Source organism: Falsiroseomonas sp., from assembly GCF_041690465.1.
Lineage (GTDB): Bacteria > Pseudomonadota > Alphaproteobacteria > Acetobacterales > Acetobacteraceae > Falsiroseomonas.
The window spans coordinates 111,566-161,000 of sequence record NZ_JAWLHG010000011.1 but is presented as its reverse complement, the minus strand read 5'-3'; the positions used below and the strand labels follow the sequence as shown (position 1 = coordinate 161,000).

Annotated in this window: 43 protein-coding genes (1 of these 43 only partly in view); 24 read left to right on the top strand and 19 right to left on the bottom strand. The window is 71.8% G+C overall.

Annotation, left to right across the window (positions count from 1 at the left end; all coding sequences use genetic code 11):
• Positions 1–52: 52 nt before the first annotated feature.
• From ACESM1_RS13565 to dapD, 5 genes are all read right to left on the bottom strand, one after another.
• On the bottom strand, positions 53–1,033 hold the full coding sequence (locus ACESM1_RS13565) for a Bug family tripartite tricarboxylate transporter substrate binding protein (RefSeq protein WP_372620854.1): 981 nt from the start codon (positions 1,031–1,033) through the stop codon (positions 53–55).
• Positions 1,034–1,135: 102 nt separating this feature from the next.
• A complete protein-coding gene (locus ACESM1_RS13560) occupies positions 1,136–2,206 on the bottom strand; it encodes an Ldh family oxidoreductase (RefSeq protein ID WP_372620852.1) in 1,071 nt (356 codons plus the stop codon).
• Between the two features lie 5 nt (positions 2,207–2,211).
• Positions 2,212–2,769, bottom strand: coding sequence for a hypothetical protein (locus ACESM1_RS13555; protein ID WP_372620850.1), 558 nt, complete (start codon positions 2,767–2,769; stop codon positions 2,212–2,214).
• A gap of 38 nt (positions 2,770–2,807) precedes the next feature.
• The gene (dapE, locus tag ACESM1_RS13550) at positions 2,808–3,932 is read right to left on the bottom strand and encodes a succinyl-diaminopimelate desuccinylase (protein ID WP_372620849.1); all 1,125 of its coding nucleotides are present in this window, start codon (positions 3,930–3,932) and stop codon (positions 2,808–2,810) included.
• 146 nt (positions 3,933–4,078) lie between these two features.
• On the bottom strand, positions 4,079–4,915 hold the full coding sequence (dapD, locus tag ACESM1_RS13545) for a 2,3,4,5-tetrahydropyridine-2,6-dicarboxylate N-succinyltransferase (protein WP_372620847.1): 837 nt from the start codon (positions 4,913–4,915) through the stop codon (positions 4,079–4,081).
• A gap of 137 nt (positions 4,916–5,052) precedes the next feature.
• Here dapD and ACESM1_RS13540 point away from each other — a divergent pair, with 137 nt between their 5' ends.
• The 4 genes from ACESM1_RS13540 to ACESM1_RS13525 all read left to right on the top strand — a co-directional run bounded on the left by ACESM1_RS13540 (position 5,053) and on the right by ACESM1_RS13525 (position 9,142).
• On the top strand, positions 5,053–6,294 hold the full coding sequence (locus ACESM1_RS13540) for a diguanylate cyclase domain-containing protein (RefSeq protein ID WP_372620845.1): 1,242 nt from the start codon (positions 5,053–5,055) through the stop codon (positions 6,292–6,294).
• On the top strand, positions 6,291–7,514 hold the full coding sequence (locus ACESM1_RS13535) for a DUF2336 domain-containing protein (protein WP_372620844.1): 1,224 nt from the start codon (positions 6,291–6,293) through the stop codon (positions 7,512–7,514). The genes ACESM1_RS13540 and ACESM1_RS13535 overlap by 4 nt, the downstream gene beginning before the upstream one ends.
• 108 nt (positions 7,515–7,622) lie before the next feature.
• Positions 7,623–8,618 carry a S1C family serine protease gene (locus tag ACESM1_RS13530; RefSeq protein ID WP_372620842.1) on the top strand — a complete coding sequence of 332 codons (996 nt, stop codon included), beginning with the start codon at positions 7,623–7,625 and terminating at the stop codon, positions 8,616–8,618.
• Complete coding sequence (locus ACESM1_RS13525) at positions 8,618–9,142, top strand: dihydrofolate reductase family protein (protein ID WP_372620840.1); 525 nt, start codon at positions 8,618–8,620, stop codon at positions 9,140–9,142. The genes ACESM1_RS13530 and ACESM1_RS13525 overlap by 1 nt, the downstream gene beginning before the upstream one ends.
• Here ACESM1_RS13525 and ACESM1_RS13520 read toward each other — a convergent pair.
• Positions 9,124–12,000 carry an FAD-dependent oxidoreductase gene (locus ACESM1_RS13520; protein ID WP_372620839.1) on the bottom strand — a complete coding sequence of 959 codons (2,877 nt, stop codon included), beginning with the start codon at positions 11,998–12,000 and terminating at the stop codon, positions 9,124–9,126. The genes ACESM1_RS13525 and ACESM1_RS13520 overlap by 19 nt on opposite strands.
• An 80-nt stretch (positions 12,001–12,080) precedes the next feature.
• Here ACESM1_RS13520 and ACESM1_RS13515 point away from each other — a divergent pair, with 80 nt between their 5' ends.
• The 4 genes from ACESM1_RS13515 (at position 12,081) to hydA (ending at position 16,124) form a co-directional block, all read left to right on the top strand.
• Positions 12,081–12,992: a dihydrodipicolinate synthase family protein gene (locus ACESM1_RS13515; protein WP_372620838.1), complete on the top strand. Its 912-nt coding sequence runs from the start codon at positions 12,081–12,083 to the stop codon at positions 12,990–12,992.
• Between the two features lie 26 nt (positions 12,993–13,018).
• Positions 13,019–13,855, top strand: a complete 837-nt coding sequence (locus ACESM1_RS13510; protein WP_372620836.1) for an ABC transporter substrate-binding protein — start codon at positions 13,019–13,021, stop codon at positions 13,853–13,855.
• A gap of 75 nt (positions 13,856–13,930) precedes the next feature.
• Positions 13,931–14,620, top strand: a complete 690-nt coding sequence (locus tag ACESM1_RS13505) for an amino acid ABC transporter permease (protein ID WP_372620859.1) — start codon at positions 13,931–13,933, stop codon at positions 14,618–14,620.
• 34 nt (positions 14,621–14,654) lie between these two features.
• Entirely contained in the window at positions 14,655–16,124 is a 1,470-nt protein-coding gene (hydA, locus tag ACESM1_RS13500; protein ID WP_372620835.1) for a dihydropyrimidinase, read from the top strand.
• Here the strand turns inward: hydA and ACESM1_RS13495 are convergent.
• From ACESM1_RS13495 to ACESM1_RS13470, 6 genes are all read right to left on the bottom strand, one after another.
• Positions 16,096–16,557, bottom strand: coding sequence for an NUDIX hydrolase (locus ACESM1_RS13495; RefSeq protein WP_372620833.1), 462 nt, complete (start codon positions 16,555–16,557; stop codon positions 16,096–16,098). The genes hydA and ACESM1_RS13495 overlap by 29 nt on opposite strands.
• A gap of 189 nt (positions 16,558–16,746) precedes the next feature.
• Positions 16,747–17,721: a tripartite tricarboxylate transporter substrate binding protein gene (locus tag ACESM1_RS13490; protein WP_372620831.1), complete on the bottom strand. Its 975-nt coding sequence runs from the start codon at positions 17,719–17,721 to the stop codon at positions 16,747–16,749.
• A 29-nt stretch (positions 17,722–17,750) separates the two neighbouring features.
• Entirely contained in the window at positions 17,751–18,875 is a 1,125-nt protein-coding gene (locus ACESM1_RS13485) for an acyl-CoA dehydrogenase family protein (RefSeq protein ID WP_372620830.1), read from the bottom strand.
• Positions 18,876–18,966: 91 nt separating this feature from the next.
• Entirely contained in the window at positions 18,967–20,169 is a 1,203-nt protein-coding gene (locus ACESM1_RS13480) for an acyl-CoA dehydrogenase family protein (protein WP_372620829.1), read from the bottom strand.
• A 5-nt stretch (positions 20,170–20,174) separates the two neighbouring features.
• On the bottom strand, positions 20,175–21,782 hold the full coding sequence (locus tag ACESM1_RS13475; RefSeq protein WP_372620827.1) for an AMP-binding protein: 1,608 nt from the start codon (positions 21,780–21,782) through the stop codon (positions 20,175–20,177).
• Entirely contained in the window at positions 21,782–23,854 is a 2,073-nt protein-coding gene (locus ACESM1_RS13470) for a 3-hydroxyacyl-CoA dehydrogenase NAD-binding domain-containing protein (protein WP_372620825.1), read from the bottom strand. Before ACESM1_RS13470 ends, ACESM1_RS13475 begins: the two co-directional genes overlap by 1 nt.
• 130 nt (positions 23,855–23,984) lie before the next feature.
• Here ACESM1_RS13470 and ACESM1_RS13465 point away from each other — a divergent pair, with 130 nt between their 5' ends.
• Positions 23,985–24,914 carry an NAD(P)H-dependent flavin oxidoreductase gene (locus tag ACESM1_RS13465; RefSeq protein ID WP_372620823.1) on the top strand — a complete coding sequence of 310 codons (930 nt, stop codon included), beginning with the start codon at positions 23,985–23,987 and terminating at the stop codon, positions 24,912–24,914.
• Positions 24,915–24,985: 71 nt separating this feature from the next.
• The gene (locus tag ACESM1_RS13460) at positions 24,986–26,575 is read left to right on the top strand and encodes an ABC transporter substrate-binding protein (RefSeq protein ID WP_372620821.1); all 1,590 of its coding nucleotides are present in this window, start codon (positions 24,986–24,988) and stop codon (positions 26,573–26,575) included.
• Between the two features lie 87 nt (positions 26,576–26,662).
• Here the strand turns inward: ACESM1_RS13460 and ACESM1_RS13455 are convergent, their stop codons facing one another.
• The 4 genes from ACESM1_RS13455 to gatC all read right to left on the bottom strand — a co-directional run bounded on the left by ACESM1_RS13455 (position 26,663) and on the right by gatC (position 31,037).
• Positions 26,663–27,742: an AI-2E family transporter gene (locus ACESM1_RS13455; RefSeq protein ID WP_372620819.1), complete on the bottom strand. Its 1,080-nt coding sequence runs from the start codon at positions 27,740–27,742 to the stop codon at positions 26,663–26,665.
• Positions 27,743–27,814: 72 nt separating this feature from the next.
• A complete protein-coding gene (gene gatB, locus ACESM1_RS13450) occupies positions 27,815–29,263 on the bottom strand; it encodes an Asp-tRNA(Asn)/Glu-tRNA(Gln) amidotransferase subunit GatB (protein ID WP_372620818.1) in 1,449 nt (482 codons plus the stop codon).
• Complete coding sequence (gene gatA, locus ACESM1_RS13445) at positions 29,260–30,741, bottom strand: Asp-tRNA(Asn)/Glu-tRNA(Gln) amidotransferase subunit GatA (RefSeq protein ID WP_372620817.1); 1,482 nt, start codon at positions 30,739–30,741, stop codon at positions 29,260–29,262. Before gatA ends, gatB begins: the two co-directional genes overlap by 4 nt.
• Complete coding sequence (gene gatC, locus ACESM1_RS13440) at positions 30,741–31,037, bottom strand: Asp-tRNA(Asn)/Glu-tRNA(Gln) amidotransferase subunit GatC (RefSeq protein WP_372620815.1); 297 nt, start codon at positions 31,035–31,037, stop codon at positions 30,741–30,743. The genes gatA and gatC overlap by 1 nt, the downstream gene beginning before the upstream one ends.
• A gap of 68 nt (positions 31,038–31,105) precedes the next feature.
• Between gatC and ruvX the strand changes: the two genes are divergently transcribed.
• The 9 genes from ruvX (at position 31,106) to rpmG (ending at position 42,612) form a co-directional block, all read left to right on the top strand.
• On the top strand, positions 31,106–31,588 hold the full coding sequence (gene ruvX / locus ACESM1_RS13435; RefSeq protein ID WP_372620813.1) for a Holliday junction resolvase RuvX: 483 nt from the start codon (positions 31,106–31,108) through the stop codon (positions 31,586–31,588).
• 79 nt (positions 31,589–31,667) lie between these two features.
• The gene (locus ACESM1_RS13430) at positions 31,668–32,603 is read left to right on the top strand and encodes an aspartate carbamoyltransferase catalytic subunit (protein WP_372620811.1); all 936 of its coding nucleotides are present in this window, start codon (positions 31,668–31,670) and stop codon (positions 32,601–32,603) included.
• On the top strand, positions 32,600–33,874 hold the full coding sequence (gene pyrC, locus ACESM1_RS13425) for a dihydroorotase (RefSeq protein WP_372620809.1): 1,275 nt from the start codon (positions 32,600–32,602) through the stop codon (positions 33,872–33,874). The genes ACESM1_RS13430 and pyrC overlap by 4 nt, the downstream gene beginning before the upstream one ends.
• The gene (gene plsY, locus ACESM1_RS13420; protein ID WP_372620807.1) at positions 33,874–34,458 is read left to right on the top strand and encodes a glycerol-3-phosphate 1-O-acyltransferase PlsY; all 585 of its coding nucleotides are present in this window, start codon (positions 33,874–33,876) and stop codon (positions 34,456–34,458) included. Before pyrC ends, plsY begins: the two co-directional genes overlap by 1 nt.
• 61 nt (positions 34,459–34,519) lie before the next feature.
• Positions 34,520–35,629, top strand: a complete 1,110-nt coding sequence (dprA, locus tag ACESM1_RS13415; protein WP_372620806.1) for a DNA-processing protein DprA — start codon at positions 34,520–34,522, stop codon at positions 35,627–35,629.
• A gap of 51 nt (positions 35,630–35,680) precedes the next feature.
• A complete protein-coding gene (topA, locus tag ACESM1_RS13410) occupies positions 35,681–38,446 on the top strand; it encodes a type I DNA topoisomerase (RefSeq protein ID WP_372620804.1) in 2,766 nt (921 codons plus the stop codon).
• A gap of 136 nt (positions 38,447–38,582) precedes the next feature.
• On the top strand, positions 38,583–40,796 hold the full coding sequence (rnr, locus tag ACESM1_RS13405; protein WP_372620802.1) for a ribonuclease R: 2,214 nt from the start codon (positions 38,583–38,585) through the stop codon (positions 40,794–40,796).
• Positions 40,796–42,298, top strand: coding sequence for a S41 family peptidase (locus ACESM1_RS13400; RefSeq protein WP_372620801.1), 1,503 nt, complete (start codon positions 40,796–40,798; stop codon positions 42,296–42,298). Before rnr ends, ACESM1_RS13400 begins: the two co-directional genes overlap by 1 nt.
• Positions 42,299–42,444: 146 nt before the next feature.
• Positions 42,445–42,612, top strand: a complete 168-nt coding sequence (gene rpmG / locus ACESM1_RS13395) for a 50S ribosomal protein L33 (protein ID WP_137176670.1) — start codon at positions 42,445–42,447, stop codon at positions 42,610–42,612.
• 174 nt (positions 42,613–42,786) lie between these two features.
• Here rpmG and ACESM1_RS13390 read toward each other — a convergent pair whose 3' ends face one another.
• Positions 42,787–44,187: a PleD family two-component system response regulator gene (locus ACESM1_RS13390; RefSeq protein WP_372620800.1), complete on the bottom strand. Its 1,401-nt coding sequence runs from the start codon at positions 44,185–44,187 to the stop codon at positions 42,787–42,789.
• 131 nt (positions 44,188–44,318) lie between these two features.
• On the opposite strand from ACESM1_RS13390, the gene ACESM1_RS13385 reads away from it, so the two are divergent.
• Positions 44,319–44,924 (top strand): class I SAM-dependent methyltransferase, encoded by a 606-nt coding sequence (locus tag ACESM1_RS13385; RefSeq protein ID WP_372620799.1) that lies wholly within the window; start codon positions 44,319–44,321, stop codon positions 44,922–44,924.
• Positions 44,925–45,137: 213 nt separating this feature from the next.
• Here the strand turns inward: ACESM1_RS13385 and ACESM1_RS13380 are convergent, their stop codons facing one another.
• Together ACESM1_RS13380 and ACESM1_RS13375 are read right to left on the bottom strand one after the other, a co-directional pair.
• The gene (locus ACESM1_RS13380; protein ID WP_372620797.1) at positions 45,138–45,782 is read right to left on the bottom strand and encodes a VOC family protein; all 645 of its coding nucleotides are present in this window, start codon (positions 45,780–45,782) and stop codon (positions 45,138–45,140) included.
• Between the two features lie 2 nt (positions 45,783–45,784).
• Positions 45,785–46,513: a glutathione binding-like protein gene (locus ACESM1_RS13375; protein WP_372620796.1), complete on the bottom strand. Its 729-nt coding sequence runs from the start codon at positions 46,511–46,513 to the stop codon at positions 45,785–45,787.
• A gap of 118 nt (positions 46,514–46,631) precedes the next feature.
• Between ACESM1_RS13375 and ACESM1_RS13370 the strand changes: the two genes are divergently transcribed.
• The 4 genes from ACESM1_RS13370 to ACESM1_RS13355 form a co-directional block, all read left to right on the top strand.
• On the top strand, positions 46,632–46,838 hold the full coding sequence (locus ACESM1_RS13370) for a DUF2892 domain-containing protein (protein WP_372620795.1): 207 nt from the start codon (positions 46,632–46,634) through the stop codon (positions 46,836–46,838).
• 5 nt (positions 46,839–46,843) lie between these two features.
• A complete protein-coding gene (locus tag ACESM1_RS13365) occupies positions 46,844–47,665 on the top strand; it encodes a metallophosphoesterase family protein (RefSeq protein ID WP_372620793.1) in 822 nt (273 codons plus the stop codon).
• A gap of 70 nt (positions 47,666–47,735) precedes the next feature.
• Positions 47,736–49,253: an acyl--CoA ligase gene (locus tag ACESM1_RS13360; protein ID WP_372620792.1), complete on the top strand. Its 1,518-nt coding sequence runs from the start codon at positions 47,736–47,738 to the stop codon at positions 49,251–49,253.
• Between the two features lie 70 nt (positions 49,254–49,323).
• On the top strand, positions 49,324–49,435 hold the start of the coding sequence (locus ACESM1_RS13355) for a 2-dehydropantoate 2-reductase (protein WP_372620791.1). It continues 866 nt past the right edge of the window; only the first 112 of its 978 coding nucleotides appear in the window; its start codon is at positions 49,324–49,326; its stop codon lies off the right edge, out of view.

Here is a 49,435-nt window from a genome sequence, read left to right as displayed (position 1 = left end):
CGGGGGCCGCCCGGGGCTCCCGCGGGCCCCCCGCTGGCGACCCGGCGCTGCCTCAGGTGGGCTGCACGCCCGCGGCGCGCAGGATCGAGGTGTACTGCTCGACGCCGTCGCGCACCACCTTCATCACCTGCTCGGAGGTCTCGAAGCCCGCCCGCGGCACGACGCCGGCCAGTTCGCTCAGCCTCGCGGCACTCTGCTGGATCGCGCCGCGGAAGGCGGCGCCCAGCGCCGCCACCACGGGGGCCGGCGTGGCGGCCGGGGCGAGGATGGGGAAGAACTCCTCCACGACCAGCCCGGGCAGGCCGGCCTCCGGTGCGCTCGGCACGTTGGGCAGGGCCGGGGTGCGCTGCTCGGCCAGCACCGCGAGCGCGCGGACGCCGCCGCCGCGGACCTGTCCGAGCGAGGACGCCATGGTCGGCGTGCCGAACTGCGATTCGTTGGCGACGAGCGCGGCCACCGACGGTCCGCCGCCGCGGTAATGCACCAGCTCCACCTCCACCTTGGTGATGGAGCGGAAGAGTTCCGCGCCGACATGCACGCCGCTGCCGATGCCGGCCGTCGCCATGTTGTAGCGGCCGGGGTTGGCCTTCAGCAGCGCCACCAGCTGCTGCGCCGATTCCACCGGCAGCTGCGGATTGGCGCAGAGCACATAGGGCGAGAAGCCGGCCACCGCCACGCCGGCGAAGTCCTCGACGGTTCGGTAGGGAACGCGGGCAACGATCGCGGGCACCGTCGAATGGGCACTGTTGATCAGCAGCGTGTAGCCATCCGGCGCCGCGCGCGCGACATGCTCCGCGCCGATCATGCTGCCGGCCCCGGCCCGGTTCTCGATCACGATCGACTGTCCGAGCGCCTGTCCCGCTGCTTCGGCAACGATGCGTCCGACGATGTCGTTGGAGCCACCGGGGGCAAAGGGAACGACCAGGCGGACAGGCCGCGTCGGCCGCCAGGCCGAGCCCGACTGGGCGCGGACGACTGACGGCGCGGCAACGGCGCCGAGGGCAAGGGACAGGGTCTGGCGGCGGGTCTGCATCAAGAACGTCTCCAGCTTCCGGCTGCTCTGCGCCCAGAATGAGCAACATGTGCCGTTTTGTGCGCACAACCTTACCGCGCCCGGCGGCGAACGCCAGATGCCCTATGAAGCCGAACCTGCGCCGATCGCCGCCGGCAGCCGCACCCCGTAGCGCTCGGCCAGCTTCCCCAGCATCGGCGGAATCGCCGGATGCAGCGTGACGCCCTCGGCCAGGGCCTTGGCCCGGCGTGCCATCGCACCGTCGCCGGGCAGGCGCGCGGCGTCGAAGCCGGGCCGCGGCGGGTTGCCGCGCACCGCGCCGGCCATCCAGCCGCTCTCCGCCAGGAAACGCTCGGCGCCGCCGAACTTCGCGGGGTCGAGCACCAGGACGAAGACATTCGCGCCCCAGCCGCCCGGCGCCTCCGCCCGGCCATGGCCGGCGAGGCCGCTGGTCAGCGCCTCGACCAGCAGGCCGAGCGCGAAGCCCTTGTGGCCGGCCTCCACGCCACCGAGCGGCAGCAGGGTGCCGGCCGGGTCGGTGAAGAAGGCGTTGGGATCGTCGGTCGGGTTGCCCCGCGCGTCCAGCAGCCATTGGCCGGGGAAGCGCGTGCCCTCGGCCCGGCGGCGCGCCGTCATGCCGTTGGTGGTGATGGACATCGAGACGTCCAGGATCACCGGCCCGTCCGGCGTCGGCCAGGCGGCGGCGACCGGGTTGGGCGTGATCACCCGCCGCGTGCCGCCCCAGGGCGCGACCGAGGCGGTCGCCGGATCCGAGCACGTCAGCAGCAGCATGTGCCCATTCGCCGCCACCGGCGGGCCATAGGCGGCGAGGCAGCCGATATGATGGCTGCGCGCGATGCTCACCGCGCCCAGGCCGAACACCCCGGCCGCCTTTTCCGCCGTGGCGATGGCACGGCGCACCAGCCAGGGGCCGGGCAGCTTGCGGCCGTCCCAGGTCTCGGCGACCGGGGTGGCGGAGACGCGCTCGGGCTCGCCGGCTGCCGCCATGTCGCCACTGGCGAGGCTGTCGAGATAGGGGGTGAGCAGCGCCAGGCCGTGGGTGTCGTGGCCCATCAGGTCGCCTTCGAGCAGCACCTCGGCGACGTCACGCGCCTTCTCCTCCGGCAGGCCGGCGGCGCGGGCGCATCCGGTGGCGAAGCGCAGCAGCGCCGCCGCATCGTGACGCTCGGCCATGCCCCTCACCCCTCCCCCAGCGTCCGGATCAGCCCGCCCAGGAACAGGCCGAGCATCAGGTCCACCCCCACCAGCACCCCCGCGCGCAGCCCGTCCACCCCGAGGGCGCGCCGCGCCACGAACCATTCCAGCCACACCGCATAGGCGAGGCCGGCGAGCGAGAGGATGCCGGACAGCATGCCCGGCAGGCCGAGCAGGCCCGGGAGCATCAGCGCGATCAGCACGAGGTACTGCACCACGTTGGTCCAGTTCCAGGCGGCGATGAAGTGCGGCCAGGCGGCGCCGCGGCCCCAGGCCGTCGCGATCGGCAGCGAGAGCAGCGCGAAGGCGGTCCAGGCGATGGTGTAGCCGATCAGCTCCGCCATCATGCCGCGGAGGAAGCCGCCTTCCGGCATGCCCACCCCGGCCCAGGCGAACATGCGCAGCGCCAGGAAGGCCGGCAGGCAGATCAGCGCCGCGGCGAAGGAGCGCCACGCCCCTTCGGGCGTATCCTCGATCAGCGCCAGCCCGTCCGGCCGGCCGCGGCCCAGCAGGAAGGCGCCGGCCAGGCCGGCGGTGATCACCGGGCGCATCTGCGGCGAGGGCGGCGGCGGGGGCGGACTCAGCGCAGCACCTCCTCGATCACCGCGGCGTAGAGCTTCGCGAGGGCGCGGAGTTCCGCCACCGGCGTGCGCTCATCCGCCTGGTGCATGGTCGCGCCGACCGCGCCGAGCTCCGCAACCGGGCAATACCGCGCCACGAAGCGGGCGTCGGAGGTGCCGCCGCCGGTATCCAGCCTCGGCTCCTGCCCGGTGGTGGCGCGCACGGCGCGGACCAGCGCCTCCACGAAGGGGCCGGGCCGGGTGAGGAAGCTTTCGCCGGAACACTCCACGGCGAGTTCGTGGCGCGGCGCCTCGCGGTCCAGCACGGCGCGCAGCCTCGCGGTGAGCGCGGCGGAGCTGTGCAGGTCGTTGAAGCGGATGTTGAGCCGGGCGCGCGCCTCGGCGGGGATCACGTTGGTGGCGGGGTTGCCGACATCGAAGCTGGTCACCTGCAGCGTCGAGGGCTCGAAGAACTCGGTGCCGGCGTCGAGCGGTTCCGCGGTCAGCGCGTGCAGCACCCGCACCAGGCGGTGCACCGGGTTGTCGGCGCGCTGCGGATAGGCGCTGTGGCCCTGCGTGCCGTGCACGGTGATGGCGGCGTTCATGCTGCCGCGCCGGCCCACCTTGATGGTGTCGCCGAGCGTCGCCTTGCTGGTGGGTTCGCCGACCAGGCAGCAATCCGGAAGCTCGCCGCGTTCGGCCAGCCAGCCGAGCACCTTCACCGTGCCGTCGAGGGCCGGGCCTTCCTCGTCGCCGGTGATCAGCAGGGAGAGGCTGCCGGGCAGGTCCGGGCGGCGCGCCAGCACATCGGCGATGGCGACCACCCAGGCGGCGATGCCACCCTTCATATCGGTGGCACCCCGGCCGTGGAGGACGCCTTCCTTCACCTCGGCACCGAAGGGATCGGTGGTCCAGGGCGCGTTGCCGGGCGGGACGACATCGGTGTGGCCGGCGAACATCAGGTGCGGGCCAGCGGTGCCGCGGCGGGCGTAGAGATTCGGCGTCGTGCCGAACTCCAGGCGATGGCAGGCGAAGCCGAGCGGAGCGAGGGCCGCCTCCAGCACTGCCAGCGCGCCGTCATCGGCGGGCGTGACGGACCGGCAGCGGATCAGCGCCTGGGCGAGCGGGAGGGGATCAGCCAGCATCAGGTTCGCCCGTTCCGGCCGCGAAGCGGCCGCGTGCGCAGACCGCCCTCATGCACCGGCACGGCAGCGCGCAGGCGCGCAAGCCAAGCGCGCGGGTCGAAGGCACTGCCTTCGACCGCGCCCAGCGCTTGAGGGCACACGAAGACTCAATCCCGCAGCAATTCGTTGATGCTGGTCTTCGACCGCGTCTTCTCGTCCACCCGCTTCACGATCACCGCGCAATAGAGGCTCGGGCCCGGCGTGCCGTCGGGCAGCGGCTTGCCGGGCATCGCGCCAGGCACCACCACGGAATAGGCCGGCACGCGGCCGTACAGGACCTCGCCGGTCGCGCGATCCACGATCTTGGTGGACATGCCGAGATAGACGCCCATCGAGAGCACGCTGCCGCGCTCCACGATCACGCCCTCGGCCACTTCGCTGCGTGCGCCGATGAAGCAGTCATCCTCGATCACCACCGGGTTGGCCTGCAGCGGCTCCAGCACGCCGCCGATGCCCGCACCGCCCGAGATGTGGCAGTTCTTCCCGATCTGCGCGCAGGAGCCGACCGTCGCCCAGGTGTCCACCATGGTGCCCGAATCGACATAGGCGCCGAGGTTCACGAAGCTCGGCATCAGGACCACGCCCGGCGCGATGTAGGCGCTGCGCCGCACCACCGCGCCCGGCACAGCGCGGAAGCCGGCCGCCTTGAAGCGGTTCTCGCCCCAGCCCTCGAACTTCAGCGGCACCTTGTCGAAGGCACCGGCGGCAGTGTCCATCGGTGCGCTGTCGCTGAGCCGGAAGCTCATCAGCACCGCCTGCTTCAGCCACTGGTTGACCTTCCAGCCGCCCTTGCCGTCCGGCTCCGCGACACGCGCGCCGCCGGAATCGAGCAGCGCCAGCGCCTCCTCCACCGCCGCGCGGTCGGGGCCCGTGGTCTGGGCGTTGAGCGTCTCGCGGCGGGCCCAGAGCGCCTCGATGCGCGCCTGCAGGGCGGTCTTGTCCATGGCTCGGGCTGGTCCTGGCGTGAGGTTGCTCAGCGACCATTGGAAGAGCCCCGCGCGCCTGTCAACGCGGCGGCGGCGGCTTCACCGTCCACGCACGTCAACCATCGGTTCAGCCGGCTGGTGCGATCCTGCGACGCATGAGCGCCGATCCGGACGAGATGCTTGCCACCGCGCTGCTGGACAGCCGCACGCGATGGCGCGACCTGGCCCTGCTGTCCGCCGACGTGCTGTTCGAGACCGATCCCTCCGGGCGGCTGACCTTCCTGGCGCCCGAGCGGCCGCTCGGGCATGACGCGGCCGCCTGGGTCGGCCGGCCGGCGGCGGAGCTGCGTGCCTTCACGGACACGCCGGACCCCTTCGATCCCGCGGCACCGCCGCGCGGGCTGCGGAGCTGGCTGCTGCGTGCGGATGGCAGCCATTCCTGCCTGGAGTTCACCGCCTTCCCTGTCGCCGGCGGGCTGCGGGGCAGCGCCCGCGACGTGACCGAGGAGGAACGCCGCGCCGAGGCCACCGCCCGCACGCTGCGCCGCGCCACTGCGCTGGTGCGCCTGCTCGGCGCCGCGCAGCGCAGCCGCTCGGCCGGCGGCGTCACCGCCGGCGCGCTGGCGCGGCTGCTGGACGGCATCGGCCCTGCGCTGGGGTGCACCGGAGCCATGCTGCTGGAGGCGTCGGAGGGCGGCTGGCGCGTGATCGCCACGGCCGGCCAGCCCGGGCCGCTGCCGGCGGACCCGACCCCGCCGGACGGCATGCCGCGCTACGAGGGCACGCTGGCGCTGGTGCCGGCCACGCCCGCCCTGCTGCTCGCCGCCTGGCGCGACCCGCCACCGGATGCCGAGGATCTCGGCGTGCTGGTGGCGCTCGGCGCGCCGCTGGCTGCGCTGCATGGGGAGGCGACGCGGCAATCGGAGCTCGACCGCGCGGCGCGCACCGATCCGCTGACCGGGCTGCTGAACCGGCGCGGCTTTGCCGAAGCGCTGGCGGACGGCCGGGCGACGCAGCCGGTGGGCGTGCTGGCCTATCTCGACATGGACGGGCTGAAGCGGCTGAACGATCGCCAGGGCCATGCCGCCGGCGACGCGGCAATCCAGGCGATGGCGGCGCGGCTGCTGGCCGCCGCGGCGAAGCAGGGCGTGGCGGCGCGCCTCGGCGGCGACGAATTCGCGCTGTGGCTGCCCGATGTCGCGATGGCGGAGGCGCAGCAGCGCACCGCGCCGATCGGCGCGCCCGGGCCGCTGGACGGCCATCCCGAGGCCGGCGAGGCCGCGATCGCCGCCAGCATCGGCCTCGCCGCCGCCGAGCCGGAGGAGGAGACCGAGGCGCTGATCGCCCGCGCCGATGCGGCGATGTATGCACGCAAGCGGGCGAGGAAGTCTGCATGACACTGGGTCTCGCCACGCAGCCCAAGCGCGCCGTGGCACCTGAAGGCCAGGCCATGCCGGTGGCGGACCGGGTGGCGACCAGCCAGGCGGCGCTGCGCGCGCGGCTGGGCGGCGTCTCCGCGCGCGCCGCGATAGCCGCCAGCGGAGAGACTCCGCCCGAATTGCTGACCTGGCTCGCCGGCGATCCGGTGCCATCGGTACGCGAGGCGGTCGCGGCCAATGCGGCGACGCCGCCGCAGGCCGGGCTGCTGCTGACCGAGGACCGCGACACCGCCGTGCGTGCCGCGCTGGCACGGCGCGTCGGCACGTTGGCGCCGGGGCTGACCGCCTCGGTGCAGGACCGGCTTACGCGCATCACGGGCGCCGTGCTGACACGCCTGGTTGAGGACGCTGCCGTCGAGGTGCGCACCGCCCTCGCCCAGGCGGTGGCGGAACTGCCGGATGCGCCGCGCGAGCTGATCCTGCGCCTGGCGCGCGACACCGCCATGCCTGTCGCCGAGCCGGTGCTGAAGCTCTCGCCGCTGCTGACCGAGGAGGACCTGCTCGCGCTGGTCGCCGAGCCGCCGGCACCCTTCACGCGGCGCATGGTCGCCGCCCGCCCGCTGCTGAGCGAGCCGGTGGCCGATGCGGTTGCGGGCTCGCCCGATCCGCCGGCGATCGCCGCGCTGCTGGCCAACGGATCCGCCGCGATCCGCGAGGCGACGCTCGACCGGCTGGTGGCGGGCGCCGCGGCAGAGCCCAGCTGGCAGGCGGCGCTGGTGCGGCGGCCGAGCCTGCCGGGACATGTCGCGCGCGCACTCGGCGCGATGCTGGCGGCGCATCTCTTGGAAGTGCTGGCCAGCCGCCCCGACCTGCCGGAGGGCCTGGCGGAGACGCTGCGGGAGCGCATCGCGGAGCGCTTCGCCGATGCGGTCCCCAGCATGGAAGCGGCCCGGGAGGCCGCGCGCACCGGCGACCGGGAGATGCTGCTCGAACTGCTCGGCGCCGCCACCGGCCTGCCGCCGGAGCGGATGGAGGCGGCGCTGGCGATGCGCAACCCGCGGGTCGTCGTGGCGCTGTGCTGGCGTGCGGGCTGGACGGCGGAGCTGGCCGAGCAGGTGCAGCCGGCGCTCGGTGTGGCGCCGGCGAAGGTGATCCGGCAGAATGCGGAGGCGAGCTGGACGCTCTCGCCTTCCGAGATGCAATGGCAGCTTGAGATGCTGGCGGAATTGGCAGGCTGATCCTCGCCAGGGTCACGAAATCGCGAGCTGGCGGCGGCGGCGGCCGCATGGTTTCCGGGCGCCCCCGGCTTTCGCCCCACCGCCCGCCTTGGGTAGGCTGTGCCTGCGATGACAGGACGACAGATGGCCGAGGACGACCCGAGCATCCCGCAGGAGCTGCGGCCCGACCCGGCCGATTACAGCTTCGACCTCGCCGCCGCGCTGGGCGCGGTGGTGGCGCTGAAGTCGCGCGTGCCGGCGGATGCCTTCTCCGCCCGCACCCTCGGCACCGAGCGCGAGGGCAGCGGGGTGATCATCCGTGCGGACGGGCTGATCCTGACCATCGGCTACCTGGTGAGCGAGGCGGAGAGCATCTGGATCACCACCACGACCGGCCGCGTGGTGCCGGGCCATGCGCTCGCCTATGATTTCGAGACGGGCTTCGGCCTGGTGCAGGCGCTCGGCCGGCTGGAGGCGCCGGCGCTGGAACTCGGCCCGCCCGAGGCGCCGGAGACCGGCGCGCAGACCGTGCTGGCGGCCGCCGCGCAGGACGAGGAAGGCGGCGCGCTGGCCTGCTCGGTGGTCGCGAAGGAGCCCTTCGCCGGCTATTGGGAATACCTGCTCGAGGAAGCGCTGTTCACCTCGCCGGCGCACCCGTCCTGGGGCGGGGCGGCGCTGATCGGGCCGGAGGGGAAGCTGGTCGGCATCGGCAGCCTGGTGCTGCAGCATCGCGACAAGCGGGGCCGGCGGGTGGACCTCAACATGTGCGTGCCAGTCTCGCTGCTGCATCCGATCATGGGCGACCTGCTGAGCTATGGCCGGGTGAACAAGCCGGCGCGGCCCTGGCTCGGCATCTATGCGGCGGACCAGGACGAGGGGATCGTTGTCGCCTCGGTCGCCGCCAAGGGACCGGCGGAGCGCGCCGGGCTGCGGGCGGGCGACCGCATCCTCGGCATCGATGGGGCCGAGGCGACGGACCTGGCGGGGCTGTGGCGCACCCTTTGGTCGCGCGGCGCGGCGGGGGTGAAGGTCATGGTGGCGGCGGAGCGCGACGGGCGGCGGCTCAGCCTGCCGGTCGTCAGCGCCGACCGGGCGAGCTTCATGAAGGCGCCGCGGCTGCACTGATGGCGCTCTGGCACTGCTACATCGCAACTTCGCTGGATGGGCGGATCGCGCGGCCGGATGGTTCGGTGGACTGGCTCGGCGGCGGCGGCCCGCCGGAGGAGTTCGGCTACGAAGCCTTCTATGCGAGTGTCGGCGCGATCCTGATGGGTCGCGGCACCTATGACGCGGTGCGGGGCATGGGCGACTGGCCCTATGCCGGCAAGCCGACCTTCGTGCTGACGCGGCGCCCGCTGGACGATGCGCCGCCGCTGGTCGAGGCGCGCAGCGGCGACATCGCGGCGATCGCGGCGGAACTGGAGGCCCAGGGCCACGCGCGTATCTGGGTCGAGGGCGGCGGCGACGTGGTGCGCCAGATGCTCGCCATCGGCAAGCTCGACGTGCTGGAGATGGCGGTGCTGCCGCTGGTGCTCGGCAGCGGCATCCCGCTGTTTCCCGAGGGCACGAAGGAGACGGCGCTGCGCCTGGTCTCCTGCGTCACGCGCGGCGGCGGCGCGCTGCACCTGGTCTACGAGCGCGCCGCATAGGCGGCCGGCGAGAACACCGCGGGCGGGCCGCCGCCGCCGCGCAGTGCCTTGGCGATCAGCTCGGCGACCACCGGCGCAAGCGTCCAGCCGTTGAAGGTGACGGCATGGAACAGGCCGGGCACGCGGGGATCGGCGCCGAGGATGGGGCCGGGAATCATCACGTTGATGCCGGTCCAGGCGCGGATCACGTGCAGCCCCTCGATCGCCGGCAGCACGCTGCGCGCCACCCACAGGTTTCCCTCGATGCTGGCGCGGAGGTTGCGCGGGCGGCCCTCCGCATCCAGCTCGCCCGGCCAGGCCCCGCCGAGGATCAGGTGGCCGGCATCGCCCTGCTTGAGGCTGAGATGGCGCGAACCATGGAGCACCAAGGGCCGCAGCAATTCGGCACCAGCGGCCTCCGTGGCGATCACCTGCTGCACGGTGGCGCGCACCGGGATCGGCGCGCCGAGCATCTTCCCGACTTCACCCGCCCAGGGCCCCGCGGCATTCACCACGCGGCCGGCGCGGATCATCGCGCCCTCGGCCGTCTCGGCGCGGAAGCCGACGCCCTCGCGCGCCAGCGCGGTGATCTGCACGCCGCCGCGGATCGCAACGCCCGCGCCGTGCGTCAGCCGCAGCAGCGCGGAGAGTCCGCGCAGCGGGTCCATCTGGCCCTCCTCGGCGCAGAAGGCGGCGCCGGCGAAGCCGGGGGCGAGGAAGGGATGACGGGCATACAGTTCGTTGGCGCCGAGCAGCGTGGAGTCCACGCCGAAATCGCGCTCCATCGCCACCTTGTCGGCCAGCGCGCGGAGCTGCGCCGGCGTCTCGGCGAGCATCAGCCCGCCATCGGTGCGGATCGCCAGCTTCTCGCCGCTCTCGCGCGCAATCTCGCGCCAGAGCGCGACGGAGCGCGGGCCGAGGGCGAGGATCTGCGCCGCAGCGCTGTCCCGCCCCTCCGCGGCGCCGGCGCTGTCATAGGCATGGAGCTGGATGTGCAGGCTGCCGGCATTGGCGGTGGAAGCGCCCTGCCCCGGCTCGCCGCGCTCGGCGAGGATCACGCCAAGCCCCTCGCGCGCAGCGGCGCGGGCGATGGCGAGGCCCATCACGCCGCCGCCGATGACGAGGAGGTCGGCCTCGGCGTCGTCGCGCCGGGCGGTCGTGGCGCGGGGCGGCAGGACGGGCGGATCGAAGCTCGGCCCCTCCGTCCACTCCGGCTTCTCCATCGCCAGCGCCAGCAGCGGCACCGGCTTCACCGGGGCGCGCGGCGCGGCCCAATCCTGCTCCGCCTCCGCCCGCGCGAAACGCGCGACGGTGGCGCTGCACATGCGACCCTGGCAGCGGCCCATGCCCGCCCGCGTCGCCTTCTTCAGCGCGCCAAGCGAAAGGGCTCCCTCGCCCTGCGCAGCGCGAAGCGCGCCGGCCGTCACTTCCTCGCAGCGGCAGATCACCGTCGCGTCGGCAACCTGCGTCACGTCGAACCCCGGCACGGCGAAGAGCGTCCAAAGCGCCTCCTGGAAGGCGATGGCGCGGGCCAGCGCGCGGCGCGTGGCGGGTTCCTCGGCGAGGCCGGCGCGCAGGTCTCGCGCCGCCGCCAGCCCGGCGAGGCGTCCGCGCGCGAAGGCGATGCGCGCGCCGCCGATCTGCGCGCCATCCCCGACCGCGAAGACCGCGGGCAGGCTGGTGCGGCCATCCGCGTCGGTGACAGTCTCGAGCCTCCCGAGGCCGCTATCGGTGAAGCGATGCGCGCAGCCCAGCGCGCGTGCGAGTCCGGTCTCGGGCTGGAAGCCGAGGTGGAGGGCGCAGGCATCGGCGGCGATGCGGATCTCGCCTTGCGGCGTCATCGCCCGCAGGGCTTCGAACCGGCCTTCTCCCTCCACGGCGACCGGCATCGCGCCCCAGGTCACGGGCACGCCCGCACGCTTCAGCACGGCGAGGTAGCGCGCGCCGTCCCAGGCGAGATCGGGCGCGCGGGCGGCAAGCGTCACGGCCTCGCGCCAGGCGCGGAAGCCGGGCTTCGGGGCGGCCTCCAGCACGGCGGCGACCTCGACGCCGCCCTCCACCAGCTCGCAGGCCAGTTGCAGGTTGAGCGGGCCGTTGCCGGCGATCACCACCCGGCGCCCGGGCGAGACGCGATTCGCGCGCGCCAGCGTCTGCAGCGCGCCGGTGGTCATCACGCCGGGCAGCGTCCAGCCGGGGATCGGCACCGGCCGTTCATGCGCGCCGGCGGCGAGCACCATGCGGCGGGGGCGGAACACGAGGTTGCGGCCTTCGACCAGCGCGGCGAGTTCCTCCGGGCCGAAGGCGCCCCAGACCGTCGCGCCACGATGGAACACCACGCCGGCCGCCAGGGCACGGTCGCGCAGGGCGGCGGATTGGCGGAACTGCCGGTCCGGCGCCGCATGGGCGTGGCTGGCGGCGAGCGGCTTGAGATACTGCCCGCCCGGCGCGCCGCGCTCGTCCAGCACCACCACGGCGCAGCCGGCCTCGGCAGCCGCGATGGCGGCCGAGAGGCCGGCCGGGCCGGCGCCGACCACCAGGATGTCGGACGTGATCTCCTCCGCGCGTGCCGCGGGTTCCGGGGCCAGGGAGCTGGGCGCGGCGGGCGGCGCTGAGGCCACAACCATGCCGGGCGCGACCTTGGCGAGGCAGGCGCGCTGGTTCGCACGGCCGTCGATCGTCACCAGGCAGTCGAAGCACGCCCCCATGCCGCACCAGAGGCCGCGCGGCGCGCCGGAGGCCGTCTGCCTGTATGCGAGTATGCCGGCGGCCGAGAGCGCGGCCGCCACGGTCTCGCCCGGCAGCGCGCGAATTGGGCGGCCGTCGAAGGTGATGCCCACCGCTTCGGCAGCCGGCGTGATGTGCTTGTGCGTGAGACGCATCGAGGGGGGGTTGTCGTCATGTCCGATTGGCAGTCGGATGTTCGCACGGCGCGCATGCGCATGACAGGGAGCCTTCGACGATGGCCGGCGAGCCTTTCCGCGGCTGCTACACGGTGCTGATCACGCCCTTCACCGAAGGCGGCGATCAAGTGGACCTGAAGGCGCTGGCGCGGCTGGTGGAGTTCCAGATCCGCGAAGGCATCCGCGGCCTGATCCCGCTGGGTTCCACCGGCGAGTTCCTCTCCGTCTCGCCGGATGAGCGCACGGCGATCGTGGAGACGGTGGTGAAGACCGCCGCCGGGCGCGTGCCGGTGCTGATCGGCACCGGCGCGGAGGATACGCGCGAGGTGGTGCGCACATCGAAGGAAGCGGAATCGCTCGGCGCCGACGGCGTGATGATCATCCCGCCCTTCTATTCCGTGCCGACCTTGCCCGAGTTGATGCACCACTACGGGAAGGTGGCCGATGCCACCGGCCTGCCCATCATGGTCTACAACAACCCGGCGACGGCGAATGTGGACATGACGCCGGAGATGCTGGCGGAGATCTCCCGCATCCCGAACTGCCGCTACGTCAAGGAAAGCACGCTGGAGGTGACGCGCGTGCGCGACATCGTCGAACTCTGCGGCGACCGGATGGAGGTCTTCGCCGGCGTGCTCGGCTATGAGAGCGCCTGGCTGGGCGCGATCGGCTGGGTGGCGGTGTGTTCCAACCTGGCGCCGAAGCTCTCGACCGAGATGTTCCATGCCGCCGCCTTCGACAAGGACATGGACCGGGCGCTGGCGCTGTACCGGAAGCTCATGCCGCTGCTGCCTTGGGTGGGTGGGCCGCGCTATGTCTCCGGCACCAAAGCCGGCTTCCGGCTGATGGGCATGAGCATGGGCGATCCGCGGCCGCCCCGGCTGCCGCTGCCCGGCGCCGACATGCCGAAGCTTGCCGCCGTGCTGCAAGGAATGGGTCTGCTCGCCGAAGGCGCGCGGCAGGCCGCGTGACCGGAACCAGACAGGGAGAACGTAGCATGCGTCGTCTTCTGCTTGCCGCCATCGCGGCTGCCCTCACCACACCCGTCTTCGCGCCCGCCGCGCAGGCCCAGGCGCCAGCCTGCACGCCGCGCGTGCCGAACAGCGAGCTCGTCAAGCCCGGCACGCTGGTGATGTCCACCAACCCGACCCTGCCGCCGCTGCAGTTCGTCAATGCGCAGGGCCAGCTGCAGGGCATGCGCATCGAGCTCGGCACCGAGATCGCGCGCCGGCTCTGCCTGACGCCGGAATATGTGCGCATCGAGTTCAGCGCGATGATCCCCGGCCTCGCCGCGCGCCGGTGGGACATGATCAACACCGGCATTTTCTACACGGAAGAACGCGCGCGGATGATGCAGATGATCCGCTACGAGAACAACGCCGTCGCGATCTCCGCCGCGCGCGGCAACCCGAAGAACATCCGCGGCGTGGACGACCTGTCCGGCATCACCATCGGCGTGGAGCTCGGCGGCTTCGAGGAGCGGCAGACGCGGGCGATCAGCGCCGCCTTGCAGCAGCGCGGCCTGCAGCCGATGAACATCCGCACCTTCGACAATTTCGCCGTCGCCTTCCAGGCGCTGCGCGCCGGGCAGGTGGAGGCGGTGACCTCGATCGATGCCGTCGCGGCCGAATACGACCGGCGCGGCGACTTCCCGCGCGTGCTGCACGGGCTGAACCCGACGCCGGCCGCCCTCGCCTTCCGCTCGCGGACGCTGGCGAACGAGGTTTCCAAGGTGCTGCAGGAGATGAACGCGGATGGCAGCCTGAAGGCGCTGTTCGACAGATACGGCGTCGGCCTGGCCGAGGGCGGCTTCGCGGTGGTCGGGCCGCAGTAACCGCGCGTCTCCTTCACCCGTGCCTGCTCCCTCCCCCGCAATTGCGGGGGAGGGGATCATGCGGAGTAGCAAACCATCCAAATCTGGTCCTGGTCGGGTTTCTTCGACTATCTCTTCAACCCGTATCTGCTGGAAGGCGCGCTCACCACGCTGTGGCTGACCGCCGCCTCGCTCCTGTGCGGGCTGTTGCTCGGCGTCCTGCTGGCGCTGATGCGGCTGTCGGGCAACCGCGGCATCGCGGGGGTGGCGGCGGCCTATTGCTGGCTGTTCCGCGGCACGCCGCTGCTGGTGCAGCTGCTGATCATCTACACCGGACTGCCGCTGTTCGGCGTGCGCTTCAGCGTCTGGCAGGCCGCGCTGCTCGGCCTCTCCTTGAACGAGGCGGCCTACCTGTCAGAGATCGTGCGCGCCGGCATCATGGCGGTGGGCAAGGGCCAGAAGGAAGCCGGCACCGCGCTCGGCCTGTCCAAGGTGCAGGTATTCCGCACCGTCACCTGGCCGCAGGCGATGCGCATCATCATCCCGCCGCTCGGCAACAGCGTGAACGGACTGCTGAAGACCACCTCAGTCGCCTCGGTGATCAGCATGGAGGAGCTGCTGCGGCGCACGCAGATCCTGATCCAGGAGAAGTTCCTGGTGCTGGAGCTCTTCCTCGCCGCAGCCTGCTGGTACCTGGTGATGACCACCTGCTGGGAACTGGTGCAGCGGCGGCTGGAAGCGCGCTACGGTCGCGCCTACGCCATGGACGCGGCCGACCACAGATGACCGCGCCGGCGGGCGCGACGACAGGAGATTGAGCATGCCCGAATACGATCTCGCGATCCGTGGCGGCCTGGTCGCCACCGCCTTCGGCGCCACGCGCTGCGACATCGGCGTGAAGGATGGCCGCATCGCCGCCATCGCCGAGAAGATCACCGACGCCGCACAGACCATCGAGGCGGATGGCCGCTACGTGCTGCCCGGCGGCGTGGACAGCCATTGCCACATCGAGGAACCCTCGCGCGGCGGCTACACCATGTCCGACGGCGAGCCGCAGGTGACGGTGAACGAGGAGAGCTTCGTCACCGCCTCCACCTCGGCCTTCGCCGGCGGCACCACCAGCGTCGTCTGCTTCATCCCGCAATGGAAGGGCTTCGGCGTCCGCGAGCGCTACGAGGATTACCGCAGGCGTGGCGCCACCGGCATGCTGGACCACGCCTTCCACCAGATCATCAGCGACCCGACCGACGCCGTGCTGAACGAGGAAGTGCCGCATCTCGTCGCCGAGGGCGTGCGCAGCCTGAAGGTCTTCCTCACATACGAGCCGCTGCACCTGACGGATGGCGAGTTCCTCAAGGTGCTGCTCACTGCGCGCAAGCACGGCTGCCTGGTCACCGTGCATTGCGAGAACTACGAGGCGATCCAGTGGCGCACCCATGCGCTGCTGGAGGCCGGGCTCACCGGCCCGAAATACCACGCCTGGTCACGCCCCCGCGTCGTCGAGCGGGAAGCGACGCACCGCGCCATCGCATTGGCGGAGCTGGTGGACCAGCCGATCCAGGTCTTCCACGTCTCCTGTGAGGAGGCGGCGGAGGAGATCGCGCGTGCCCAGGCACGAGGCCTCAAGGTCTGGGGAGAAACCTGCCCGCAATATGTCAGCCTGACCGCCGTGGACATGGACCGGCCGGGTTTCGAGGGCGCGAAATACATGTGCAGCCCCTCCCCGCGCGACACGCATGAGCACCTGCGGATCTGGGAGATGATCCACCGCGGCACGCTCGACGTCGTCTCCTCCGACCATTGCGGCTTCAGCTTCGGCGGCGACAAGGGCAAGGCGGTGGCCGGGCGCGACGCCAGCTTCGAGAAGATCCCGAACGGCATCCCCGGCCTCGCCGCGCGGCTGCCGATCGTGTTCAGCGAGGGCGTGGCCAAGGGGCGCATCGGGCTGGAGGAGTTCGTGAAGCTCACCGCCACCAACCCGGCGCGCATCATGGGGCTCTACCCCAGGAAGGGCGTGATCCAGCCGGGCAGCGATGCCGACCTGGTGCTGTGGGATCCGACGAGGAAGGTGACGCTGACCAACGCGCTGATGCAGCACGCCATCGACTACACGCCCTATGAGGGGATGGAGGTCACCGGCTGGCCGACCATGACCATCCGCCGCGGCGAGGTGGTGATGCGGGACGGCAAGGTACAGGCCGAGCCCGGCACCGGGCGCTACCTGCCGCGCGGGTCCTACGACCTGGTGAAGCCGCGCGGCATCACGCCGGATGGCTTCTTGCCGGGGTAAGGCTCCGCAGCAAATCGGCAAGGCCGGGCTCGGCGACCAGCGTGGCGGCGGCGGCCGGCGTGAACAGCCGCCGCTCCCGCTCCCGCCGCTCCGGCCAGTCCTGCAGCAGGCGGGCGACGCGGAAGCGGAAGACCAGCACTTGCGTCGGCAGCACCACGCCGCGCGGCATCCGCTTGGCATAGGCATAGAGGCCGATCGGCTCGGGGTCGGCCTCGCCGGCAAGGCCGGCTTCCTCGAAGGCTTCGCGCACAGCGCTGCGATGCGGCTGCTCGCGCGGCTCGATCCAGCCCTTGGGCACCACCCAGCGCCTGGTCTCCCGGCTGGTGATCAGCACCACGCGCAGCGCCGCGCCGCTGCCCAGCACGGGCAACGCGGCACTCTGGCGGCGCGCCTGGCCCTGAGCGCGCGGATCGAGCAACTGGCCGTCCGGCATAGCTGTCCGCTTCCCCAACCGCGCGATGCGTGCAGCCCAGAGCCCGGTGTGCGGCGCGCGGCGCATGGCAACCATAAGGTTAGGGGAAACGTCCAAGTAAAGAGTGAAACGGCGGTTTCGCGAAATTTTGCCCGCACAAGTATCGCAGTTATCGGTATTCTTGACGCTTCTGTGACGGCGGGAGGCGGCTCAGAACCGCAGGCCCATGCTCCGCACCATGGCGCTGTCCTCCTCGTAGAACTCCCGCGCGTAGCGGGCATAGGCAGCGCCGTCGGCATACATCAGCGGCATGTCGAAGCGCTCGAGCACGGCCAGGTGTGCCGGGTCCTGCAAGGAGTCGCGGAAGGCGTCGTGCAGAGTCCGGACCACCTCCGGCGCCATCCCGCGCGGGCCGGCAAGGCCGTAGGGCGAGGCGTTGACGATGTCGATGCCGGCCTCCCGCAGGGTGGGTGCCATGCGGAAGCGCGGCGGGCGCTGCTCGCCCCAGCTCGCCAGCAGGCGCAGCCGTCCGTCGCGGACCAGCTCGGCCCAAACACTGCTCTCGGCCGCAACGTCGATCTGCCCGCCGAGCAGCGCCTGCATGTTGTCGGCGCCGCCGCGAAACGGCACATGCAGCCAGCGGATGCCGCCGGCCATCCGCGCGATCTGTTCCATCGTCACGTCGAGCGTCGCGACGCCGGGCGTGCCGTAGCTGATCTTCCCCGGGTTGGCGCGGGCGTCGGCCAGCAGCTCGGCCAGGGTCTGCCAGGGCGCATCGGCGCGCACCACGATGCCAAAGGTGTAGCCGACCAGGCGGATCACCCAGGTGAAGTCGGTCATCGGATCATAGGGCGGGCGCGCCATCATCACTGGCACACGGAACACCGAATTGGGCATCACCGAGAGGGTGTAGCCATCCGGCCTTGTGCCCTGGGCGAGCGTGGTCGCGCCAAGCGTGCCGCCGGCGCCGGGCTTGTTCTCGATGACCACCGGCTGGCCGAGCCTTCGGGCGGCGCCTTCGGCCAGCGCGCGCATCTGCGTATCCGTGGTGCCGCCCGGGGGGAAGGGCACGAAGATGCGGATGGCGCGGCCGGGAAAGCGCGGCTGGCCAAGCGCGGGCATGGCGGCCATCCCCGCCCCGAGCGCCAGCGCCGCACGCCGCCCGATCGCCTCCCGCAGCATCATGGCCCTCCCGGCTTCGTTACGGCGCCACCCTAATCCGGGAGGCCGCCGGCCGCCACGACCCGCCGGAGATGGTGATCCACGTCGCCGAACAGCACGCCGAACATTGCAAGCCGCTTGAAGTAGTGGCCGGCCTTGTACTCCTCGGTCATGGCGATGCCGCCGTGCAGCTGCACCGCCTCCTTCCCGAGCTGGTCCGCAAGCTTCCCGACCAGCGCCTTGGCGGCCGAAAGCGCGGTGCCGCGAGCGGCGGCGTCCGCCTCCTGCACCATCATCGCGGCGTACATGGTCATGCTGCGCGCCTGCTCGGTGGCGACGAGCATGTCGGCGGCGCGGTGCTGCAGCGCCTGGAACTCGCCGATCGGGCGGCCGAATTGCTGGCGCGTCTTGAGATAGTCCACCGTCAGGTCCCGCAGCGTCTCCATCGCGCCGAGCGCCTCGGCGCAGAGCGCGGCAATCGCCTCATCGGTGACGAGCTCGATCAGCGCCAGGGCGTTGTCGGCGAGCAACGTGGCGCGCGCGCCCTCCAGCACGATCTCGGCGGCGCGCAGCCCGTCCTGGGTGGCATAGCCCCGGCGGGTGACGCCCGGCGTGGCGGGGTCCAGCAGGAACAGGCCGATGCCGTCGCGGTCGCGCCGCGCACCGCGAGTGCGGGCGGAGACGATCACGCGGTCCGCGCTGTCGCCATGCAGCACCACGCCCTTGGCGCCATCCAGCAGCCAGGCGTCGCCATCGCGCCGGGCGGTGGTGGCCACATCGTGCAGGTCATGCCGCGCCTGGCGTTCCTGGTGCGCGAAGGCGAGCGTGAGCTCGCCGGCCGCGACCTGCGCCAGCAGCTCGGCATCCGCGCCGGCACGACGGACCAGGCCAAGGCCGAGGACCACGGTGGCGAGGTAGGGCTCCACCACCAGGCCGCGGCCGAAGGCTTCCATGACCAGCAGCGTCTCGACCGGGCCACCGCCGAAGCCGCCCTGCTCCTCGGTCAGTGGCAGGCCGAGCAGGCCCATCTCCGCCATCGCGGCCCAGTTCGCGGCGGCGTAGCCGTTCGGCGCGGCGATATACGCCTTGCGCTTCTCGAAATCGGCGTAGCGGTCGGCGACGAGACGGTTGACGCTGTCGGCGAGCAGGCGCTGGTCGTCGGTGAGGTCGAAATCCATGGTCGGTCACACCCGCACAAAGCTTGGCAACGGGCGCCGCGCAGTTGCGCGGCGAGGCCCCGAACGGGGCCCGCGGCAAGTGCCGCGCACTTCAAAGGCCTAGAAAGGCCTTGGCGATGATGTTGCGCTGGATCTCGTTGCTGCCGCCATAGATCGAGACCTTGCGGTAGTTGAAGAACAGCGGCGCCGCGGCATCGGCCCAGTCGGGGCCGACGGAGGGCAGGTTCAGCCCTTCCTCGTCGCGATCAGGGCGCGGCGCGGCGTAGGGGCCGGCAATCTCCATCAGCAATTGCGTCGCCTGCTGCTGGATCTCGCTGCCCTTGATCTTGAGGATCGAGGAGGAGGGGTCGGGCTTGTCCGCCGCCCGGCTGCGCTGCGCGGCGACCACCCGCATCTGGGTGATCTCCAGCGCCTTCAGCTCGATCTCGGACCAGGCGAGGCGGCGGCGGAAGTCGGGGTCGTCCCACACCGTCCCCTCGCCGGCCGGCGTCTCCTGCGCGAGGCGCTTCACGCGGGCGAGGCGTTCCTTCGTCATGCCGATGCGGGCGATGCCGATGCGCTCGTTGGACAGCAGGAACTTCGCGTAGTCCCAGCCCTTGTTGAGCTGGCCGACCAGGTTCTCCGCCGGCACGCGCACCTCGTCGAAGAACACCTCGTTCACCTCATGCCCGCCATCGATGGTGATGATCGGCCGCACGGTGACGCCCGGCGTCTTCATGTCGACCAGGATGAAGGAGATGCCTTCCTGCTTCTTGCGCGCGCCGGGATCGGTGCGCACCAGGCAGAAGATCCAGTCGGCATACTGCCCGAGCGTGGTCCAGGTCTTCTGCCCGTTGACGACGAACTCGTCCCCCTCGCGCCGCGCGGTGGTCTTCAGGCTGGCGAGGTCGGAGCCCGCGCCGGGTTCGGAGAAGCCCTGCGCCCACCAGATATCGAGATTGGCGGTCGGCGGCAGGAAGCGCTGCTTCTGCGCCTCGCTGCCGAAGGTGGCGATGACCGGGCCGACCATGGTGACGTTGAAGCCGAGCGGCTGCGGCACCGCGGCGGCCTGCAGCTCCTCCACCCAGATGTAGCGCTGCACCGGCGACCAGTCCTTGCCGCCCCATTCCACCGGCCAGTTCGGCGTCGCCAGGCCGGCGGCGTGCAGGATGCGCTGGCTGGTGACGTAGTCCTCGCGTGCCAGGGCGCGGCCCTCGCTGATCTTGCGGCGGATCTCGGCCGGCACCTTCGCCCGGAAGAACGCACGCAATTCATCGCGGAATGCGATCTCGTCCGGCGTGTAGCGGAGGTCCATGCGGCCTACTCCCTGGTCTCGTCACGCAGCGCGCTGGCCAGCAGCTTGCCCGCGGGGCTCTTCGGAAGCGAGTCGCGGATCTCCAGCGCTGCCGGCAATTCGTGCTTCCCGAGCCGGTCGGCAAGGAAGCCGCGCAGATCTTCCAGCGTGAAGCCCCCGGCGCCCGGCTTCAGGGCGACATAGGCCTTCGCTGCCTGGCCGCGGTACTCGTCCGCGATGCCGAGGACGATGCATTCGGCGACGGCGGGATGCTCGTAGATCGCCTGCTCGATCTGCGCGGGATAGACGTTGAATCCGCCCGACAGGATCATGTTCTTGCGGCGATCCACCAGCGTGAAATAGCCGGCCTCGTCCATCCAGCCCATGTCGCCGGTCAGGAACCAGCCATCGGCGAAGGCGGCGCGGCTTTCGGCCTCGCGCTGCCAGTAGCCGCCGAAGACGTTGGGGCCGCGGATTGCCATCTCGCCGACCTCGCCGGGTGGCAGGGCGCGAGTCGGCTGATCGGGATCGACGATGCGCAGCTCGATCCCTGGCAGCGGCAGGCCGATCAGCCCCGCACGGCGCGGCGCGTCGGGCGGCAGGCGCGTGCCGGCGGGGCAGGTTTCCGTCATGCCCCAGCCGCCGCCGATGCGCCGGCCGATCAGCGCCTCCAGCCTCTGCTGCACCTCGAAGGGCATCGGGGCGCCGCCGGAGGTCGCCTGGCGGAGCGACGAGAACTTTGCCGGCTCCACGCCCGGTGTGTTCAGGATGCCGATCCACATCGTCGGCACGCCGGCGAAGTTGGTGATACGCAGGCGCTCGATGTCCGCCACCGCCTGCGCAGCGTCGAAGCGCGTGCGCAGATGCAGCAGGTTGCCTTCGGAGAGCTGCCGCAGCAGCACCGATGTCAAGGCGAAGATGTGGAACAGCGGCAGCACCAGCAGCACGCGCCCCTCGCCTTCCGGCAACGAGGTGCTGTCGCGCCACGCCTTGTAGATGGCGACGGCGGCGGTGAGATTGCCATGCGTCAGCATCGCACCCTTCGGGATGCCCGTCGTGCCGCCGGTGTATTGCAGCAGCGCCAGATCGGCCGGCGCCAGCGCGGGCCATTCGGACGGCGGATCGGCTTCCGGCAGCGGCGCGAGATCGTTCGCCGCGTCCTCTCCTCCCCAACGCGCGTCCGGCGCGAGCAGCCCGCGCGGCACCGCGCCTTCCTCCAGCAGCCATTCGGCATTGGCGAGCAGCGACGCGAAGCCGGTGGTGATCAGCAGCGTCGCGCCGGAATCGCGCAGCTTGTGCGCCAGCTCGCGCTTCGCATCGAGCGCCGAGAGATGCACCACCCGCGCGCCGGTGCGCAGCACCGCGAAGAAGCAGAGCGGATGCCACGGCGTGTTCGGCAGGTAGAGCGCCACGCAATCGCCCCGCCCGATACCCATTGCCATCAGCCCCGCCGCGACGCGGTCCGACAGGGTCTTCAGCTGCGCATAACTCAGCACCTGGCCGCGATACTCGATCGCGGGACGCTCACCGAAGCGCGCGGCGATGTGGTCCAGGAAGCCGGGCAGCGTGCCCTCGGCGATGGGCACGTCCCACCGGCACTCGGGCGGGTAGCTGGCTTCCCAGGGATGGGGCATCAGCCGGTCTTCAGTCCCGCGAAGCTGCCGCCCTCCGTGGCCAGCCGCGCCAGCAGCGGCGCCGGCTTCAGGCTCTCGTCGCCGGTCGCCTGCGCGAAGCCGTCGAGCCGTGCGGCGATCTCCCGCAGCCCGCGCGCATTGGCCCAGTGCATCGGCCCTCCGGTCCAGGCGGGCCAGTTGTAGCCGTGCAGCCAGACCACATCGATGTCGCCCGGGCGCGCGGCGACGCCTTCCTCCAGGATGCACGCGCCCTCGTTCACCATCGGCAGCAGCAGGCGGTCGAGGATCTCCGTCTGGTCGATGGCCCGCCGCGCGACGCCTTCCCGCGCGCTGATCCTCTCGATGAGTTCGGCGACCTCGGGATCGGGCACCCCGCTGCGGCTGCCTTCGGGGTACAGAAAGAAGCCCTTGCCGGTCTTCTGGCCGAGGCGGCCGGCCTCGCACAGCGCATCGGCCACCGGCGCGCGCTTGCCGGTGGCCTTCCGGATGCGCCAGCCGATATCGAGGCCGGCCAGGTCGCTCATTGCGCAGGGCCCCATGCGGAAGCCGAAATCGGTCAGCGCCTTGTCCACCTGCTCCGGCAGCGCGCCTTCCAGCAGCAGGCGTTCCACCTGCGCGGTGCGGCGCGACAGCATGCGGTTGCCGACGAAGCCGAAGCAGACACCCACCACCACCGGCACCTTGCCTAGCTTCCGGCCGATCTCGGCGGCGGTGGCCAGCGCATCGGGGGCGGTCTGCTTCGCGCGCACCACTTCCAGCAGCTTCATCACGTTCGCCGGCGAGAAGAAATGCATGCCCAGCACGTCGCCGGGGCGGGAGGTGGCGGCCGCCATCTCGTCGATGTCGAGATAGGAGGTGTTGGAGGCCAGCACCGCACCCGGCTTGGCCACACGATCCAGCGTGGCGAAGACCTGCTTCTTCAGCCCCATCTCCTCGAACACGGCCTCGACGATCATGTCGGCGTCGTTGGCGCTCTCGAGGCCGACCGCACCCTCGATCAGCGCCATGCGCGCATCGCGTGTCTCCGGCGTCAGGCTGCCGCGCTTCACGCTGGCCTCGTAGGTCGCGCGGATGCGGGCAATGCCGCGCTGCATGGCCGGCTCGTCGGTTTCGATGACGCGCACCGGGATGCCGGCATTGGCGAAGCACATCGCGATGCCCGCACCCATTGTGCCGGCGCCGAGCACCGCCGCGCGCTTCACCTCGCGCGGCCTGGTACCGGCGGGAATGTTGGCGATCTTCGCCGCCTCGCGCTCGGCGAAGAAGACGTGGCGCAGCGCCTTGCTGCGCGGGTCGCGCACCAGGCGCTCGAAGGCCGCGCGCTCCTGCGCCAGTCCCTCGGCGAAGGGCAGGTCGAAGGTATTGCGAACGCAGGCGATGCAGGCGGCGATCTGCGGCTCCGTCGCGGCGCGCTTCGCCAGCGCGGCGGCTTCCTTCTCGAAGGCCTCGCGTGGGCCAAGATTTTCGTCGCGCGCGGAAACGGGCTTCGGCAAGGGGCCGGCCGCCAGCTTCGCCGCATGGGCCTTCGCCGCCGCGAGCAGGTCGCCCTCGGCCAGCAAATCGCCGAGGCCGGCGGCCACGGCGTCCCTGGCGCCGAGCGGATCGCCCGATGTCATCAGGCGCAGCGCCGCCCCCGCCCCCATCAGCCGCGGTGCGCGCTGCGTGCCACCTGCGCCGGGCAGGATGCCGAGCTTCACCTCCGGCAGGCCCAGCTTCGCGGCCGGGCCGAGCACACGCGCCGTGCAGCCCATCGCTACCTCGAGCCCGCCGCCGAGCGCCGCGCCGTGGATCGCAGCGACGGTCGGCTTCGGGCAGGCATCGAGCAGCGCGATCACCTCCGAAAGGCCCGGCAGCACCGGCGGCTTGCCGAATTCGGAGATGTCGGCGCCGGCGATGAAGGTGCGGCCCTCGGCGGCGATCACGAGGGCGCGAACCGTGGCATCCTCCGCCGCGCGCGTCACCGCCTCGGCCAGCGCGGCGCGCAGCGCGGCGGAGAGCGCATTGACTGGCGGCGCGGAGATCGTCGCCACCGCGATGCCATCGGCGACCTCGTAGCGCACCGGTCCGGCCATGCCCGCCTGCCTCCTCGTTCGCGGCGGTGATCGCGCATGGCCCTCCGCCGGTCAAGCGGACAGGCAAGGCCGGATGGACGCGCCGGGCGCCGCCGGGCAAGCTGCCGCCGCCCACCGTCCGGATTGTTGCATGTCGCTGCCGCCGATCCTGCAGAAGCTGGCGCTGCCCGTCATCGCCTCGCCGATGTTCATCGTCTCCAACCCGGAGCTGGTGATCGCGCAGTGCCGCGGCGGCATCGTCGGGTCCTTCCCGGCGCTGAACGCGCGCCCGAAGGAAGAGCTGGATGCCTGGCTGACGCGCATCCGCGACGCACTCGGCCCGCAGGACGCGCCCTTCGCGGTGAACCAGATCGTCCACGGCTCCAATGACCGGCTGGAACACGACCTCGGCATCTGCGAGGCACACCGGGTGCCGATGATCATCACGTCGCTACGCGCGCCGGGCGAGGTGGTGAAGCGGGTGCACGATTGGGGCGGCCTCGTCTTCCATGACGTCACCAACCTGCGCCACGCGGCGAAGGCGCTGGAGGTGGGCGTGGACGGGCTGATCCTGGTGGCGGTCGGTGCCGGCGGGCATGCCGGCACGCTCTCGCCCTTCGCGCTGGTCGCCGAGGTCAGGCGGATCTGGGACGGGCCGATCGTGCTGTCGGGCGCCATCACCGAGGGGCGGCAGATCCTGGCGGCGCAGGCGATGGGCGCCGACCTTGCCTATATGGGCACGCGCTTCATCGCGACCGCGGAAGCCAATGCCGATGCGCGCTACAAGCGGATGATCGTCGAGAGCAGTGCCGCGGACATCGTCTACACGCCGTATTTCTCCGGCGTGCACGGCAACTACCTCAAGCCCTCCATCGCCGCGCAGGGTCTCGATCCCGATGCGCTACCGGAAGCGGACAAGTCGAAGATGAGCTTCGGCAGCAACCGCGTGCGGCCATGGAAGGACATCTGGGGCGCCGGCCAGGGCGTCGGCTCGATCGCGGATGCGCCGCCAGCCGCCGAGGTGATCGCGCGCCTCAAGCAGGGATATGCCGAGGCACGCGCCGCGATCTGCATCCCATAGCGGCACGTTGACCGGCGACGCCTGGCACGCCTAGCCTTTCCCCAACCACGGGAACTGGGGAAGGAAACACCATGCATCGCCGTACGCTGTTCCGCGCCGGGGCCGGCCTCGCCGCCGCCGGGCTTGCTGCGCCGAGCCTCGCCCAGCCGGCCCGCACCGACACGCTGCGCTTCGTGCCGCAGGCCAACATCGCCACGTTGGATCCGATCTGGACCACGGCGATCGTCACGCAGATGCACGGCTACCACGTCTACGACACGCTGTTCGCCATGGACGGCCAGCTGCGCCCGAAGCCGCAGATGGCGGAGGGGCACGAGGTCTCGGCCGATGGCCGCGTGTGGCGCATCCGCCTGCGCGAGGGCCTGCGCTTCCATGATGGCGAGCCGGTGCGTGCGGCCGATTGCGCGGCCTCGCTGGCGCGCTGGTCGAAGCGCGATCCCTTCGGGCAGATCCTGGCGGAGCGGGTGGATGAATGGCGCGCGGCCGATGACCGCACGCTGGAAATCCGCCTCAAGCGCCCCTTCGCGCTGGTGCTCGACGCACTCGCCAAGCCCGATGCGAGCGTGCCCTTCATCATGCCCGAACGCCTGGCGCGGACCGATGCCAACAGCCAGGTCAGCGAGGTGGTGGGCAGCGGCCCCTATCGCTTCCTGCCCGACGAATTCGTCGCCGGCAGCCGCCTCGCCTATGCGAAGTTCGACGGCTATCGCCCGCGCAGCGAGCCGGTGGACAGCGCCTCGGGCGGCAAGATCGCGCATTTCCCGCGGATCGAATGGCACATCCTGCCCGACCCCGCGACCGCCGCCGCGGCGCTGCAGGCCGGCGAGGTGGACTGGCTGGACCAGCCGCTGCCGGACCTGATCCCCACGCTGCAGCGCAACCGCAGCGTCAAGGTGGATGTGCTGAACCCCTACGGCATCATGTCCATCATGCGGCTCAATCACCTGCAGGCGCCGTTCAACAACCGCGCGACGCGCCAGGCGGTGGCCCTGGCGGTGGAGCAGAGCGAGTACATGCGCGCGACGCTCGGCGACGACCAGAGCGTCTGGCGCGAATGCCGCAGCCTGTTCCCCTGCGGCACGCCGCTCGGCACCGAGGACCTCTCGCCGGTCAACGCGCCGCCGCGCAACCTGGACCGGGCGCGCGCGGCATTGCAGGCCAGCGGCTACAACGGCGAGAAGGTGGTGATCATCAACCCCACGGACTTCCCGCTGATCGGGCCGCACGGACAGGTGACCGCGGACCGGCTGAAGCGCATCGGCATGAATGTCGAGCTGGTGGAGACCGACTGGGGCACGGTGGTGCAGCGCCGCGTGCGGCAGCAGCCGGTGGACCAGGGCGGGTGGAGCATCTTCCACACCTATGGCTCGGCGCTGGCCTACCTCAACCCGGCGATCTCCTCGATCGTGAAGGGGCCGGGGCAGAGTGGTTGGTTCGGCTGGTACACCAGCCCGCGCTCGATGGAGCTGGTGCAGGCCTGGCTCGACGCGCCGGATGCCGCGCGGCAGCTCAGCCTGGCGAACGAGCTGAACAAGCTGGCACAGGACGATGTGGCGACCGTGCCGCTCGGGCAGTTCACCATGCGCACGGCGTACCGCAACAACCTGACGGGGCACCAGAAGGGCAGCATGCCCTATCCCTGGGGCGTGCGGCGGGCCTGAGCAGGCCAGCCCGGATCGCCGGCTCCTGAATGGCTGGACCCGAGTTGCCCGGACACAGCCCGGGCAATTCCGGTCTCGGCGGCGGCGTCAGACCGGCGCCGTCGCCGAGCGCCAGGCGCGGAGCATGACGAGGCCGACCGCCAGCAGCACCGGCCCGATGAACAGGCCGAGGAAGCCGAAGGCGACGAAGCCGCCGAAGACGCCGAGGATGATGATCGAGAGCGGCATCTGCACGCCGCGCTTGATCAGCAGCGGGCGCAGCACGTTGTCGCTCGAGGAGACCACCAGCAGCCCCCAGGCTGCCATGAAGATCGCCCAGACGGTGGTGCCCTGTTCGAACAGCCACCAGGCAGCGCCGGCCCACATCACCACCACCAGCGGGCCGAGGATCTGGCTGATGGAGAAGACCAGGGTGAGGAAGCCGAGCAGCGCCGCGGCCGGCACGCCCGCGATGGCATAGCCGATACCCGCCAGTATGCCCTGCGCCACCGAGGTGCCGACCACGCCATAGGCGACCGCACGCACCGCCGAGGCGGCGGTCTCGAGCGACTGGATGCCGGTCGGGCCGCCGATCCGCCCGGCGCCGTAGCGCAGCGGCTCGGCGATGGCGTCGCCGTTGGTCCAGAGCATCGCCGCAACGACGAGAGCGAGCAGCATCTGAAGCAGGCTGTCGGCCAGCCCGCCGGCGACGCTCAGCAGCACCTGCTGGATCCGCAGCGCATAGGGCGCGACGAGGCCGCCGAGATCGCTGCGCGCCTCGGAGAGCTTCGCCCAGCCGGCGGTGATCCGCTCCCCGACCAGGGGCAGGCCGCCGAGCCAGTCGGGCGGCGCCTCCGGCGCGACCAGGATTGCCTCGCGTGCCCAGGCCATGCCGCCGTTGATGGCAGCGACCAGGCCGGGGGCGACCAGCAGCGTCGGCCCGACCACCGCGCAGAGCACCACGAGCAGCATCACCGCCGCCGCCCAGCCCGGGCGCACCCCGCGCGCCACCAGGGCGTCGCGCAGCGGCCAAAGGGCGATGGCCAGGATGGCGCCGAACATGATGGCGGTGGCGAAGGGCCAGAGCACCGCGAGGATGCCGACCAGCACGGCGCCGACCACGATCAAGGCCAGGGCGCGCTCGATCGTGCCGCCCACGCCGCCCGGCCCCGGTGGTTGCTGGTCCATCGTCCCGACTCCGCGCACCCGCCAAGGAGAGCATGCGCCGGGACGCCCCCGCAACGCGAGGGCGCGGCGGCCTCAGCCGAGCTGCTTGCGGACCACCTCGTTCACCAGGGCGGGGTTTCCCTTGCCCTGCATGGCCTTCATGGTCTGGCCGACGAAGAAGCCGAACAGCTTGTCCTTGCCGGAGCGGTACTCCGCCACCTTGTCGGCGTTCTTCGCCAGCACGTCGGCCACCGCCGCCTCGATCGCGCCGGTGTCGGTGACCTGCTTCAGGCCGCGCTCCTCCACGATCACGCCGGGTGCCTTGCCCGTCTCGATCATCGCCTCGAAGACCTGCTTGGCGAGGCTGCCGGAGATGGTCTTGTCGGCGATGAGATCGAGCAACGCACCCAGGTTCTCGGCCGTCACCGGCGGGTCCGTGATGTCGCGCTTCAGGCGGTTGAGGGCCGCGAAGAAATCGCCGGTCACCCAGTTCGCCGCCGTCTTCGCGTCGCGGCCCTTCGCCACCGTCTCGAAGAAGGAAGCCGTCTCCTTCTCCAGCGTCAGCACATGCGCGTCATACGGCGTGAGGCCCATGGCGACATAGCGTGCGCGGCGGACATCCGGCAGTTCGGGCAGCGATGCCTTCAGCTGCTCCACCCAATCCTTGTCCAGCACCAGCGGTGGCAGGTCGGGCTCGGGGAAGTAGCGGTAGTCATGCGCATCCTCCTTGGAGCGCATGGACCGCGTCACGCCGCGCTGGGTGTCGAACAGGCGGGTTTCCTGCTCGACCGTGCCGCCGGATTCCCATACCTCGATCTGCCGCCGCGCCTCGGCCTCGACGGCCTGCATGACGAACTTCACGGAGTTGACGTTCTTCACCTCGCAGCGCGTGCGATAGCCCTCGCCCGCCTTGCGGACGGAGACGTTGACGTCGGCCCGCATGGAGCCCTCGTCCATGTTGCCGTCGCAGGTGCCGAGATAGCGCAGGATCTGCCGCAGCTTGGTCAGGTATGCGCCGGCTTCCTCGGGCGAGCGCATGTCGGGCTCGCTGACGATCTCCATCAACGCCACGCCGGAGCGGTTCAGGTCGATGAAGCTCTTGGTCGGGTGCTGGTCGTGCAGCGACTTGCCGGCATCCTGCTCCAGGTGCAGGCGGGTGATGCCGACGGTCTTGGTGCTGCCGTCCCCGAGCGTGATCTCGACCTGGCCGGTGCCGACGATCGGGTGCGCGTACTGGCTGATCTGGTAGCCCTGCGGCAGGTCGGCGTAGAAGTAGTTCTTCCGGTCGAAGCGGGACCAGAGATTGATCTCCGCATTGAGGCCGAGCCCGGTCCGCACCGCCTGCGCCACGCATTCGCGGTTGATCACCGGCAGCATGCCGGGGAAGCCGGCGTCGATGAACGACACCTGGCTGTTCGGCTCGGCGCCGAAGGCGGTGGCGGCGCCGCTGAACAGCTTGGACTGCGAGGTGACTTGGGCGTGCACTTCGAGCCCGATCACCAGTTCCCAAGGACCGGTGTTGCCTTCGATGGTGTAGCTCATGCGCGGATCCCCGGCAGGGCCGTGAAGTCGGCCGCACGCTCGATCGCGGCGCCGACGGAGAAGCAGGTTTCCTCGTCGAAGGGCTTGCCGATCACCTGCAGCCCGAGCGGCAGGCCGGACGCATCCAGCCCCGCCGGCACGGCGATACCCGGCAGGCCGGCGAGGTTCGCCGTCACGGTGAAGACGTCGTTGAGGTACATCGTCACCGGATCGTCCTGCTTCTCGTCCATGCCGAAGGCGGCGGAGGGCGTCGCCGGCGTGACGATGGCGTCCACCTTGCCCCAGGCCTGCTCGAAGTCGCGGCGGATCAGCGCGCGCACCTTCTGCGCCTTGAGGTAGTAGGCATCGTAGTAGCCTGCGCTCAGCACATAGGTGCCGATCATGATGCGCCGGCGCACCTCCTGCCCGAAGCCCTTGGCACGCGTGCGCTCATAGAGGTCGCGCAAGTCGCCGCCCGGCGCCACCTCGCGCATGCCGAACCGTACGCCGTCATAGCGCGCGAGGTTGGAGGACGCCTCCGCCGGCGCGACCACGTAGTAGGTCGGTAGTGCGTATTTCGTGTGCGGCAGGCTGATCTCGATCGTCTCGGCGCCCTCGTCGCGCAGCCATTGCAGGCCCTGCTGCCACAGCGCCTCGATCTCCGGCGGCATGTTGTCCAGGCGGTATTCCTTCGGCACGCCGATGCGGAGCCCCTTCACGGAACGCCCGCAGGCGGCGGCGAAGTCGGGCACCGGCAGGTCGGCGCTGGTCGCGTCCCTCGGGTCGAAGCCGGCCATGGATCTCAGCAGGATCGCGCAATCCTCCACCGTGCGCGCCACCGGCCCCGCCTGGTCGAGCGAGGAGGCGAAGGCGACGATGCCGTAGCGCGAGCAGCGGCCATAGGTCGGCTTGATGCCGGCGATGCCGCAGAAGGCGGCGGGCTGGCGGATGGAGCCGCCGGTGTCGGTTGCCGTCGCGCCGAGCGCCAGCCGCGCCGCCACCGCGGCGGCCGAGCCGCCGGAGGACCCGCCCGGCACCAGCCGCGTGTCGGGATCGTTGGCGCGCGACCACGGGTTCTCCACCGGGCCATAGGCGCTGGTGCTGTTCGACGAGCCCATGGCGAACTCGTCCAGGTTCACCTTGCCCAGGAACACCGCGCCGTCGCGCAGCAGGTTGGCGCTGACGGTGCTCTCGTAGGGCGGCACGAAGCCGCGCAGGATCGCGCTGCCCGCGGTGGTCTGCGTGCCCGCCGTGCAGAACAGGTCCTTGATGGCGATCGGCGCGCCTTCCAGCGGACCCGCCTGCCCGGCGGCGCGGCGCGCATCGGAGGCCTTCGCGGCTTCCAGCGCCTGCTCGCCGGTCACGGTGATGAAGGCGTTGAGGCGCGGATTCAGCCGCGCGATGGCGTCCAGGAACGCCTCGGTGAGCTGGACCGAGGTGGTCTCGCCCGAAGCCAGCGCGTCCAGCGCACCCTTCAGCGTGTAATCGGTCGGGCGCATCACTCCACCACCTTCGGCACGCCGAAATAGGCGCCCATGCGGTCCGGCGCGTTCGCCAGCACCGCCTCGTGCAGGTCGCCGTCCGTCACCTTGTCCTCGCGCATGCGCATCGCCGGCTGGCCTTCCGGCGCCCCGCCGGCCATCGGCTCCACACCCTCCGTGTCCACCGCCTGGAGTTGCTCGATCCAGCCGAGGATGCCGTTGAGTTCGGCCTGCATGCGGCCGACTTCCTCCGCCTCCAGTCTGATCCGGGCGAGCGAGGCGATACGCTTCACCGTGGCGGTGTCGAGCGACATGGCTTTGGCAATGTCCTTGAAAAACCAACTATTTGCCTGGCGGCAAGCCGCGGACCATAACGGCGCCCATGGCGGTGTTCAACCTGATGGAGCTGCGGGCCGGGCTGGGGCGGAACCAGCGCCTGATCGGGGTGGACCCGGGCGCCCGGCTGATCGGGCTGGCGCTATCCGACGTGACGCTGGTGCTGGCCTCGCCCTATGGCGCGGTGAAGCGTGGAAAGCTGGCGGCGAATGCGGCGGAGGTCGCCGCGGTCGCGCGGAAGGAGGGCGCGGGCGGGATGGTCGTCGGGCTGCCGCTCGGCATGGACGGCTCCTTCGGCCCCGCGGCGCAGGCGGCGAAGGATTGGGGCCGGGCGCTGGCCGAGGCGGCCGGGCTACCGGTCGCCTTCTGGGACGAGCGGCTTTCCTCCGCCGCGGTCAACCGGGCGATGATCGAGGCGGACGTGACACGCGCGAAGCGCGCCGCGCGGGTGGACGCCGCGGCGGCGGCCTACATGCTCCAGGCCGCGCTGGACGCGACCGGACGGGCGGCGCCGCCTTCCCCGGAATAGGCTGCCGCAGCGGACGCCGCGCCGGGCGTGGTTCGGCCGGACTGGCCGAATCCCCGGCCGCCCGCCTATTGTCCCGGCCGTGCCCTACCCCTTCCGCCATCTCCTCGCCGTCGAAGGCCTGGAGCCGCCCTACATCGCCGACCTGCTGGACCTGGCCGAGAGCTATGCGCTGCTCAACCGGCAGGGGAAGACCCAGCGCGACCTGCTCAAGGGCCGCACGCTGATCAACCTGTTCTTCGAGGACAGCACCCGCACCCGGACCAGCTTCGAGCTGGCCGGCAAGCGGCTGGGTGCGGACATCGTCAACATGTCGGTCTCGACCAGCTCGGTGAACAAGGGCGAGACGTTGCTGGACACCGCCTCCACGCTGAACGCCATGCAGACCGACCTGCTGGTGGTGCGCCACGGGCAGTCCGGCGCGCCGGCGCTGCTGGCGCAGAAGGTGGACGCGGCGGTGATCAATGCCGGCGACGGCACCCATGAGCACCCGACCCAGGCGCTGCTGGATGCGCTGACCATCCGCCGCCGCAAAGGCCGGCTGGAGGGGCTGACGGTCGCGATCTGCGGCGATGTGCTGCATTCGCGTGTGGCGCGCAGCAACATCCACCTACTGCTGACCATGAACGCCCGCGTGCGCATCGTGGGTCCGCCGACGCTGATCCCGGCGGAGGCGGCCAGGCTCGGCGTGGAGGTGCACCACGAGATGCGCACGGGCCTCCAGGACGCCGACGTGGTGATGATGCTGCGGCTGCAGAAGGAGCGGATGACCGGCGGCCTGGTGCCCTCCGCGCGCGAGTTCTTCCGGTTCTACGGGCTGGATGCCGAGAAGCTGGCCTGGGCGAAGCCGGATGCCATCGTCATGCATCCCGGCCCGATGAACCGCGGTGTCGAGATCGACAGCGCTGTGGCGGACGACCCCGTTCGCAGCGTGATCGGCGAGCAGGTGGAGATGGGCGTCGCGGTGCGCATGGCGGTGCTGGACACGCTGGCGCAGGGGCTCAGGCGCAACGCATGACGCCGATCCTCTTCACCAGTGTCCGGCTGCTCGACCCCGCCAGCGGCCTCGACCGACAAGGCGACCTGCTGCTGCAGGACGGCATCATCGCCGACCATGGCGCAAACCTCGGCAGGCCCGAGGGCGCGCTGGTGATAGAGGGCAACGGCGCCTGCCTCGCCCCCGGCCTCGTGGACCTCCGCGCCGCGCTCGGCGAGCCGGGGGCAGAGCATCGGGAGACCATTGCTTCCGCCGCGCTGGCGGCCGCGGCCGGCGGCGTCACCACGCTCTGCGCCCTGCCCGACACCGACCCGGCCATCGACGACCCCGCCCTGGTGCAGTTCGTCGTGCGCCGCGGCGAGATGACGGGCTGCCTCACCATCCTGCCCTATGCCGCCGCCACCGCAGGCTGCCAGGGCAAGGATCTTTCAGAATACGGCCTGCTGCGGGAGGCCGGCGCGATCGCCTTCACCGATGGCAGGCGGGCCATCGGCAATGCGCGGACCATGCGCCTGGCGCTGTCCTACGCCCGTGCCTTCGGCAGCTTCGTGGTGCAGCATCCGGAGGAGCCCAGCCTCGCCGCCGGCGGCGCCGCAACCGAGGGCGAGCGCGCCACCCGCATGGGCCTGCCCGGCATCCCGGTCGCGGCCGAGGCGATGATGGTCGCCCGCGACATCGAGCTGGCGAAGATCACCGGCGGGCATGTGCATTTCGCCCATGTCTCCACCGCCGCCGCGCTCGCCCATATCCGCGCCGCGCGCGTGCTCGGGCTGCGCGTCACCTGCGACACCGCGCCGCCCTATTTCGACCTCAACGAGACGGCGATCGGCGAATACCGCACATACGCCAAACTCTCGCCGCCGTTGCGCGACGAGGCCGACCGGCTGGCGGTGGTGCAGGCGCTGAAGGATGGGACGATCGACGCCATCGCCTCCGACCACCAGCCGCGCGACGCCGACGACAAGCGCCTGCCCTTCGCCCAGGCCGAGCCCGGCGGGGCGGGGCTGGCGACGCTGCTGGCCGTCACCCTCGCCCGCGTACATGGCGGCGACCTGGCGCTGCTCCAGGCGCTGGACCTGCTCACCGCGCGGCCGGCGAAGCTGCTCGGGATCGAGGCCGGGCGGCTGGCCAAGGGCGCGCCGGGCGACCTGGTACTGTTCCACCCGGAGCGCGGCTGGCGCGTGGAGGCGGGCAAGCTGCCGGGCAAGGCGCAGAACACCCCCTTCGACGGCCGCGCGCTGGAAGGCCGCGTGCTCGGCACCTGGAAGAACGGGCGAAGGGTCTTCGGCTGATGGCGCTGATCCTCGCCGCGATCCTCGGCTACCTGCTCGGCTCGGTGCCGTATGGGCTGATCCTGACCAAGGCGGCGGGGTTGGGCGACATCCGCGCGATCGGGTCCGGCAATATCGGCGCCACCAATGTGCTGCGCACCGGCAACAAGGGCCTGGCCGCTGCGACGCTGGCGCTGGACGTGGTGAAGGGCGCGGCAGCGCTGCTGATCGCCCGCTGGTCGTGGGGCGAGGACGCGGCGCTGGTCGCCGGCGTCGCGGCCATGGCCGGCCACGCCTTCCCCGTCTGGCTCGGCTTCAAGGGCGGCAAGGGGGTCGCCACTGGCGCCGGCGTGCTGCTCGCCGCGGCTTGGTGGCTCGGCGCGGTCGCGCTGGCGACGTGGGGCGCCGTTTTCGCGGCGACGCGCATCTCCTCGGCCGGCGCGCTGGCCGCCTGCGCGGTGGCGCCGGTCGCCGCCCTGGTGTTCGGCAACCCGACCCTGGTGCTGTTCGCGCTGGCGCTCGCCCTGCTGATCACCTGGCGGCACCGGCCGAACATCGCCCGCCTGATTGCCGGGACTGAGCCGCGCGTCGGGACCAAGCGTTGAATCGGGTCTCCCCCACCGTGACCCTTCCCCGCATGAGCGGGAAGGGAGACAGGGCGCCGGCGTGAACGCGGCGGAGGCTGTCGCCCGGCTGCGCCTGGCGCGCACCGAAGGCGTCGGCCCCGCCAGCTTCCGCCGTGCGCTTGACCGCCATGGCAGCGCGCGCGCCGCGCTGGAGGCTCTGCCCCGCATCGCCGCCGCCGCCGGGCGCGTCGTCACCGTGTTTCCCGCCGAGGCAGCGGAGCGGGAGATGGAGGAGCTTGCCCGGCTCGGCGGCACATGGCTGCATCTGGAAGAGCCCGGCTATCCGGAGTTGCTTACCGCCACCGAGGATCCGCCGCCGGTGCTGGGGGTGTTGGGCGATGCCTCGGTGCTGCTGCGCCGGCAGGTCGGCGTGGTCGGGGCGCGGGCCGCCTCCGCCGGCGGGCGGCGGATTGCGGAGGAGATCGCCGCCGGGCTGACCACCGGCGGGATCGTCGTCACCTCCGGCTTGGCGCGCGGGGTGGATGCGGCGGCGCATCTCGGCGCACTCAATGCCCATGGCCGCACCGTCGCGGTGGTCGCCGGCGGACTCGACAAGCCCTATCCGCCGGAGAACGCGGCGTTGCAGGCGCGCATCGCCGCCGAGGGCGGGGCGGTGGTGGCGGAGGCGCCGCTCGGTACCGCGCCGCTCGCCCGGCATTTCCCGCGCCGCAACCGGATCGTCGCCGGCATGGTGCTGGGCGTGGTGGTGGTCGAGGCCGCGCCACGTTCGGGCAGCCTGATCACCGCCCGCCTGGCGCTGGAGGCGGGGCGGGAGGTCTTCGCCGTGCCGGGCAGCCCGCTCGACCCGCGCTGCCGGGGGTCGAACGACCTGATCCGCCAAGGTGCGCACATGGTCGAGGGCGCCGAGGACGTGCTCGCCAACCTGCCCGCCGCGCCGCGCGAACTGCCGCTGTTCCGAGTCCGCCCGGCGACGGATGCAGCAGCCGAAGCTGCCGCAAAGGCCCCCTCCCTGCCCGGGATACCGGGTGAAGTTCTTGAATTGATTGGCCCTGCACCCGTGGCCGTTGACGATCTGGTCCGGCGCTGCCACCTCTCGCTGCCAGCCGTGCAGGCGATACTGCTTGACCTGGAGTTGTCCGGGCTGGTGGAAGCCCTGCCCGGCAACCGAGTCGTGCGGGCTGCACGCTGACCCGAGGGGCCGGCGCGGCGCGAGGCACATACCAAGGCGAACACCCCAGAGATGACTGACGTCGTCGTGGTCGAGAGCCCCGCCAAGGCCAAGACCATCAACAAGTACCTCGGCGGCGACTTCACGGTCCTCGCCTCCTTCGGCCATGTCCGCGACCTCCCCCCCAAGGACGGCTCCGTCCGCCCGGAGGAGGATTTCGCCATGGACTGGGAGGCCGATGAGCGGGGCGACCGGCAGGTCTCGGCCATCGCCAAGGCGCTGAAGGGCGCGCGGCGCCTGTTCCTGGCGACCGACCCGGATCGCGAGGGCGAGGCGATCTCCTGGCATGTGAAGGACATGCTGGCCCGCCGCGGCGCGCTGAAGGGCGTCGAGGTCAACCGCATCACCTTCAACGAGATCACCAAGCGCGCCATCCAGACCGCGATCAAGGCGCCGCGCGACCTGGATACGCCGCTGATCGAGGCCTATCTCGCGCGCCGGGCGCTGGACTACCTGGTGGGGTTCAACCTTTCGCCGGTGCTGTGGCGCAAGCTGCCGGGCAGCAAGTCGGCGGGGCGCGTGCAGTCCGTCGCGCTCAGGTTGATATGCGAGCGGGAAGCCGAGATCGAGGCCTTCCGGGCGCGGGAATACTGGACCGTCGAGGCACGGTTCCAGACCCCGGCCGGCGCGGCCTTCACCGCCCGGCTGACGCATCACGACGGGCGAAAACTCGAACAATTCGACCTGCCGAACGAAGCGACAGCGATGGCGGCCAAGCGCGCGGTGGAAGCCGGGCGGTTCGGCGTCGCCAGCGTCGAGAAGAAGCGGACCCGGCGGAACCCGCCGCCCCCGTTCACGACTTCCACGCTGCAGATGGAAGCCTCGCGGAAGCTCGGCATGGGCGCGCAGCAGGCGATGCGCACCGCACAGCAGCTTTATGAAGGCGTGGATATCGGCGGCGAGACCGTCGGCCTGATCACCTATATGCGCACCGACGGCGTGCAGATGGCGCGCGAGGCGATCTTCGCCATCCGCGACCATGTGAAGGACAGCTTCGGCCCGGACTACGTGCCCGGCGCACCGCGCGAATACGCCTCCAAGGCGAAGAACGCGCAGGAAGCGCACGAGGCGATCCGCCCCACCGACGTCTCCCGCACGCCGGAGCAGGTGGCCCGCTTCCTCGATGACCGTCAGCGCAAGCTCTACGAGCTGGTCTGGAAGCGCGCCGTTGCCTCCCAGATGCAGTCGGCCGAGCTGGACCAGACGGTAGTGGAGATCGCCGACGAGACCGGGCGGACGAAGCTGCGTGCGAATGGCTCGGTCGTGGCCTTCGACGGCTTCCTGCGCCTCTACCGGGAGGACGAGGACGACCGCGCGGCCGATGCGCGCGCCGGCATCGCCACGCCTGGCGCGGAGCAGGAGGAGGATGAGCGCACCCTGCCGCCGATGCGGGAGAAGGACCCGCTGAAGACGGGCGCGGTCGCCGCCAACCAGCACTTCACCCAGCCGCCGCCGCGCTTCTCCGAGGCGACGCTGGTGAAGAAGCTGGAGGAGCTCGGAATCGGCCGGCCCTCCACCTATGCCTCCATCCTGCAGGTGCTGCAGGACCGGGAGTATGTCCGCCTGGACAAGCGGCGCTTCATACCGGAGGACCGCGGGCGGCTGGTGACGGCCTTCCTCGTCGCCTTCTTCGAGCGCTACGTGGACACGGGCTTCACCGCCGGGCTCGAGGAGAAGCTCGACGACATCTCCGGCGGCCGCGCCGATTGGCGCGCGGTGATGCGCGCCTTCTGGGAGGATTTCTCGAAGGCGCTCGGCGCCACCGCCGACCTCAAGATCAGCGACGTGATCGAGGCGCTGGACGAGGAGCTCGGGCCGCATTTCTTCCCGGCGAAGGGCGACGGCACGGACCCGCGGGCCTGCCCGGCCTGTTCGGGCGGGCGGCTCGGCCTGCGGCTCGGGCGGTCGGGGGCCTTCGTCGGCTGCTCGAACTATCCGGAGTGCCGCTACACGCGGCCGCTCGCGGCACCGGGCGCGGAGGCGCAGGGGGCGGCCGGGCTGAACGAGGGCCAGCGCGACCTCGGCGTGGACGAGGCGACCGGCCAGCGCGTGACGCTGCGGCGCGGGCCGTACGGCCTCTATGTCCAGCTCGGCGAGGAGAGCGAGGACGAGAAGGGGAAGAAGGTGAAGCCTCGCCGGGCCAGCCTGACCCGCGACATGAACCCGGACACGCTCGACCTGGACGCGGCGCTGGGCCTGCTCTCGCTGCCGCGGCTGGTGGGGCGGGACCCCGAGACGGGCGGCGAGATCACCGCCGGCATCGGCCGCTTCGGCCCCTATGTGCGGCTGGGCAACGTCTACCAGTCGCTGGAGCCGGGGGACGACGTGCTTGCGCTCGGCATGAACCGCGCGATGGAGCTGCTGGCCAAGGCGCGCGCCAAGGTGCGGCTGGTCGGGCAGCATCCGAAGGACGGCGTCGCGGTGGAGATCCGCAAGGGCCGCTTCGGCCCCTATGCCATGCACGGCAAGACCATCGCCAACCTGCCGCGCGGGATGGAGATGGAGGAGGCGACGCTCGACGAGGCGGTGAAGCTGCTCGCCGAGAAGGGCAAGGAACTGCCGCCGCGCGGAGGCGCCAAGGGCAAGGCCGCAAAGGGCAAGGCCAAGGCGGCGCCGAAGAAGGCCGAGCCGAATGGCGAGGCGGCGCCGAAGCCAGCGGCGAGGAAGGCGGCGGCCAAGCCGGCCGCGAAGAAGCCCGCAGCCAAGCGGCCGGCTGCGAAGAAGCCGCCGGCAAAGCCCGCGGCGCGCAAGCCGGCCGCCGGCGCCAAGGCGCGCTGAGATGCCACGCCGCGGTCCTCCGCCGAAGGGCCATGCGGCGCGGAAGCGCGTGGCGAAGGGGTCTCCCCCACCCCGGCCAGCCTCCGCGAGAGCGGCGGAGGCAGCAGAAGCCCTCCCCCGCCCTCACGGAAAAGGGTTGGGCGGGGCAAAGACGCATGGGAAGCGGGGAGAGAACCCCCTCCCCACCCGCGAACAGCTCCGCGCCTTCCTTCGCGCCGCGCCCGGCCGCGTCGGCAAGTCCGACATCGCGCGGCATTTCGGCCTGACCTCCGACCAGCGGCCGGCGCTGCGTGAACTCCTCCGTTCGCTCAAGGAGTCCGGCCAGGCGGCGCCCGCCGGCCGCAAGGGAGTCGCCGCACCCGATCGCCTGCCGGAGATGACCGTGGTCGAGGTGGTCGGCAGCGATGCCGACGGCGACGCGATCGCGCGGCCGGTGCAATGGGACAAGGCGAACGGCCCACCGCCGGCGGTCTTCATGCAGCCCGAACGCCGCGGCCATCCCGCCTTGGCGCCGGGCGAGCGCGTGCTGGCGCGGCTGCGCTTCCTCGGTGGCACCAAATACGAAGGCCGGACCTTCAAGCGCCTGGTGCGCGAAGGCGGCGCCGCACGGATCCTCGGCGTCTACGAGGAAGGCCGCATCATCCCGACCGACCGGCGCCAGCGCGCCGAATGGATGGTCGCCCCCGCGGACGCCAATGGCGCCGCCGCCGGCGACATCGTGCTGGCCGAGCCATTGCCGCAGCACCGCCCCTTCGGCCCCCGCCCCGCCCGCATCCTCGAGGTGCTGGGGCGGATGGGCGAGCCGCGCAGCGTCTCGCTGGTCTGCATCCACGCCCACGGCATCCCCGACATCTTCCCCGCCGAGGCGGTACAGGAGGCCGAGAAGGCCAAGGGCGTCACCGCCCGCGGGCGCGAGGATCTGCGCAAGCTGCCGCTGGTCACCATAGACGGCGAGGACGCACGCGACTTCGACGACGCCGTCTTCGCCGAACCGCATGAGGGCGGCTGGCGCGTCGTCGTCGCCATCGCCGATGTCGCGCATTACGTGAAGCCGGACAGCGCGCTCGACCGCGAGGCCTGGGCGCGGGGCAATTCCGTCTATTTCCCCGACCGCGTCGTGCCGATGCTGCCGGAGGCGCTCTCCAACGGCTGGTGCAGCCTGCGGCCGGACGAGAATCGCGGCTGCCTCTTCGTCGAGATGCGCTTCGACAAGGCCGGCACCAAGCTCGCGCACCGCTTCGGGCGGGGCATCATGCGCAGCTTTGCGCGCCTCACCTACGAACAGGTCCAGGCCGCGCGGGACGAGGGACGCGACCCGGACGGCGTGCCCGAAGGCCATCTCGGGAATCTCTACGGCGCCTTCCTTGCGCTGCTCGCGGCGCGCGAACGGCGCGGCACGCTCGACCTCGACGTGCCGGAACGCCGGGTGCTGCTCGACGCCAAGGGTAACGTCCAGGCGGTGGTGCCGCGTTCGCGGCTCGATTCGCACCGGCTGATCGAGGAATTCATGGTGGCCGCCAATGTCGCGGCCGCAGAGGAGCTGGAGCGGCTGAGCCAGCCCTGCATGTACCGCATCCACGACCGCCCCTCCGACGAGAAGCTGGAGGGGCTGCGGCAGTTCCTCGCCGGCCTCGGCATCAAGCTGGCGCCGCGCGACCGGATCCACCCGCGCGACTTCTCGCATGTGCTGGAGATCGTGAAGGAGAGGCCGGAGGCCCGTCTGGTGAACGAGGCGGTGCTGCGCGGCCAGTCCCAGGCCGCGTACAGCCCCGACAACATCGGCCATTTCGGCCTCGCGCTGGCGAGATACGCCCATTTTACCAGCCCGATCCGCCGCTACGCCGACCTGCTGGTGCACCGTGCCCTGGTGGCGGGGCTGAAGCTCGGCCGCGACGGGCTGGCGGAGGAGGAGCTGGCCCGCTTCCCCGACACCGGCGAGCACATCACCCAGACCGAACGCCGTGCCGCCATGGCCGAACGCGACGCCGTGGACCGCTACCTTGCTGCATGGATGTCGCAGCGCGTCGGAGAAGTGTTCGAGGCGCGGATTTCAGGAGTGACACGTTTCGGTCTCTTCGTCACCGTGGAGGAGAACGGCGCCAGCGGAATCGTACCCCTGGCGTCCTTGCCGGACGACCGATGGCAGTTGAACGAGGCTGGTCACGCAATGACCGGTCGCAGTACGCGCATGACCTTCACCCTCGGCCAGCCGGTCGAGGTGCAGCTGGCATCCGCGACTCCGCGCACCGGCGGGATGGTGTTCCGGCTGATGCAGGGGGATCCGCGCGCCGCCGGGCGCCGGGCGCCGCCGCCGCGGCGTGGGCAGCGCGGCAAGTCCTCGCGGCGCTGATGCTGCTGCTGGCCGGCTGGCTTGGCCCGGCCGCGGCGCAGCCTCCAGCCGCCTTCCCCCGTGACATGGCCCAGCGCGTGCTGGCCGAGTCGATGCGCCTGGTGCTGGAGCGGCACCTCGAGCCGGCCACGCCCGCAAGCCTCGCCCTGTGGTCGCTGCGGGGGCTGGCCGTGCTCGACCCACGCTTCGATCCGGTGCTGACCGAAACCGAGCTGCGGCTGCAATTCCAGGACCGGCCGCTTTCCGCCCTGCCGCTGGAAGGCCTGGCCACGGCCGATCCGGCCGCGGCGGCGGAGTCGCTCGGCTTCGCGCTGTCGCGCTTCTACGAGGCCGCCTGGCTCGGCTCGCCCGCGGTGCGCCGGGCCGGGATGGAGCGGGTGATCGCCTCGGGCTTCGACGAGGTGTTCAACCACCTCGACCCCTACAGCCGCTACCTGACCCCGGCCGAGGCGCGTGCCGCACGGGAGCGCCGGGTGGGGCAATCCGGGCTCGGGCTGCGCGTGGCGGTGCAGGGGCGCTTCCTCGTGGTGGTTGCCGTCACCCCGGACGGGCCCGCCGACCTCGAAGGCGTGCAGGTCGGCGACCGGCTGCTGGCGGTGGATGGGCGCGCGCTGGGGCCGCGCGATCCAGGCCTTGCGGCGTCGCTGCTGGAGGGGCCGGAGGGCTCCACCGTCGCCCTGACCCTCTCGCGCAACGGCCGGCGGCGCGAGGTGACGCTGCTGCGCGAGATGGTGGTGCCGGAGACGGTCGCCTCGGAGCGGCGCAGCGACATATTGTGGATCCGCCTGACCGGCTTCTCGACCCTGACGGAGCGGCGCATCACCGCGGCCCTGGTGGACGGCTTCGCCGAGCAGGTGCCGCGCGGCGTGGTGCTGGACCTGCGGGGCAATCGCGGCGGGCTGCTCAACCAGGCGATCGCGGTCGCCGACGCCTTCCTGGCGGAGGGCGAGGTCGCCCGCACCGAGGGCCGGCACCCGGACGCGGCGCGCAGCTATCGGGCCGGCGGGCAGGATCTGGCGCTGGGGTTGCCGCTGGTGGTGCTGGTCGATGGCCGCACCGCCTCGGCCGCGGAGATCGTCGCCATGGCGCTGGCGGAGCGGCGGCGGGCGGTGGTGGTGGGCAGCGCCACCATGGGCAAGGGGCTGATCCAGCTGGTGGCGCCGCTGCCGAACCGCGGCGAGCTCCTGGTTACCTGGTCGCAGCTGGTCGCTCCCTCGGGCTGGCCGATCCAGGGACTTGGCGTGCTGCCGGCGCTCTGCACCAGCCTCGGGCCGCGGGTGTTGGACGCAGGGCTCAGGCAACTGGCGGGGGGCGAGGCGCCGATGGCGGCCGCCCATGCGCGGCAGCGGGCGGCCAGGCCTTCGGCGCCGGCCTCGGAGCTGGCGGCGCTGCGCGGCACCTGCCCGCCCGCCGAGGGGCGCAGCGCGGATGCAAGTGCGGCGCAGGCGCTGATCGAGGCGCCGGCCGCCTATGCCGCCGCACTGGCCTCCCTGCCGCCGTGACTCTCGGCCACGAAGCTTCGCCTTGACCTGGGGGCCGCGGCGGCTATCTTGCCGCGCTCCGCCGGCCCCCCCCTGGGTGTGCGCGGTGCCGTATTTCGACCAGACGGGCCTGACCCGGACCCGTCGCGACCACTGGAACCAGACCGATGGCCAAGGCCAACACCGTCCTGATCAAGCTCGTGAGCTCCGCCGATACGGGGTATTTCTACGTCACGAAGAAGAACACCCGCACCGCCACCGGCAAGCTCGAGCTGAAGAAGTACGACCCGGTGGCGCGCAAGCACGTCGCCTTCCGCGAAGCCAAGATCAAGTAGCCGTCGGGCGGGCGCGCCGCCCGCCGCACGAGCCCCGGCTGACCTGTCGCGGCCCGCCCCCACGCCGGGGGGGGGGGGTTTGCCGCTGGCTCCCCTGCCGCGCCGGGCCGCCCGCCGGGGCGCTTGCGTTTGCCCGATGCCGCCCCACTGGCCCCCGGTGCGTGCGTGCCGGCCTCAGGCCTCGCGGCGGCGGACGCTGTCGGCGCCGCCGGGGCCGGAAGCCCAATCCTCGGGCAGCGCCGGCTCCACGCGATTGCGGCCATTGTTCTTCGCACGGTAAAGCGCCCCGTCGGCCGCCCCCACCACCTGGTCGCATGAGGCCGTCGCCTCCCCGGCCGCGACGCCAAGGCTGACGGTGACATCGAGCGGCACGCCGGCGGCGCCGATCGGCGAGGCGGCCACGGCGCTGCGCAGCCGCTCGGCCACCAGCAGCGCCTCCTCCCTGGTGGCGCCGGCCATCACCACGATGAACTCCTCGCCGCCATAGCGCGCCACCACGTCGGAGGCGCGCAGATGGGCGCGCAGGCGATCGGCGATCTCGCGCAGCACAGCATCGCCGGCGGCATGGCCATGGGTGTCGTTGACGGTCTTGAACCGGTCCACGTCGATCAGCAGGACCGCGGCGCCGGTGTTGCGCAGCAGCGCATCCAGGTGCCGGCGCACATAGCGGCGGTTGCGCAGGCCGGTGAGCGGATCGGTCACCGCCATCTCCAGCGAACGGTCGAGCTCGGCACGCAGCCGTTCCTGGTAACGCTTGCGACGGATCTGGTTGCGCACCCTGGCACGCAGCTCGTTGGGGTCCACCGGCCGCAGCACATGGTCGTTGGCACCGAGGTCGAAGCCGCGCAGCACCAGGCCCTTCTGCGTGGCATCGGCGACCAGCACCACCGGCACATCGCGCGTCAGCGCCTCCGCCCGCACGCGGGAGGCGAGCCGGAGCGCATCGCCGCCATCGAGCGAGAGGCTGAGGAGCATCACGTCCGGCGTCGATTCGATCAGCGCATCCCAGGCGCTGGCCGGATTGGCGGAGGCGCTGACGTTCAGCCCGTCGAGACGCAGCACGGTGGCGAGGTGCTCGGCCTCGCCCGGATCGGCATTGACCAGCAGCGCCCTTGCCCCGGCGACCGAGGGGGGCGGTCCGGGCGGCGGCTCGAAGCCCAGGTCGCGGGCGGTCTCGGCGCGCAGCCGCCATGCGTCCAGCACCTGCTTCATCCGCAGCAGCGCGCGCAGCCGGGCGAACAGCGTGGCGTCGTCCACCGGCTTGGAGAGGAAGTCGTCCGCCCCGGCCTCCAGGCCGCGCACCCGCTCGGCCTGGTCCGTCAGGGCGGTGACCATCACCACCGGGATGTGCGCGGTGGTCGGCTGGGCCTTCAGCCGGCGACAGACCTCGTAGCCGTCCATTCCCGGCATCATCACGTCAAGCAGGACGACGTCGGGCATCCAGCGGCCGACGGTGGCCAGCGCCTCGAGCCCGGAGGAGGCAACGGCAACCTCGTAGTACTCGTTGAGCAGCTTCGCCTCGAGCAGCCGGAGATTGGCGGCGATGTCATCCACCACCAGGACGCGCGCCGTCATGCCGGGCCTCGCATCCCTGGGAGGCGCCGAGGGCTCGCCGAAACGGAAGTTTGGCGCGGACCACCGAAAGCGGCTATGAGGCTGCGACTCGTGCGGATACACACTGTCACGAATCTGTCAAGGAGAAAACTATGTCGGATATGGCCGCCGGCGCGCCCGGCTCCCGCTCGCACGCCCAGGTGAAGAACACGGCGCTGTTCCTGCGCCGCTGGCTGGCGAATCCGTTGCAGATGGGATCGGTCATTCCGTCCTCGCCGGCACTCTGCCGCCGCATCGCCGCGCTGGTCGCGCGCGCCGAGGACGAGGTGGTGGTGGAGCTCGGCGCCGGCACCGGCGTGATCAGCCGCGCCCTGCTCAACGCCGGCGTGCCGCCGGAACGCCTGGTGGTCGTGGAGATCGTCCGCGACATGGCCGAGCATCTGCGCAACGTGCTGCCGGGCGTGAACGTCATCCAGGGCGATGCCTTCGAACTGGCCAGGGCGCTGCCGGAGCGGCTGCACGGCAAGGTGGGCACCGCAATATGCGGCATCCCGCTTGTTATGCTGCCGACCGAGCAGCAGCAGCGATTCGTGGATGCGGTGGAGAGCGTGGCCCCGGGCAAGGGCTTCCTGCTCTACACCTACTGCATCACCTCGCCGCTGCCCTACCGCAAGCTGGGCCTGACCGCGAAGCGCGAGGCCTGGACACCGCTGAACGTGCCGCCTGCCAGCGTCTGGCGCTACACGCCGATCCGGTGATGCGGCACGCCGCAGCGCCATACACGTCCTTCCGGCTTGCGGCCGCGCGCGCCCCGCGACCGCCAATGCGGCGCGCGGCGGCCAACCGTCACGCGATCCTGACAACATAGCATCGCGCCGCCCGGTCGACCATGGGCTGCGGGGCGCGGCCGACGACGCAGTTGTTGCCGGCTGCCCCACCTTCCGCGCCGCGCGCCGCGTCGCTCTTCGGGCTCAGCCGCTCGCCAGCACCGCTTCGCGCCCGTCCGGCAGCGCAAAGCGGGCGACGAGGCGCGCATGGGGGCTGCGGCGAAGGCGGATCGCCTCCTCCAGCCCGCGCTGGGCCAGCCCGTTGCGGACGGAGTCGATCTCCGGGTGCTCGGCTTCCAGCCCGATCAGGCGCACCCCCGAATCGGGGAGGCGCGGCGCCGCGCCCTTGCCGTCGTCCCACTGGATCAGCGAGGGGATCAGGTTGGCCATGTCCTGCCGCTGCGGCGGCATCGCCATCCGCCAGGAGAGCCGGCCGCGCTTCATCGTCCGGATCTCGCCGGCATGGTGGGTGCCGAGCCGGGTGACCACCGCATCCAGCACCGGGGTTCGCGCCACCCAGGCGAGCAGCCGCGGCTCCGCTTCCAGCATCATCTTCACCCCGGGATCGTCCAGGTCGAAGGGGCGCGGATGCGGCGGGTCGGGCTGGTCGGGATCCGGCGCGATGACCTCCAGGTAGCAGTCCTTCCCGAGGCCGAGCAGCAGGTTGTGGGTGCCGATGCCATCATGCTTCCCGCCACCGGTGGGACGCACCCCGAGATGCGCCTCCACATAGGCCGCCCCTGCCTCCAGGGTGCGGGCACCGACGACAATGTGGTCGATCTCGGCCATGCTCAACGTGCCTGGAACTGGGTGTTGCCGAACAGGATCTCCCGCTCGGTCTCGGAGATGGTGCCACGCCGCTGGCGTTCCGCCAGCACCTGCACGCCGCGGCTCACCGCCGGGCGGGCGGCGATGGCGTCGTGCCAGCGCTTCACCGAGGGGAATTCCGCCAGGTCGATGTTGCGCCGCTCCGGCAGGCGGACCCAGGGGAAGGTCGCGATGTCGGCGATTGAATAGGCATCACCGGCGAGGTACTCGGCCTCCGACAGGCGCTTCTCCAGCACGCGGTGCAGCCGCCGGACCTCCTTGGCGTAGCGGTCCATCGCGTAGGGCAGCTTCTCCGGCGCGTAGGTGTGAAAATGGCCATATTGGCCGAACATCGGCCCCACGCCGCCCATCTGGAACATCAGCCATTGCAGGCAGGTGTAGCGGCCGACCGGATTGGCCGGGATCAGTGCGCCGGCCTTCTCCGCGAGGTAGATCAGGATCGCGCCGGATTCGAACAATGCGAGCCGCTGGCCGCCCGGCCCTTCGGGGTCCACGATGGCGGGGATGCGATGGTTGGGGTTGATCGCCAGGAAGTCCGGCTTGAACTGCTCCCCCGCGCCGATGTTCACCGGCACCACCGTGTAGGGCAGCCCGAGTTCCTCCAGCGCGATATGTACCTTGTGGCCGTTCGGCGTGGGCCAGGTCCAGACCTCTATCGGCACGGTTTTCTCCCTTGCTCGGTCTGCGAGCATGGCCGCCGGCGGAGGGGGCGTCCAGCCTCGCCGCCGCCGTGCCGCGCCAGCGGCTCTGGACGCGGCGGGCGGTCCAGGCTGTGCTGGAAGCGGGGATGGCTGGCCGGAGGAGGGCAGGATGGGCCGGAACATCGGGGCGCTCGACCAGACGGTGCGGCTCGGCATCGGCACGGCGCTGGTGATGATGTGGATCTTCGGCCCGATCGGCTGGTGGGGCATCCTCGGCTTCCTGCCGCTGATCACCGGGCTGACGCGGGTCTGCCCGATCTACCCGCTGTTCGGGCTGAGCACCTGCAAGGCGCCGACACCAACCAGCGAGGCGTGAGGCGGGTGCCTTCGATCCTGCAGGTTTCGGACGCGCATCTCTCGCCACGCAACGGGCTGTTCCGCGGCAATCTCGACCTGGTCCGCCGCGCTGCCGAGGCCGCGCCGCCCGACCTGGTGGTGGCCAGCGGCGACCTCTCGCTGGATGGCGCCGGCCGCGAGCCCGACCTCGCCTTCGCCGCCGAGCAGCACCGCGCCTTCGCCGCCCCCCTGCTGGCGCTGCCAGGCAACCATGATGTCGGCAGCGAGCCGAAGCTGGCACCGCACCAGCCGGTCGACGATGCACGGCTCGACCGCTGGCGGCGGCATCTCGGGCCGGGCCGCGGGGTGGTGGACCTGCCTGGCTGGCGCGTGATCGGCCTGAACTCCGAGGTCATGGGCACCGGCCACGCCGAGGAGGAGGCGCAGGCCGCCTTCATCGCCGCGGCCGCCGCGGGCGCGGGCGACCGGCGCATCGCGCTGTTCCTCCACAAGCCGCCCTTCCTGCACGCGCCGGAGGAGGCCGGGTGGAACCCCTGGTCGGTGCCGCCCGAAGCGCGGCCGGCGCTGGCGCCGCTGCTGACGCATCCGGGGCTACGGCTGGTCGCCTCCGGCCATCTGCACCTGCATCACGAGATCAGGCGCGGTGCGGTGACGCATGTCTGGGCGCCGTCGCTGTCCTTCACCGTGCCGGCCTCGATGCAGCCGGGCATTCCCGGTGCGCGGATCGGCGGCGCGCTGCTGCACCTGCTGCACGCGGACCATGTGGAGACTCGCCTGCTGGCGCCGGCAGGCGTGGAGGCGGTGCCGATGGACACCGTCCAGGACCAGACCTACCCACGGGCATAGCCGCCCGGCGCCCTCCCCTTCCTGCCCCGGCCTGGCGCCGATATGGTCGCGGCACATCAGGGAGAAGCGCATGACCGGCTATCGCACCGTCGCCGAGCTCCTGGACCGCGGCGAGGCCGCGCGTCCCGCATTGCGCGCCACCGAAGGCCGCAAGCCGCTGACCTATGGCGCGCTGCGCGAGCTGGCCGGGCGCACCGTGGCGGCGCTGAACGCGAAGGGGATCGGCCGCGGCGACCGGGTGGCGATCGTGCTGCCGAACGGGCCGGAGATGGCGGCGGTGTTCGTCACCGTGGCCTGCGGCGCCACCACCGCGCCGCTCAATCCCGGCTACCGGCAGGAAGAGTTCGAGTTCTACATCGAGGACCTCAAGGCCAAGGCGCTGCTGGTGGCCAAGGGTGTCGAGACGCCGGCACGCGCGGCGGCGGCGAAGCTCGGCGTGCCGATCATCGAGGTGGTGCCGGGCGAGGCTGCGGGCGACTTCACGCTGGAAGGCGGCACCGCCGGCAGCGCAAGGCAACCCGGCACCGCGCAGGAGGACGACGTGGCGCTGGTGTTGCACACCTCCGGCACCACGGCCCGGCCGAAGATCGTCCCGCTGACCCACGGCAACGTGACCGCGAGCGGGCGGCATATCGGCGCGGCGCTGGCGCTGACGGCCGAGGATGTCTGCCTGAACGTCATGCCGCTGTTCCACATCCACGGGCTGATCGCCGCCGTGCTGTCTTCGCTGGGAGCGGGCGGCGCGGTGGTGTGCACGCCGGGCTTCGATGCGCTGCGCTTCTTCCGCTGGATGGATGAGGAGCGCCCGACCTGGTTCACCGCGGTGCCGACCATGCACCAGGCGATCCTCTCCCGCGCCGAACGCAACAAGGAGATCATCGAGCGGGTGAAGCTGCGCTTCCTGCGCTCCTCCTCCGCCTCGCTGCCCGGCCCGGTGATGGAGCAGCTCGAGAAGGTGTTCGGCGCACCGCTGGTCGAGAGCTACGGCATGACGGAGGCGAGCCACCAGATGTGCTCGAACCCGCTCGCCGGGCCGCGCAAGCCGGGCAAGGTCGGCCGCGCGGCGGGCCCGGAGGTGGCGATCATGGCCGATGACGGAACGCTGCTGCCGCAAGGCGCGATCGGCGAGGTGGTGATCCGCGGCCCCAACGTCACCAAGGGCTACGAGGCGAACCCGGAGGCGAACGCCAAGGCCTTCACCAATGGCTGGTTCCGCACCGGCGACCAGGGGCTGTTCGACGAGGACGGCTTCCTGCTGCTCACCGGCCGGCTCAAGGAACTGATCAACCGCGGCGGCGAGAAGGTCTCGCCGTTGGAAGTGGACGGCGTGCTCTCCGCGCACCCGGCGGTGGCGCAGGTGCTGTGCTTCGCCATCCCGCACGCCAAGCTCGGCGAGGAAGTGGGCGCCGCGGTGGTGCTGCGCGAAGGCGCCGAACTCACCGAGCGCGAGCTGCGCGACTTCTGCGCGCAGCACCTGGCGGATTTCAAGGTGCCGCGGAAGGTGGTGTTCGTGCCGGAGATCCCGAAGGGCGCGACCGGCAAGCTGATGCGCATCGGGCTGGCGGAGAAGCTGGGGATCTCGATGTGAGCGCCGCCGATTCAGGCCTTCGGTGCTCGCCGCGAGGCGCGGCTCCGCCCTGCTGCCATCGGAGGCTCTGATGCGCATCTGCATCTTCGGCGCCGGCGCGATCGGCGGGCTGATGGCGGCGAAGCTCGCGGCGAAAGGTGATGCGGAGGTCACCGTCATCGCGCGCGGGCCGCATCTGGCGG

What these genes read in the sequence shown, in the direction of transcription:
- ACESM1_RS13565 (WP_372620854.1), bottom strand. Translation starts at nt 1,033, where the DNA reads ATGCAGACCCGCCGCCAGACCCTGTCCCTTGCCCTCGGCGCCGTTGCC.
- dapE (WP_372620849.1), bottom strand. Translation starts at nt 3,932, where the DNA reads ATGCTGGCTGATCCCCTCCCGCTCGCCCAGGCGCTGATCCGCTGCCGG.
- rpmG (WP_137176670.1), top strand. Translation starts at nt 42,445, where the DNA reads ATGGCCAAGGCCAACACCGTCCTGATCAAGCTCGTGAGCTCCGCCGAT.
- ACESM1_RS13460 (WP_372620821.1), top strand. Translation starts at nt 24,986, where the DNA reads ATGCATCGCCGTACGCTGTTCCGCGCCGGGGCCGGCCTCGCCGCCGCC.
- pyrC (WP_372620809.1), top strand. Translation starts at nt 32,600, where the DNA reads ATGACGCCGATCCTCTTCACCAGTGTCCGGCTGCTCGACCCCGCCAGC.
- ACESM1_RS13475 (WP_372620827.1), bottom strand. Translation starts at nt 21,782, where the DNA reads ATGCCCCATCCCTGGGAAGCCAGCTACCCGCCCGAGTGCCGGTGGGAC.
- dapD (WP_372620847.1), bottom strand. Translation starts at nt 4,915, where the DNA reads ATGGACAAGACCGCCCTGCAGGCGCGCATCGAGGCGCTCTGGGCCCGC.
- ACESM1_RS13530 (WP_372620842.1), top strand. Translation starts at nt 7,623, where the DNA reads ATGACAGGACGACAGATGGCCGAGGACGACCCGAGCATCCCGCAGGAG.
- ACESM1_RS13495 (WP_372620833.1), bottom strand. Translation starts at nt 16,557, where the DNA reads ATGCCGGACGGCCAGTTGCTCGATCCGCGCGCTCAGGGCCAGGCGCGC.
- ACESM1_RS13400 (WP_372620801.1), top strand. Translation starts at nt 40,796, where the DNA reads ATGCTGCTGCTGGCCGGCTGGCTTGGCCCGGCCGCGGCGCAGCCTCCA.
- ACESM1_RS13535 (WP_372620844.1), top strand. Translation starts at nt 6,291, where the DNA reads ATGACACTGGGTCTCGCCACGCAGCCCAAGCGCGCCGTGGCACCTGAA.
- ACESM1_RS13370 (WP_372620795.1), top strand. Translation starts at nt 46,632, where the DNA reads ATGGGCCGGAACATCGGGGCGCTCGACCAGACGGTGCGGCTCGGCATC.
- ACESM1_RS13485 (WP_372620830.1), bottom strand. Translation starts at nt 18,875, where the DNA reads ATGGATTTCGACCTCACCGACGACCAGCGCCTGCTCGCCGACAGCGTC.
- hydA (WP_372620835.1), top strand. Translation starts at nt 14,655, where the DNA reads ATGCCCGAATACGATCTCGCGATCCGTGGCGGCCTGGTCGCCACCGCC.
- ruvX (WP_372620813.1), top strand. Translation starts at nt 31,106, where the DNA reads ATGGCGGTGTTCAACCTGATGGAGCTGCGGGCCGGGCTGGGGCGGAAC.
- ACESM1_RS13480 (WP_372620829.1), bottom strand. Translation starts at nt 20,169, where the DNA reads ATGGACCTCCGCTACACGCCGGACGAGATCGCATTCCGCGATGAATTG.
- ACESM1_RS13465 (WP_372620823.1), top strand. Translation starts at nt 23,985, where the DNA reads ATGTCGCTGCCGCCGATCCTGCAGAAGCTGGCGCTGCCCGTCATCGCC.
- ACESM1_RS13455 (WP_372620819.1), bottom strand. Translation starts at nt 27,742, where the DNA reads ATGGACCAGCAACCACCGGGGCCGGGCGGCGTGGGCGGCACGATCGAG.
- ACESM1_RS13560 (WP_372620852.1), bottom strand. Translation starts at nt 2,206, where the DNA reads ATGGCCGAGCGTCACGATGCGGCGGCGCTGCTGCGCTTCGCCACCGGA.
- ACESM1_RS13375 (WP_372620796.1), bottom strand. Translation starts at nt 46,513, where the DNA reads ATGCTCGCAGACCGAGCAAGGGAGAAAACCGTGCCGATAGAGGTCTGG.
- gatB (WP_372620818.1), bottom strand. Translation starts at nt 29,263, where the DNA reads ATGAGCTACACCATCGAAGGCAACACCGGTCCTTGGGAACTGGTGATC.
- topA (WP_372620804.1), top strand. Translation starts at nt 35,681, where the DNA reads ATGACTGACGTCGTCGTGGTCGAGAGCCCCGCCAAGGCCAAGACCATC.
- plsY (WP_372620807.1), top strand. Translation starts at nt 33,874, where the DNA reads ATGGCGCTGATCCTCGCCGCGATCCTCGGCTACCTGCTCGGCTCGGTG.
- ACESM1_RS13510 (WP_372620836.1), top strand. Translation starts at nt 13,019, where the DNA reads ATGCGTCGTCTTCTGCTTGCCGCCATCGCGGCTGCCCTCACCACACCC.
- ACESM1_RS13520 (WP_372620839.1), bottom strand. Translation starts at nt 12,000, where the DNA reads ATGCGTCTCACGCACAAGCACATCACGCCGGCTGCCGAAGCGGTGGGC.
- gatC (WP_372620815.1), bottom strand. Translation starts at nt 31,037, where the DNA reads ATGTCGCTCGACACCGCCACGGTGAAGCGTATCGCCTCGCTCGCCCGG.
- gatA (WP_372620817.1), bottom strand. Translation starts at nt 30,741, where the DNA reads ATGCGCCCGACCGATTACACGCTGAAGGGTGCGCTGGACGCGCTGGCT.
- ACESM1_RS13525 (WP_372620840.1), top strand. Translation starts at nt 8,618, where the DNA reads ATGGCGCTCTGGCACTGCTACATCGCAACTTCGCTGGATGGGCGGATC.
- ACESM1_RS13515 (WP_372620838.1), top strand. Translation starts at nt 12,081, where the DNA reads ATGGCCGGCGAGCCTTTCCGCGGCTGCTACACGGTGCTGATCACGCCC.
- ACESM1_RS13390 (WP_372620800.1), bottom strand. Translation starts at nt 44,187, where the DNA reads ATGACGGCGCGCGTCCTGGTGGTGGATGACATCGCCGCCAATCTCCGG.
- ACESM1_RS13380 (WP_372620797.1), bottom strand. Translation starts at nt 45,782, where the DNA reads ATGGCCGAGATCGACCACATTGTCGTCGGTGCCCGCACCCTGGAGGCA.
- ACESM1_RS13470 (WP_372620825.1), bottom strand. Translation starts at nt 23,854, where the DNA reads ATGGCCGGACCGGTGCGCTACGAGGTCGCCGATGGCATCGCGGTGGCG.
- ACESM1_RS13540 (WP_372620845.1), top strand. Translation starts at nt 5,053, where the DNA reads ATGAGCGCCGATCCGGACGAGATGCTTGCCACCGCGCTGCTGGACAGC.
- ACESM1_RS13490 (WP_372620831.1), bottom strand. Translation starts at nt 17,721, where the DNA reads ATGATGCTGCGGGAGGCGATCGGGCGGCGTGCGGCGCTGGCGCTCGGG.
- ACESM1_RS13360 (WP_372620792.1), top strand. Translation starts at nt 47,736, where the DNA reads ATGACCGGCTATCGCACCGTCGCCGAGCTCCTGGACCGCGGCGAGGCC.
- ACESM1_RS13385 (WP_372620799.1), top strand. Translation starts at nt 44,319, where the DNA reads ATGTCGGATATGGCCGCCGGCGCGCCCGGCTCCCGCTCGCACGCCCAG.